The organism is Streptomyces sp. NPDC126510 (assembly GCF_040302345.1).
Classification (GTDB): Bacteria; Actinomycetota; Actinomycetes; order Streptomycetales; family Streptomycetaceae; genus Streptomyces.
The window spans coordinates 1-57,207 of the sequence record NZ_JBEORR010000008.1 but is presented as its reverse complement, the minus strand read 5'-3'; the positions used below and the strand labels follow the sequence as shown (position 1 = coordinate 57,207).

The window sequence follows — 57,207 nt, the reverse complement described above, 5'->3', positions numbered from 1 at the left end:
ACAGCGCCCAGGAGCGGGTGGACTCCGAGGCGGTCCGGCTGGCCAGCATCGTCGACAGCCGGCTCTTCGGGGCGCAGCAGGTCGACGCGGAGGTGCTGCGCAAGCAGGTCACGCAGGACCGCTACTACGCGCTGATCCGCATCCCCGGCGAGTCGCCCATCGAGGTCGGCGACAAGCCGGAGGGTGACGTCATCACCGCGACCGCGCCCGGTGAGGAGGGCGAGACGGTCACCGTCGAGGAGCCCCGCTCCTCGGTGACCCGTGAGGTCGGGCGGACGTTGCTGATCATCGCGCTGGTCGCGCTGCTGGCGGTGGTGGCCGCGGTGCTGCTGGCCGTCCGCCAGGCGAACCGGCTGGCGTCGCCGCTGACCGACCTCGCGGAGACGGCCGAGCGGCTCGGCTCGGGCGATCCGCGGCCCCGGCACAAGCGGTACGGGGTGCCCGAGCTGGACCGGGTGGCGGACGTGCTGGACGGCTCCGCCGAGCGCATCGCCCGCATGCTGACCGCCGAACGCCGGCTGGCCGCGGACGCCTCCCACCAGCTGCGCACGCCGCTCACGGCGCTGTCGATGCGGCTGGAGGAGATCACCCTCACCGACGACCCGGACACGGTGAAGGAGGAGGCCACGATCGCGCTGACGCAGGTCGAGCGGCTCACGGACGTCGTGGAGCGGCTGCTGACGAACTCCCGCGATCCGCGCACCGGCTCCGCCGTCTCCTTCGACCTCGACGAGGTCATCCAGCAGCAGCTCGCGGAGTGGCGGCCGGCGTACCGCAGCGCGGGGCGGGCGATCGTCAGCTCCGGCAAACGGCATCTGCGCGCGGTGGGCACGCCCGGGGCGGTCGCGCAGGTCCTCGCCGCGCTGATCGAGAACTCCCTCATGCACGGCGGCGGCACGGTGGCCCTGCGCACCCGCGTGACCGGCAACCAGGCGGTCATCGAGGTCACGGACGAGGGCCCGGGCATCCCCGCCGACCTCGGCGCCCGCATCTTCGAACGGGCGATCAGCGGCCGCAACTCCACGGGCATCGGCCTGGCGGTCGCCCGCGACCTCGCGGAGGCCGACGGCGGCCGCCTGGAGATGCTCCAGACCAAACCCCCGGTCTTCGGCCTGTTCCTGTCCCGCACCCCGCTGCAGAAGCCCGCGGGCGACGACGAGGAGCCGATGGTCCGCTAGGGCGTCGTGGGGCAGGCGGGACTTCGCGGACACGACCCAGGGCCGCGCCGCCGGGCCCCGGGAGGGCTACGGAACCTGCTGTTTCGTCTTCTCTTGGCCTGCGGGCCCGGTTCGCGTGCCCGGGGCCGGCGCCCCGGCGGGCAGCGCCCGGAAGACCCAGGAGCGGTAGGACCAGAAGCGGAACAGGGTCGCGATGCCGATGCCCAGGAACTTGAAGATGTTGTTCTGGAGCGGGGTGTTCCAGCCGAAGCCGTACGTGGCCAGGTACAGGACGCCGTTCTCGATGACCAGGCCGATCGCGCTGAACAGCAGGAACAGGGTCATCTCACGCGTGCGGCGGCTCTTGTCGCGGTCGCGGTACGTGAAGTAGCGGAAGCCCACGTAGTTGAAGACGATCGCCACGACGGTCGCGATGACGCTCGCGCGGACCACCTGGAGGTCGGTGGTGTGGCGTACGAGGTTGAAGACGAGGAGGTTGACCAGCACCCCGGCGCCGCCCACCGCGCCGAACTTGGCGACTTCGTGAACGACCCGTCGGAGCCGGGAGGCACCATGTCCCATGGTCGTACAGGCCCCCGTCCGTTCGTCGGCGTCAACCCAGCCATGCTAACCACCCTCCCGCGCGATCTTCCTGCCGATGCCGGTGGGCGGCCGGAGATGGTCCGGGCGGGGCCGGTGGGGGACAGGAAACCGGCCACTCTGGCGCGGCCGATACCCTGGGGGCGTGACGTTCCCGGTAGTCGGCATGGTCGGCGGTGGCCAGCTCGCTCGTATGACACACGAGGCGGGCATCCCGCTGGGCATCAGGTTCAAGCTCCTCAGTGACACCCCGCAGGACTCCGCTGCGCAGGTCGTGAGCGATGTCGTCGTCGGCGACTATCGCGACCTCGACACGCTGCGCGAGTTCGCCCGGGGGTGCGACGTGATCACGTTCGATCACGAACACGTACCCACCGAGCACCTCAGGGCCCTGGAGGCGGACGGCATCCCCGTCCGCCCCGGCCCCGACGCGCTCGTGCACGCCCAGGACAAGGGGGTGATGCGCGCGAAGCTCGACGCGATCGGCGTCCCCTGCCCCAGACACAGGATCGTCTCCGATCCGCGGGACGTGGCGGCCTTCGCGGCCGAGGGCGAGGGATTCCCGGTCGTCCTCAAGACCGTCCGCGGCGGCTACGACGGCAAGGGTGTGTGGGTCGTCGACTCCGTCGAGGGGGCCGCAGACCCCTTCAAGGCCGGTGTCCCCGTGCTCGCGGAGGAGAAGGTCGACTTCCTGCGCGAGCTCGCCGCCAACGTGGTCCGCTCCCCGCACGGCCAGGCCGTGGCCTACCCGGTCGTGGAGTCCCGCCAGGTGGGCGGCGTCTGCGACACGGTCATCGCCCCGGCCCCCGACCTCGACGAGGCCCTCGCCCTGGAGGCCTCCGAGATGGCGCTGAACATCGCCAAGGAGCTCGGCGTCGTCGGGCACCTCGCGGTCGAGCTGTTCCAGACCCGCGACGGGCGGATCCTCGTCAACGAGCTCGCGATGCGGCCCCACAACTCCGGCCACTGGTCGATGGACGGTGCCGTCACCAGCCAGTTCGCCAACCACGTCCGTGCGGTCCTGGACCTGCCCCTCGGCGACCCGCGCCCGCGCGCGGCGTGGACGGTCATGGTCAACGTCCTCGGCGGCGACTACCCGGACATGTACTCCGCGTACCTGCACTGCATGGCCCGCGACCCCCAGCTCAAGATCCACATGTACGGCAAGGACGTGAAGCCCGGCCGCAAGGTCGGTCACGTCAACACCTACGGCGACGACCTGGACGACGTGCTGGAGCGCGCCCGTCACGCAGCCGGCTATCTGAGAGGCACCATCACCGAATGAGCCCTGTTGTTGGCATCGTCATGGGGTCGGACTCCGACTGGCCCGTCATGGAGGCCGCCGCCAAGGCCCTCGACGAGTTCGAGATCGCCTACGAGGTCGACGTCGTCTCCGCGCACCGCATGCCGCGCGAGATGGTCGCCTACGGCGAGCAGGCCGACGCCCGCGGGCTCAAGGTGATCATCGCCGGGGCGGGCGGCGCCGCCCACCTGCCCGGCATGCTCGCCTCGGTGACCCCGCTGCCGGTCATCGGCGTGCCCGTGCCGCTGAAGTACCTCGACGGCATGGACAGCCTCCTGTCCATCGTGCAGATGCCGGCGGGCGTCCCGGTCGCCACGGTCTCGGTCGCCGGTGCCCGCAACGCCGGTCTGCTCGCGGCCCGCATCCTCGCCGCGCACGACGAGGAACTGCGCGGCCGGATGCGCGACTTCCAGCAGGAGCTGAACGACCAGGCCACCGAGAAGGGCAAGCGCCTGCGCTCCAAGGTCGAAGGCGCGGGCGGTTTCGGCTTCGGCGCGGCGAAGTGACGGCGATGACCTCCCAGGAGGCGGCCCGGGAACTCCTGCGGGAGTTCCCGGTCGTCGACGGCCACAACGACCTGCCCTGGGCGCTGCGCGCACAGGTCCGCTACGACCTCGACGCCCGGGACATCGCCGCCGACCAGAGCGCCCATCTGCACACCGACATCCCCCGGCTGCGCGCGGGCGGGGTCGGCGCGCAGTACTGGTCGGTGTACGTCCGCACGGACTCGCCCGACCCGGTCGCGGCCACCCTCGAACAGATCGACTGCGTACGGCAGTTGCTGACGCGTCACCCCGAGGACCTGCGTCCCGCGCTCACCGCGGCCGACATGGAGGCGGCGCGCGGGGAGGGCCGGATCGCCTCCCTCATGGGCGCGGAGGGCGGGCACTCCATCGCCAACTCCCTGGGCACCCTGCGCGGTCTGTACGGGCTCGGCGTGCGGTACATGACCCTCACCCACAACGACAACGTCGACTGGGCGGACTCCGCGACCGACGAGCCGAAGGCCGGTGGCCTGACCGCCTTCGGCCGCGAGGTCGTCCGGGAGATGAACCGGCTCGGGATGCTCGTCGACCTGTCCCACGTGGCGGCGACGACGATGCGGGACGCGCTCGACGCGAGCTCGGCCCCGGTGATCTTCTCCCACTCCTCCGCACGGGCGGTGTGCGACCACCCGCGCAACATCCCCGACGACGTCCTGGAGCGGCTGCCCGCCAACGGCGGCATGGCGATGGTGACGTTCGTGCCGAAGTTCGTGCTCCAGGCGGCCGTGGACTGGACGGCCGAGGCCGACGAGAACATGCGCGCACACGGCTTCCACCACCTCGACACCACCGAGGAGGCCATGAAGGTCCACCGCGCCTTCGAGGAGCGGCACCCGCGCCCGGTCGCGACGGTGTCGACGGTCGCCGACCACCTGGACCACATGCGCGAGGCGGCCGGCATCGACCACCTCGGCATCGGCGGTGACTACGACGGCACGGCCTTCACCCCCGACGGCCTCGCCGATGTCTCCGGCTACCCGAACCTCCTCGCGGAACTGCTGGACCGCGGCTGGTCCAAGGCCGATCTGGCCAAGCTGACCTGGAAGAACGCGGTCCGGGTCCTGGACGCGGCGGAGGACGTCGCCCGGGGTCTTCAGGCGACGCGGCCGCCGTCCAACGCCACGATCGAGTCGCTGGACGCGCCCGCCGGCTGAGCGTCGAGGGCGGGGTAGTCGGTGTAGCCGGCCGCCCCGCCCACGTACATGAAGGAGCCCTCGCGCATCGCGTTCAGCGGTGCGCCCGTCCGCAGCCGCGTCACCAGGTCGGGGTTGGCCAGGAAGGGCCGGCCCAGCGCGATCAGATCGGCCCCGGCGCCCAGCAGCGCCCCGGAGGCTCGGTGCACCTCCTGAGTGGAGACCTCCTTCAGCACCGGATTGCCGATCAGCACGCCCGGCCAGGCGGCGCGTACGTTCCGGAACACCGCGGTGTCCGGGTCGGCGTGCACCAGGTGCAGATAGGCGAGCCCCAGCCCGCCGAGCCGCTCGGCGAGCGCCGGGTAGAGCTCCTGCGTCTCACCCTCCGCGATGCCGTTGACCGTGTTGCCGGGGGAGACCCGCAGCCCCGTGCGCCCGGCCCCGATCTCGGCGGCCACGCCCTCGGTCACCTCGGCGGTGAACCGGATCCGGGCGGCGACGGAGCCGCCGTAGCCGTCGGTGCGGAGGTTGGTGTTGCGGGCGAGGAACTGGTGCAGCAGATGGCCGTTGGCGGAGTGCACCTCCACTCCCTCGAACCCGGCGTCCAGGGCGTTGCGTGCGGCCTTCGCGAAGTCGGCGACGGTGGTGTGGATGTCCTCGGCGGTCATCTCCCGGGGGACGACGGACGGCAGGCGCCCCTGTGGTGTGTGGATCGTCTCGGGCAGCGGGACGGGTGAGGGCGCGACCGGCGTGAGTCCGCTGGTCGCGGGGTGGCCGACCCGGCCGCCGTGCTGGAGCTGCAGGAACATCCGCCCGCCCGCGTCCCGCACCGCATCGGTGACCTGCCGCCAGCCGGCCACGTGCGCCGGGCTGTGGACGGCGGTGATGTTCGGGTACGTCTGCCCGGTCGCGTTCGGTGTCGAGGCCTCGGCGATGATCAGCCCGGCCGAGGCGCGCTGGGCGTAGTACGTGGCCATGAGCGGGGTCGGAGTGCCGTCGGCCCCGGCCCGGTTCCTGGTCAGCGGAGCCATCACCAGACGGCTGGGCAGGTCCAGACCGGGCAGACGGGCCGGTTCGAAGAGTGCGGTCGAGTACGTCATGCGGGTACGCTAAAACCTGACACTGATGTCAGATTCAAGTCCGGGGGCGGCACGTGCGGATCGGTGAACTGGCCCGGCGCACCGGCGTGAGCGAGCGGTCGCTGCGCTACTACGAGAAGCAGGGCATGCTGTTGGCCGAGCGCACCCCCGGCGGGCACCGGGAGTACCCGGAGGCGGCCGTGGACCGCGTCATCCGGATCCAGGAGCTGTTCGCGGCGGGTCTGGGCAGCGAGAAGATCGTCCGGTTGCTGCCCTGCATGCGGGACACCGACGGCGGCCCCTCCGTCGTCGCCACCCCGAAGCTGGTCGGCGACCTCATCGCCGAGCGCGCCCGCATCGACCGGATGATCGCCGATCTGGTCCGCTCGCGGGACACCCTGGACGAGGTGATCGAGGCCGCCCGGCTGTCCTGAGGGCACCGGCGCGCGACGCCGGCGCCGTACTCCGAACGCCCCGCCCACCAGGAACCACGTCCCGGCCCGTGGGACGGTGACCGTACCTCACGAACGACGTACGGAGCCGCCATGGCAGATCTCCAGGACGACCTGCGCACCGCCGCCCCGGGAGCCGACGAGTTCGACGAGCTGGCCGAGCCGTACCCCGACGAGGGCCTGGTCCCGGCGGAACCCTACGAGCCCGTCTCCGACCCGGACGACGCACCCATGACCCGGGCCCGCGCCATCCTCGCCGCCCACCCCGTCGCCGACGGCTACAACGCGCTGCCCTGGGCGCTCAAGCGCCTGTCCTGGTACGACCTTCAGGAAGGCGAGAGCACCGTCGACACGGACGTGCCCCGGCTGCGCAGCGGCCATGTGGGCGCCCTGTTCTGGTCGTTGCACCTGCCCGAGGGCCTCGACGGCGACCGGGCCGTCGGCGCCACCCTGGAACAACTGGACCTGGCGAAGACCATCGTGCGCACCTGCGAGGAGGGTCTGCGGCCGGCCTGCACGGCAGGGCAGGTCGCCGACGCCCGTAACTGCGGCCGCGTCGCCGTGCTCCTCGGCCCCGCCGGTGCACCGGCCCTGGGCGACTCGCTCGGCATCCTGCGCCAGCTGCACCTGCTCGGTCTGCGCGTCCTCACCCTGACCGGGGTGTCCTGGGCGAGTGACGCGGGGCTGACCCGGTTCGGTGAGGAGGTCGTGCGCGAGATGAACCGTCTCGGCGTGATCGCGGACCTCTCGGGCGCCTCCGCGCAGACCCTGCGCCGGGCCCTGAGCCTCTCCCGGGCCCCTGTGCTGTGCAGCCGTTCGGCGGCCCGGAGCCTGCGCCCCCACCCCGCCAACCTCCCCGACGACCTGCTGGCGGAGCTGGGCGCGGCCAAGGGGCTGTGCCTGGTGCCGCTGACCGCCGAGCAGGCGGGCCCCACCGTCCGCGATGTCGCCGACCACCTCGACCACATCCGGAACGTGGCCGGAGCACACTGCGTCGGCCTGTCCGGCACCTATGACTCCGGGGCGGCCCATCCGCAGGAGCTCGGCGACACCTCCTGCTATCCGCGGCTGGTCGCCGAGCTGCTGCGGCGTGGCTGGGAGGAGGCCGATGTGACCCTGCTGACCTGGGGCAACGTCCAGCGCATCCTGCGCGGGGCCGACTTCACGGCACGCGCCGTCCAGCAGCGCCGGGAGCCGTCGACGGCGACGATCTCGGAGCTGGACGGGTAGCGGGCCGTAGGCCGGGCGTGCTGGTCGGGCCGGTTGTGCTGACCGGCCCGGTCGTTCCACCTGGCTAGTGCTCGATCCGGCACAGGCAGAACGGGTGTCCCACCGGGTCCGCGTAGACGCGGAAGTCCTTCTTCTCGTCGTCCTCCTTGTCCAGCACCCGCGCGCCCAGCGCCAGCACCCGCTCCTCGGCCGCGTCGATCTCGTCCCAGGTCGACCCGCCGTCGAAGTCCAGATGAAACTGCTGGGCGTTGCGGTCGTCCCGCGGCCACTCCGGCGCGGTGTAGCCCGGGGAGCGCTGGAAGGCGAGCCGGGGCCCGCCGGGGACCCGCAGCACCACCCAGTCGGGATCGTCGTCCTCCGGCGTACCGCCACCGACCTGCGCGTAGAAGCGGGCCAGCGCTCGGGGGTCGGGGCAGTCGACGACCACGGAACGGAAACGTGCCACGGCGGGCATGGGGCCTCCAGATGTCAGCAGGCGCAGAGGCAGAACGGGTGCCCGGCCGGATCGGCGTAAACCCGGAAGGACCGCTTCCGGTCCTCGGTGTCCAGCGCCTTCGCGCCGAGGGCCAGTACGCCCTTCTCGGCCGCGTCCAAGTCGTCCACCACCAGGTCGAGGTGGAACTGCTGCGAGCCGTCGGGTGACGGCCACTGCGGCGGTACGTGTCCGGGAGCCGACTGGAAGGCGAGCGGTGTAGCGCCCGGCACCTTCAGGTCGATCCACACGTCGTCCCCGTCGGTCTCCACCGTCGGCGTGCCCCCGAGCACCTCGGCGTAGAAACCGGCCAGCGCGTGCGGGTCGGGACAGTCCAGGACGACGACACCCAGCTTGGCGAGAGCCATGACTTCCTCCTCGAAGTCGGCGTTACCCGCAGAAACGGGTAACCAGTAACCGTTACTGCATGCTCCCCCATAGGGGGTAACCTCGCAAGGGAATTCGCGAGAGGTACGGTCCAGCCATGACGGAGAGATCGCCCGCGCCCGGCGGCCTGGCCCTGGTCGAGGCCCTGGTGAACACGCTGGACATCGAGTCCGGCGCCGACGCGCTGGACACGCCCGAGGGCCGGGAGCGCCTCGGCGTCACCGCGGACGAGACCGACCGGGCCCGTACCCTGCGCGAGTCCCTGCGCGCGACCCTGCTCGCCCACGCCGGCCACCCGCCGCACCGCGAGGTCACTCCGCTCGGCGTGCTCCTGGCCGAAGCTCCGCTCCTCGTCACCGTCGACGCGGCGGACGGCTCGGCCGCCCTGGCCCCCGCCGACGACAGCTCCCTGCACGCACGCGTGGCCGCCGCCGTCGCCGAGGCCCTGGTCGCCGGCACCTGGACCCGCATCAAGGCCTGCGAGGCCGCCGACTGCCACTGGGCCTACTACGACCGCAGTCCGGCCGGACGTGGCCGCTGGTGCTCCATGCAGGTCTGCGGGGCCCGCGCGAAGATGCGCCGCTACCGGGCCAAGGGGGTGTAGAGGGCCGCCGGCGGACCTCCGCGGCGTCGCGACGCCCGGCAGGCTCCGCCCGGAAGCCCTCCAGCCGCCCCGCCGCACGTCCGGGTGGTGCAGAATGCACGAAGACGCCGGTTCGGCCGACTGAGCCTCGGCCGAACCGGCGTCGCCTGTGTCACGCCTCCGGCGCTCAGGCCTTGGGACGCCCCATCGCCCGGTACGTCCAGCCGGCCTTGCGCCACAGCTCCGGGTCCAGGGCGTTGCGGCCGTCCAGGATGACCCGCGCCGCCGCGACCTCGCCGAGGGCCTCGGCGTCCAGCTCCCGGAACTCCCGCCACTCCGTCAGATGCAGCACGATGTCGGCGCCGCGCACGGCGTCCAGCGCCGAGTCGGCGTAGCCGAGGGTCGGGAACACGCTGCGGGCGTTGTCCATGCCCTTCGGGTCGTAGACCGTGACCTGGCCGCCCTGGAGGTGGATCTGCCCGGCCACGTTGAGCGCGGGGGAGTCCCGCACGTCGTCCGAGTCGGGCTTGAAGGTCGCGCCCAGCACCGCCACCCGCTTGCCCAGGAACGGCCCGCCGCCCAGCGCCTGCCGGGCCAGCTCCACCATCTGCCCGCGCTGGCGCATGTTGATCGAGTCGATCTCCCGCAGGAACGTCAGCGCCTGGTCCGCGCCCAGCTCACCGGCGCGCGCCATGAACGCCCGGATGTCCTTCGGCAGGCACCCGCCGCCGAAGCCGATCCCGGCCCGCAGGAACTTCCTTCCGATCCGGTCGTCGTAGCCGATGGCCTCCGCCAGCTTCGCGACGTCACCGCCGGCGGCCTCGCACACCTCCGCCATCGCGTTGATGAACGAGATCTTCGTGGCGAGGAAGGAGTTCGCGGAGGTCTTCACCAGCTCAGACGTCGGGAAGTCGGTCACCACGAACGGCGAGCCCTCGGCGATCGGCGTCGCGTACACCTGCCGCAGCAGCTTTTCGGCCCGCTCGCTGCGCACGCCCACCACGAGACGGTCGGGGTGCAGCGTGTCGTCCACGGCGAAACCCTCGCGCAGGAACTCCGGGTTCCACGCCAGCTCGGCGTCCTGACCGGCGGGCGCGTGCGCGGCCAGGTAGGCCGCGAGGCGGTCCGCGGAGCCGACCGGCACGGTCGACTTGCCGACGACCAGCGCCGGACCGTGCAGATGCGGGGCGAGCGAGGCGATCGCGGAATCGACGTAGCTCATGTCGCAGGCGTACTCGCCGTGCCGCTGCGGGGTGTTCACGCAGACGAAGTGCACATCGCCGAACGCGCCGATCTCGGCCCAGTCCTGGGTGAAGCGCAGCCGTCCGCTGGAGCCCTCGATGCCGGCCACGTGCCTGCGCAGCAACTCCTCGAGGCCCGGCTCGTACATCGGGGCCTCGGCACGCTCCAGCTTCTCGATCTTCTCGCGCACGACGTCGAGGGCGAGCACCTCGAAGCCCAGTTCGGCCATGGCCGCCGCGTGTGTCGCGCCGAGATAACCGGTGCCGATCACGGTGATCTTCAGGGCCATGGGGTGCTCCAGGGGTCTACGGCATGCGGTGCGCGCCCGAGCATAGCCGGGGCATGGCGGCGCGCTTCACCGGGCAACTTCTCGGCTGTCGCCTAGCTCACGTATCACTCGGGTGGGCGACCCCATAAACTTTTGATTACTTAACGGTAGTTAGCGTCACCATCGCAGCGTTTTGGAGCGTGAGAGACCTTGGCCGGATCGGCTGACTTCGACCTGTACCGCCCGTCCGAGGAGCACGACATGCTCCGTGACGCCGTCCGCTCGCTGGCCGAGGCGAAGATCGCGCCGCACGCCGCCGCGGTGGACGAGGAGGCCCGCTTCCCCCGCGAGGCCCTCCAGGCCCTGGTCGCGAACGACCTGCACGCCGTGCACGTACCCGAGGAGTACGGCGGCTCCGGCGCGGACGCGCTGGCCACCGTCATAGTGATCGAGGAGGTCGCACGGGTGTGCGCCTCCTCCTCCCTCATCCCGGCCGTGAACAAGCTGGGCTCCCTGCCGGTGATCCTCTCCGGCTCCGAGGACCTGAAGAAGAGGTACATGACCCCGCTCGCCAAGGGCGAGGGCATGTTCTCCTACTGCCTCTCCGAGCCGGACGCCGGCTCCGACGCCGCCGGCATGAAGACCAAGGCCGTCCGCGACGGCGACCACTGGATCCTCAACGGCGTGAAGCGCTGGATCACCAACGCCGGCGAGTCCGAGTACTACACGGTGATGGCCGTCACCGACCCCGCCAAGCGCTCCAAGGGCATCTCGGCCTTCGTCGTCGAGAAGTCGGACGAGGGCGTCTCCTTCGGCGCCCCCGAGAAGAAGCTCGGCATCAAGGGCTCCCCGACCCGCGAGGTCTACCTCGACAACGTCCGCATCCCCGCCGACCGCATGATCGGCGAGGAGGGCACCGGCTTCGCCACGGCGATGAAGACCCTCGACCACACCCGCATCACCATCGCCGCCCAGGCCCTCGGCATCGCCCAGGGCGCCCTCGACTACGCCAAGGGCTACGTCCAGGAGCGCAAGCAGTTCGGCAAGCCGATCGCCGACTTCCAGGGCATCCAGTTCATGCTCGCCGACATGGCCATGAAGATCTCGGCCGCCCGTGCCCTGACCTACCAGGCCGCCGCCGCCTCCCAGCGCGTCGACGCCGACCTCACCTACCTGGGCGCCGCCGCCAAGTGCTTCGCCTCGGACGTGGCGATGGAGGTCACGACGGACGCCGTCCAGCTCCTCGGCGGCTACGGCTACACGCGCGACTACCCGGTGGAGCGCATGATGCGCGACGCCAAGATCACCCAGATCTATGAGGGCACGAACCAGGTCCAGCGCATCGTCATGGCGCGCAACCTGCCGTAGCCCGGGTCCGGGGGCCGGGGGCTCCGGCCCCCGGCGTACTCACAGGAAGCGGCGGATCGGGGTCACCGCCGCCTCGGCCAGGCGCTCGGTGAAGGGCCGCCGCTTCCAGCGGGTCGGGTCGATCGGCTCGCTCCGCTCCTTGTCGGCGTCGAAGTCGGCGTCGAGCCGCGCGGTGAAGTCCTCGTCGAGGACGGCCAGGACGACCTCCTCGTCGTGCTCCATGGAGCGACGGTTGAAGTTCGTGGAGCCGATGAGGGAGCAGACCCCGTCCACCGTCATGATCTTCGTGTGGAGCATCGTCGGCTGGTACTCCCGCACGTCCACACCGGCGTCGACGAGCGTCTGGTAGTGCTGCCGCCCGGCCAGCAGGCACGCCCGCTGGTCGGTGTGCGGTCCGGGGAGCAGGATCTCGACCCGGACCCCGCGGCGGGCCGCGGCGGCCAGGAGGTCGATGAAGTAGGTGTCGGGAGCGAAGTAGGCCGTGGCCAGCCGCAGGCGCTCCTGCGCCGAGGTGATCAGGACCCGCAGGACCGTCTGCATGTCCTGCCAGCCGAACGAGGCCGAGCCCCGCACGACCTGGACCGTGGCCTGTCCCGGTTGCTCCTGGGGGGTGAAGCGGTCGTGCTCGTCGTAGAGGTCGTCGTGGCACTCGGCCCAGTTCTGGGCGAAGGCCGCGGCGATGCCGTCCACGGCGGGCCCACGGACCTGGACGTGGGTGTCGCGCCACTCGTCCGGGTTCCGCGCGTCGCCGCACCACTCCTCCGCGATGCCCACGCCCCCGGTGAAGGCGGTGTGCTCGTCGGTGACCAGCACCTTGCGGTGGCAGCGGTGGTTCTGCCGCATCGGTGACAGGCGCGTGGGTCTGCGGAACCAGGCCACCTCGACGCCCGCCTCGTCCATGGCGTCCAGCAGGTCCCGCTCTATCTCCTTGGCCCCGAAGCCGTCCAGCAGCAGCCGCACCCGGACACCCGCCCGGGCCCGCTCGGCCAGAGCGGCGGCGAACTCGTGGGCGACCTCGCCGCGCCAGTACACGAACGTCATCATGTCGACGGTGTGCTCGGCGGCCCGGATGGCGGCCAGCATCGCGGGGAAGATCTCGTCCCCGTTGCGCAGCGGCACGAGCTCGTTGCCCTCGGTCGCGGCGATGCCGATCAACCGCTCCAGCCGTCTGCGCAGCCGCTGCTTCTGTTCCTCGGGGCCTCCCGGATCTGTGCCTCTCGGACCTCTCCGATCTCTCCGCCTGTTCGGGCCGCTCGGACCCGAGGTGTGCGGTTCGTCGTACATCTGCTGTGTCATGTGTGGGTCTCCCCCCTGCACGGTTTCGCCGCCCCGCCCTGCCGCGCCGGGCCCCGGCGCGCCTGCAACCCCCTTTTTGCCGCTGTCGGCGCTTTCACGCAGAGCCCGCTGAGTCGTGCCTCACACACGTGGGAGGGTCCGCCCTGTGGTGCTCATGGGGCCGGAGGCGTAGGACGAGAGGAGCGGGCGTCGATCCGCGGCTCCCGCCACCCCTGGGAGGACGTCATGACCCAGCAACCCGCCACCACCACCCCGCTGAGCAAGGAGATGCAGGACTGCGTCCAGACCTGCATGACCTGCCACAGCGTGTGCGAGGAGACCATGAGCTCCTGCCTGCAGATGGGCGGCGCGGCCCAGATGCAGATCATGCGCGCGGTCATGGACTGCGCCGAGATGACCCGCATGTGCGCCGACATGATGATGCGCCGTTCGCCGCTGATGGCCGAGATGTGCGCGATGTGCGCCCGGGCCTGTGACATGTGCGCCGAGGCGTGTATGTCCATGCCGGAGGACGCGCAGATGATGCGCTGCGCCGAGGCCTGTCGCCGCTGCGCCGAGTCGTGCCGCTCGATGTCGGGCGCCTCGATGTGAGAACCACCGCACGGCAAAGGGGGCACCCGCCCGGGTGCCCCCTTTGCGTCGCCCGCCCGCTCAGTTGCTCGAGACGGTGACCTTCTCGTCGTTCTTCAGCTCGTTCACCAGCGTCTTCACCTTCGCGGTGTCCCACTGGAGGTTGCCGTTGGCGGTGTTGCCCGCGATCGGCATGTTCATCGACTTGCCCTCGCCGCCGCTGACGCCCTTCATCGCCCAGAACATGTCGGCCAGGTCGAACAGGCCCATGTCCTTGTCGACCACGAGGGTGTCGAGACCGGCGCTCATGGTCGGGTACAGCTTGAAGGGGTTCAGGACGGTGCCCGGGGTGGCGACCTGGTTGGCCAGGGCCGAGAGGAACTTCTGCTGGTTCTTCGTACGGTCCAGGTCGGAGCCGGCGAGTGCGTAGCGGGTGCGGACGAAGGCGAGGGCCTGTTCGCCGTTCAGCGTCTGCTTGCCCTTCTTCAGGTCCGCGCCGGACTTGGTGTCCTTGATGTCCTGCGGGATGTCCATCTCTACGCCGCCGACCGCGTCCACGATGTTCGCGAAACCGGCGAAGCCGATCTCCACGTAGTGGTCGATGCGCAGGCCGGTGTTGGCCTCGACCGTGCGGACCAGCAGCTCCGGGCCGTCCTCGGCGTAGGCCGCGTTCAGCTTGGTCTGGCGGCCCGTGGCCGGGTAGAGCTTGCCGGAGTCGGAGCCCTTGAACGACGGGATCGTGACGTTGGAGTCGCGCGGCAGCGAGACCAGCGTCGGGGCGCCGCCGCCGGTGTGCAGGATCATCATCGAGTCCGTGCGCTTGCCCTCGGCGGACCCGGTGTGCAGCTTCTTCTTCTCCTCGGCCGACATGCCCTTGCGGCTGTCGGAGCCGACGATCAGGTAGTTCGTGCCCTCACCCGCCTCCGGACGGTCGATGACCTTCGACAGGTCGACCTCGCGGTTGAGCTTGGAGTCGGCCCAGAAGTACGTGCCGACGCTCGTCACGACCAGCAGCGTCACCAGCGTGATGGACGTCACCTTGATGCGGCGGCGCCAGTTCGGCGCCGGACGCGGCTCGTACATGCCGTCGCCCGGGCCGCCGGGGCCTCTGCCGCCGGGGGAGCCGTAGACCTGGCCGGTGTTGTAGCCGCTGTCGTAGCCGTCACCGGGGCCGTGGCCGCCGCCGTCCACGTAGGACGGCTGCTGCGGTACGCCGCCGCCGTACGGCGGGGCACCGCCGTATCCCGCCTGCCCGGGCGATGCCGCCGGGCCGCGGCGGACCTGCCGCATGACGCGGGCGCTCTCGGGCTGGGAGCTCGAGCTGCCGCGTCCGAAGCGGTTGCCGCGGTTGTCGCCGGTGAATCCCTCGGGCCAGTCATTCATGCGCCCCAGTGTGCAGGTCCCCGTAGTGCGCCATACAAGAGTCGTCGGAAAATCAGAGCACGGCTGTGGCGAAGCTGACACAAAACCCCCACGTGCGGCCTCGGCTTAAGGTAGAGGCCATGACAGACCAGGCCCCAGCCGCGGATTCCGGCAGTCCGGATATCCCGGCAAGCCGACTTCGGCGTCCCGCACCACCCTCAGCCACATCATGACCCACAACGACACGAACCTTCTGGGGACCGTGCACGGTGGGGTGATCATGAAGCTGGTCGACGACGCGGCGGGGGCCGTGGCCGGACGGCACTCCGGCGGGCCGGCGGTCACCGCGTCCATGGACGAGATGGCGTTCCTGGAGCCGGTCCGCGTCGGTGACCTGGTCCACGTCAAGGCGCAGGTCAACTGGACCGGCCGGACGTCCATGGAGGTCGGCGTCCGGGTCCTGGCCGAACGCTGGAACGAGTCCGCCCCGCCCACGCAGGTCGGCTCCGCCTACCTCGTCTTCGCGGCGGTCGACGCCGACGGCAAGCCCCGCCGGGTTCCGCCGGTCCTCCCGGAGACGGAGCGCGACAAGCGCCGCTACCAGGAGGCCCAGATCCGCCGCACCCACCGCCTGGCCCGCCGCCGCGCGATCATGGACCTGCGCGAGAAGCGGGCTGCGGAGGGCTTCGAGGACTGACCCGGGCCACCTGGACTGCCGGACCCGGAGCCGAGCGGCAGGCCCTCGGGCCGGACGGCCGGCCCTAACCGCACGCCACCTCGTCCCCCCGCACCACCCCGAACTCGCCCTGTCCCGGGTCCTCGGCCCGTACCTTGCGGACGCGTTCGAAGTCCTGGCCCGCGATCACCTTCAGGGTCGCGCCCAGGCCCGCGACCGCGCGCAGCTCACTGCCCGGCAGGGCGGTCGCGAGGGACTTCGCCGAGCGGTCCCAGCGGGGGTCGTAGGCGACGACCGTGCGCTTCACGTCGAGGGTGGCGGCGTTCACCGGCGCGTGGGTCGTGCTGAAGCCCGTCGCCGCCAGGGCCGCGTCCACCCTGCGGCCGAGGCCGGGCGTGCGGGTGCCGTTCTCCACCTGCACACGGATCTGCTGCGGGGCGACCGGGACGACCCGGGCGGCGCCGCGCGGCCGGTGCACCGACAGCGGCTGGTCCTCGCGCAGGGCGTGGAAGAGGCGCTCCGCCTTCACCGGGTCCCACTTCAACGTGGAGCCGACGTCCTTCACGACGTACCCCATCTGCCCGACCGGGACGGTGGTGAACTCGGAGGAGGAGGGGGAGAAGTTCCGCATGGCGCGGCCCAGGTCCAGCATCTCGTCCGTGCCGAAGCCCTTGTCCGCCCGTACCGAGCCCAGCACCGCCCGCGTCACGTCCCGGAACTTCATCGGGTTGAGGAGGATGCCGGACGAGGTGAGCCGGTCCACGAGCGCCGCCATGAAGCGCTGCTGCCGCTTCATGCGGCCCAGGTCGGAGGCCCCGTCCACATGGCGGGCGCGCACGAACTGGAGCGCCTGCCCGCCCCGGAGCGTGTGCCGGCCGGCCGGGAGGTTCAGTCCGGTGTAGCTGTCCTGCAAAGGGTCGGCGGTGCAGATCTGCACGCCCCCGACGACGTCCACCGTCTTCATGAAGCTGGTGAAGTCGACCTCCAGATAGTGGTCGATCTTCACCTTGGTCATGTTCTCGACGGTGCGCACGGTCAGCTGCGGCCCACCCTCGGCGTACGCGGCGTTCAGCTTGAGGGGGTGTCCGTCGTGCCGCTTGCCGGACGTACGGTCGACATGCGCCGGCGTCACCGCGTACGAGTCGCGCGGCAGGCTCACCACGCTGGCCCGGTCCCGGTTCTCCGAGATGTGCACGATCATGATCGTGTCGGTGCAGTGGCAGGGCGCACCGCCCAGCCGGTACGTGCGCCGCTCCTCCCGGCCGATCTTCTCCCGGCCGTCGGTGCCGACGAGCAGGAGGTTCATGCCGTGGCCCGCCTGCGGGCGGTTCTTCATGTCCTTGAAGGGGTCGACCCGGGTGATGTCCGCGTCCAGGCTGGTCATCACCGCGTGCCCGATGCCGGCGGAGGCGAGGACCACCACGGACAGCGTGGTGAACGCCCGCAAGACCCAGCGCGGCTTGCGCGCGGGCGGTGCGGGTCGGCGCGGAGCGCGGCGGGGCGACGGGGGCTGCGGGCGGCGCTGGGGGCCGGCGGTGGACCGGGAGGACCGCGGCGGCGTGGGCATGGGAACACCTCCGGACGACGGCCGTACGTGGGATGTGTGAAACCGTAGGCCGATACGATCTGCGGCCTGCGGTACCGCCCCGGCGGCGCGCACCGGTGTCCCCCGTTCGCGGTAACGTGACCCCCCTATGAACGCCAATCCCGACGTGCGGCTCCCCGCCGTTTCCGTGATCATGCCCGTCCTCGACGAGGAGCGGCATCTGCGGGGAGCAGTCCAAGCGATCCTCGCGCAGGAGTACGCCGGCGAGATGGAGGTCGTGATCGCCCTCGGTCCGTCCACGGACCGCACGGACGAGATCGCCGCCGAGCTCGTGGCAGAAGACGCGCGTGTCCACACCGTCCCCAACCCCACCGGCCGTACGCCCGCGGCGCTGAACGCGGCGATCAACGCCTCCCGGCATCCGATCGTCGTCCGCGTCGACGGGCACGGCATGCTCTCGCCGAACTACATCGCGACCGCGGTACGGCTCCTGGAGGAGACCGGCGCGCAGAACGTCGGCGGCATCATGCACGCCGAGGGCGAGAACGACTGGGAGCACGCGGTCGCCGCCGCGATGACCTCGAAGATAGGGGTCGGCAACGCCGCCTTCCACACCGGTGGCCAGGCCGGCCCGGCCGAGACCGTCTACCTCGGCGTGTTCCGGCGCGAGGCGCTGGAGCGGCAGGGCGGTTACAACGTGGAGTTCATCCGCGCCCAGGACTGGGAGCTGAACTTCCGCATCCGGGAGGCGGGCGGCCTGATCTGGTTCTCGCCCGAGCTGAAGGTGTCGTACCGGCCCCGTCCGAGCGTGAAGGCGCTCGCCAAGCAGTACAAGGACTACGGCCGCTGGCGGCACGTGGTCGCCCGCTTCCACGAGGGCTCGATCAACCTGCGCTACCTCGCCCCGCCGACCGCCGTGTGCGCGATCGGGGCCGGGATCCTGGTGGGTGCCCTGCTGACGCCGTGGGGCTTCGTGGTACCCGGCGGCTACCTCGCGGCGATCGTGCTCGGCTCGGTCCCGGCGGGCAAGGGTCTGCCGCCGAAGGCGCGGCTGCAGATCCCCGTGGCGCTGGCCACCATGCACATGTCGTGGGGCTGGGGCTTCCTGACCAGCCCGCGGGCGCTGGCGCGGAAGGTCATCGCCTCCCGGCGCCCCGCGGTGCGCGCCGACGCCACCACGAGCTGACCCGACACGGCCAGGGGCCCCCTTCCCTTGCGGGGAGGGGGCCCCTGGTGTGTGCGCGGGCCGGAGGCCGGAGTGCGGTGCTCGTCCCGTCCGGTCAGCGGGCCCCGGCGGCGGCCGCGGCCTTCAGAATGGTGCTCTTGCGTTCCTTGAGCGTGTTCAGCAACTGCTCGTTCTTCTCGATCGCCCGCTCCTGGTACGCGACCTCGACGGCGTACCAGACGCCGATCACGTTGTGCTCGCGTTTGCAGGCGACATCGGCCTGGGCGACGCGGATCTCCTCGGCCGAGGCGGTGGCCGACCGGGCGAACCGCTTGTCCTCCACGGCGCCCATGGGGGAGGAGTAGGAGTAGCCCCGCTCCTTCATACAGGCTGACCAGGCGGTGAACGCCTTCTTCACCCGGGAGTCCTTCTGGGACTCCTGGTAGGCGAAGCCGGCGAGCTGGTCGGCGAACTCCTCCTGGTCCGGGTGGACCTTGGGTCCCTTGGAGGCGAGGTCGCGCAGGGATTTGCCCCAGCAACCCCCCTTGGGGATGGCCTTGCCGTTCTGCTTCGCCTGGGCGTTCTGCCCTTCCCGAGGGCCGAACAGCACGAGCGACTCGGCGCTCGAGTAGTTCTCCTTCGGCGGCTTGGGCCCGCGCGCGGAAGGGTCCGGGTGGTAGCCGAAGCGGGAGGCCTTGTCCGGGTCGGACACCCCGTAGCGGTTGGCGTCCCGCAGGGCCTTGTCGCCCCGGTACGGCGGCCGGGGTTCCAGGTCGAAGCCGTGGTCACGCATGCACGCGGCGGCGAGCAGGTCCTCGCCCTGCCGCCGGGTGCGCAGCTCGGTGTCGGTCCAGGCGTACGCCTCCAGCGGCAGTTCGAGATCGACCGAGGCGGCCATGCTCGGGGTGGCGCTTACCTTCGGAGGGTTCTTGAAGTCGACCGGCGGGGCGGCGCTGGAGCGGGAGCCCGGCGTGTCGTCGTCCCCGGAGCCCGAGGAGCAGGCTGTCAGCCCGAGGGCGGCGCACACCAGCGCCGCCCCGAGCCGTCGTGCGGTGGTACTGCGCGGCATGGGATCGTCCGCGCCCTAGAAGGGCTCGTAGCTGGAGGCGTTGTTGTTCTGCAGCCAGCCCGGGGTGTTGCGGCGCACACCGTCGCAGGTGTGGTTGTGCCGCTGCCCGTTGAAGTTGGAGTTGAAGAAGATCGCGTAGTTGTAGCGGGTGCCTTCGCACTTCGCGGACGACGCGTTGTTGCCCACGACCAGGCCCTTGCCCGCACCGCTGGAGCGGAACACGTCGTCGTGGTGGCTCGGCTCCTCGTCGTAGTAGTCGACGTAGGACGACGCGCCGTACTGGGTCGAGTGGTAGTACATGCACAGCTCGCCGCTGTCGCAGCGGCCGTCGTTGTAACCGGCCTGGGCCGGCGCCGAGCTCAGCGCGAGCGTGCCCAGTGCGATCGCAGCCGCGGCGAAGATGGAACGACCTCTCATCAGTTTCTCCCCGTTTCCTGTGAGGGTTGTGTGCCCAACGGCGCAGGATCTTCGCATGAGTTGCTCATGGGAGTGCAAGCGCGGTGATGCTTGTGGCTCAAAAAAGATCACCGTGGCCGTAAGTAATCGGTCGTCAAGTGGCTTTGATAACAAGTAACATGACTTTGACCGAACGAAAATGGTCATGTCGGCGTGACCATGACGATGTGAAGGTGGCCGCCGGATGGGGTGAAGGCGCACCGGCGCACATCGTCCGTTGCTGGGGGAGTGTCAGTTGTCGAAGCAGGGGGAGAGCTCCGGCCTGACCCGGCGCAGGCGGTCGCTGACCGCGCTGGCCGCGGGATCGGTCGTGCTCGTCGGTGCCGCACTGTGGACGTCCGCCTACGTGAAGTCGCCCGCGCAGGCCGCGGCCGAGGCCCGGCCACCGGCTCCCGACGTCCTCACCGCACCCGTCGAGCGGCGGGTCCTCGCCGACACGGTCGTCACCCGGGGCACGGTCTCCGCCTCCCAGATGGTGGACATCGCCCCCGCCGGCACCGCCGCCGAGGACGTCGCCCGGCCCGTGGTCACCAAGGTGATGGTGCGTTCCGGTCAGACCTTTCGCGGCGGCCGCGTCCTCGTCGAGGTCTCCGGCCGTCCGGTCTTCGCCCTGCGCGGCGAGCTCCCCGTCTACCGCGACCTCAAGCCCGGCTCCCGCGGCGACGACGTACGCCAGCTGCAGAAGGCACTGCGCGACCTCGGTCACGGCACCGGCGCCGACACCGCCGGCACCTACGGCCCCGGCACCAAGCAGGCCGTCGCCGCGCTGTACGCCGCCATCGGCTACGAACCCGTCACCGCGGGCGGCGGCAAGGACGGCGCCGATCCGCTGAAGGGCGCCCGCGACGAGGTGAAGAGCGCCCAGCGCGCCCTCGACCAACTGCTCGGCGACAAGGCGGACGCCGACGAGATCCGCTACGCCCGCGAGGACCTCACCGAGGCGAAGACCGCACTCGCAGAGGCCGAGGCCGTGTCGGGGCCGATGGTGCCCGCCTCCGAGGTCGTGTTCCTCTCCGGCTTCCCGGCCCGCGTCGACAGCATGACCGCCAAGGTCGGCACGGCCGCGGGCGAGAAGCTCGCCACCGTCTCCGCCGGCCGGCTCGTCGTCACCGGCTTCCTGGGCGCCCAGGAGAAGGACCTCGTCCGTCCCGGTCAGAAGGTCGAGGTGCTCTCCGAGGTCTACGGCCAGGAACTCACCGGCACCGTCGGCACGGTCGCCGACACACCCACCGTCCCCGAGGCGGACGGCGGCGGTGACGGCGCGGCCGCCGCGGCACCCGCCGGACAGGGCTATGCGGTCACCGTCAAGCCCGACTCCGCCCTCCCGGCCCGCCTGGCCGGCCAGGACGTACGGCTCACCGTCGAGGCCGGCTCCTCCGACGGCAAGGTCCTCGTCGTCCCGGTCTCCGCGCTGTCCGCCGGTGCCGACGCGCGCACCACCGTCACCGTCCTGGACGGCTCCGGCGAGCGGCGGCGCGTGGAGGTACGGCCCGGCACCTCCGGTGACGGCTACACAGCGGTGACCCCGGTGGGCGGCGCCCGGCTCGCGGCGGGCGACAAGGTCGTCGTCGGGGTCCGGTCCGCGGCGGGCGACGGGACCGCCAGGTGAGCACGGCCGGCGCGCCGCCGGTCATCGAGTTCCGCGGGGTGGGGCTGACCTATCCCGGGCCACCGCCCGTACCGGCCCTCAAACCCTGCGACCTGGTGGTGCGGCAGGGCGACTACGTCACGGTCGTGGGCCCCTCCGGATCGGGCAAGTCGACGTTCCTCAACATCGCGGGGCTGCTGGACGCGCCCACCGAGGGCCGGTACCTGCTCGACGGCATCGACACCGGCCCCCTCGCCGACGGCGAGCGCACCGGACTGCGCGGCCGGCGCATCGGCTTCGTGTTCCAGAGTTTCCACCTGCTGCCGCACCGCTCCGCCCTGGAGAACGTCGAGCTGGCCATGGTCTACAACGGCGGCGCCCGCCGCGGCCGCCGGGAACGCGCCCGAGAGGCGCTGCACCGGGTGGGCCTCGGCCACCGCACCGACGCGCTGCCCACCCGGCTGTCCGGCGGTGAACGCCAGCGCGTCGCCATCGCCCGGGCCCTGGTCGCCCGGCCGTCCCTGCTGCTGTGCGACGAGCCGACCGGCAACCTCGACACACAGACGGCGGAGTCGGTCCTGGCCCTCCTCGACGAACTGCACGCGGACGGCATCACCCTCGTCGTGATCACGCACGCCCCGGACGTCGCGGCCCGAGGCCGGCGGACCGTCGCCATCCGGGACGGGGTGCTGACGGAGCAGGTGGGAGTCTGATGCCGGCCCTCAAGAACCTCGGAAAGCCCGGGACCCTCAACCTCAAGAGTCCCGGCGCCCTCAAGGGTCTTCGCCTGCCGGGCTTCGGGAGGGTCGCGCGGGGCGTACCCCGTGCCGAGCGCTCCCGGTTCAGCCCCCGCGACCTGCTCTCGGAGTCCGTCGCCGGGATCCTCCAGCGACCCGCCCGCTCCGCGCTGACGGCGCTCGGCACGGTGCTCGGCGTCGGTACGTTCGTCGCGGTCCTCGGGCTGACGGCGACCACGTCCTCACAGATCGACTCCCGCTTCAACGAACTGACCGCCACCGAGGTGACCGTCGAGGACACCGGCGGCGAGCAGCCCGAGTTCCTCGCCAACGCCTTCCCGGCGGACGCCGACCGCCGTATCGAGGCACTGGGCGGAGTCCGTGAGGCCGGGGTGTACTGGCCCGTCCGGCTCGGTCCCGGCACCACCGTCGGCGCAGCGCCCGCCTCGGCCGGCGCTGCGGGGGAGCAGGCGCAGGTCGTCGCCGCCTCGCCCGGAGTCCTCGCGGCGGCCGAGCCGAGCCTGGCACAGGGCCGGACCTTCGACGCGTACCACGACCGGCACGGGGAGAACGTCGCCGTGATCGGCTCGGGGCTCGCGTCCCGCCTGGGCATCAGCACCCTGGAGACCTCCCCCGCCGTCTTCGTCGGGGACCGCGCCTTCACCGTCATCGGCATCGTCGACGACGTGGAGCGCAAGGCCGACCTGCTGCTGTCGGTCGTGGTACCGCGCACCACCGCCGAGGAGATCTGGGGCGGACCCCAGAGCGGTGAGCGGGCCAAGATGCTTATCTCCACCGACCTCGGCGCCGCCCGGCAGATCGCCTCCGAGGCGGCACTCGCGCTCGACCCGGCCCACCCCGAGCACTTCAAGGTCGTACCCCCGCCCGACCCGAAGACCCTGCGTGGTGATGTCACGTCCGACCTGAACCAGCTCTTCATGCTGCTGGCCGGGATCTGCCTGGTCATCGGGGCGGTCGGCATCGCCAACACCACACTCGTCGCCGTGCTGGAGCGCACCGGGGAGATCGGCCTGCGCCGCGCGCTCGGCGCCCGCGGCCGCCACATCACGGTCCAGTTCCTGGCCGAGTCGGGCGCGCTCGGCGCACTCGGCGGACTGATCGGCACGAGCCTTGGCACGGTGACCGTCGTCGTCATGGCCGTCCACCGCGAGTGGACGCCCGTCATCCATCCGGCGACGGTCGTGACCGCTCCCCTGGTCGGCCTGGCGACCGGTGTGCTCGCCGGTCTCTACCCGTCCTGGCGCGCCAGCCGCATCCAGCCGGCGGAGGCACTGCGCCGCTGACCCGCCACCGGACACGAAGCGGGGCCCGCCGTCCTCCCGGACGGCGGGCCCCGCTCTCTCATGCAGCGGACGTGGTCACCACCGGTAGGGCTTGTACACGTTCATGCACTCCGTCTTGTCCGCGGTCAGCGCGTCGGCGGAGTCGGGCAGGTCACCCGCCTCGGGCGCCTTCTGCTTCGGGTACGTCGTGCCCTCCCGCCAGTCGCTGCCGATGGTCAGCGTGGTGGTCACGTCGTCCGTGGCCCGCACCTGGCTGCTCGGGACGCCGACCGCCTTCGCCACCGACAGCGCGTTGGCCCGGCCCTGCTCGCCCGTGCTCTTCGGGTACGTCACCCGGGTCCGGGCCTGCGGGTCCTGCCCGCTCGCGGCGACGGCCCGGGTGAAACCCTGCCGCTGCAGCGCCGCCACGACCGCGGCGGCCCGCTGGGGAACGGCGGCCTGCTCCTCACCGGCCGTGCCGTTGACGACGGAGACCGACAGCCCCGCGGCCGGCGCGGCGGCCGGTCCGGTGGCCTTCACCGAAGCGGGGGACGGGCCCGCGTCCGTGGCCGCGCGCGCCTTGCCGCTCTTGTCGAAGGACACGTCGTCGCGGAGCATCGCCCACAACTTGTCGGCGTCCTCCGGCTTGGGCACCAGGTGGTTGCGGTTCAGGGGGTCCTCGATCCACGGCATCGTCGTCATCGTGATGCGGTTCGTCGGGACCGACTTCAGCTGCATGCCGACGTCGTACAGCTCCTTGACCGTGCCGATCTCCTCGGACACCTTCAGCGCCTTCGTGCCCGCCTCGGCCAGGCCCATCAGGCGGCCGGTGTCGGTGAAGACGTTCTGGTCCTTCAGCGTCCGGATCATCGCGTTCATGTACATGTGCTGGGCCTTGGCGCGCAGCGGGTCACTGCCCCAGGCGTGGCGGGTGCGCAGCCACTGCAGCGCCTCCTTGCCCTGCACCTTGTGCGTGCCGGCCTTCAGCTTCAGTCCGGAGCCGCCGCCCTGGCCGGGCAGCGGCCGGTCCCACACGTTCTGGTTGACGCAGACCGGGACACCGCCGATGGCGTCCGCCATGTCCACCACTCCGGCGAAGTCGACCATCATCCAGTGGTCGATGTACACACCGGTCATGTTCTGCCAGGTGGCGAGGGTGCAGCCAGGGCCGCCGCGCTGGAGCGTCTCGTTGATGATCGTGTTCTTCGCCGGGTACTTCTCCCCGGTGTCGGGGTCCACGCACTTGGGGATGTCCACCCGGGTGTCCCGCGGGATGCTCACCACGGACGCGCTCTCGCGGTCCGCCGAGACGTGCAGGAGCATCTGCACGTCCGCCAGGGGCTTGCTGCCGACGTTGTCCCTGCCGCCGCCGAGCTTGACGTTCTCCGCCGAGTTCCGGCTGTCGGAGCCGATGAGCAGGATGTTGAGGGGTGTCTGGCCCGCCGCGTTGGGGCCGGTCTTCTTGACGTCGGACTCGCCGGCGTTGCGTTTGCCCTTGTCGATGTTGCCGTTGAGATGGCGGTAGTAGAGGTATCCGGCGCCGGCCGTCCCGAGTATCAGGACCGACAGCACGATCGCGGACCAACGCAATATCCGGCGTCCGCCGCCGCGTCGCCGGCCGCGCCGACGGCCGCGGCCGCCTCTGCCCCCCTCGCCCCCGCCCGCGGCGGGCGCCGCCGTCCCCGGACGTTCGTCCTGGGACGGGCCGCCCGAATCGTGCCGTGTGCCGCCTGCGCGCACGTCACTCTGCGCCATACCCTGCCTCCCCACCCCAATGGCCGACCCACGGGTCGCCCCGCGTCATGTTCGGATCACGGGTGACCCGTGTCCGTCCGGACCACGGGTTCCCCCACTGCTCCGCCGGAGCACGGTCGTCCCCGCTTCTGGTTGGACCTCTGACATGCCCGGTCGGATGTACACCCGGCCGATTCGTCCGGGCTTGCTCCGTCCACCTGTTAGACGCAGGAAGGGACGGTCAGGTCACTTCGCGCACTCGACCTTGTCGGCCGTGGCCTTCTGCACGTCGTCCGGCACCTTCGCCGGAGTGGTGAGGGGAACGCCCGCGCCCTCGAAGTCCTTGCCCAGGGTCAGCGTCATCGCCGGCACCCCCTGGGAGTTGGTCACGCTCTTGCCCGGCTTGAGCGCGGCCCCGGACAGGCCCATGATCTCCGCGAGCCGGCGCGCCTGGTCCGCCTCGTCGGGCCCGTACTCCAGCGTGGTTTTGGCCAGCGGCTGTTCGGCGTTGCCCGCGTTCTCGGACTTGGTCACGCCCTCCTGGACCTGCAGCCAGCTGAGGGTCTCCTGGGCGCTGCCCGCGACAGCACCGCCGTTGAGGATCCGCACCCGGACCTCGGAGGCCGGTGCCTTGGTGCCCTTTAGCCGGGCGGCCTCGGCGGCCTTCTCCTTCTTCTTCTCCTGCTTCACCGCGGTCAGCGACACGTCGTCGCGGACCATCGCGAACAGCTGCTGGGCCTGAGGCTCCTTCAGGACCACCGTGGCCTTGATCTTCTCCGCGGGGTTGTCGACGACGGGCACGGTCGCGAACGTGAGGTTCTTCGTGTCGAACTTGCCCAGTTCTGCCCCGAGATCGGCCAGTTTCTTGATCGTGCTGATCCGCGAGTCGACGGTCAGCGCCTCGGTGCCCGCCTCGGCCAGCTTGAGCATCTTTGGCGGGCTGGTCAGGGTGTCGTTGGACTTCAGGCTGCGCATCATGGAGCTCAGGAACTGCTGTTGCAGTTCGATCCGGCTCAGGTCACCGCCGAAGCCCACGGAGTGCCGGGTCCGTACGAAGGCCAGCGCCTCCTCGCCCTCGATCGTGTGCTCGCCCTTGGGCAGGTCGAGCTTGGAGTCGGGGTCCTTGATGTCCTTGGCCAGACAGACCTTGACCCCGCCCACCGCGCTGGACAGCGTCTTGACCGCGTTGAAGTCGGCCACCATGAAGTGGTCCATCTTCAGTCCGGTGAGCTCGGTGATCGTGCGCATGGTGCAGCTCGGCGTCCGCTCCTCCTGCCCCAGGCTGTTGTTGAAGCGGGTGCGCTGCTTGCCCGGGATGACCTTCTCCGAGCCGTCCTCCTGCGTGGTCGGGCAGTCCGGGATGTCGGTGATCAGGTCGCGCGGGATGCTCATCACCGTCGCGTTCGTGCGGTCCTTGGAGACGTGCAGCACCAGCGTGGTGTCCGCGTGCCCGGCGCTGTCCTTGTCGCCGTAGCCCTCGTTGCCCTTGCCGGTGCGCTTGTCGGTGCCGATCAGCAGGATGTTGATCGCGCGGTCCTTGCTGAACCCGCCGGTGCCGGCGCCGTCGTCGGAGACGGACGTGATGTTGTTGTTGAGGTGCTGGTAGTAGAGGTACGCGGCCGCGCTCGTCCCGATGAGTACGAAGGCCAGGGAACCGCCGGTCCACATCAGGACCTTCTTGCCCTTCCCCTTCTTCGGCGCCGGACGGCGCCCGCGCCGCCCCGCGGCCGCGTCGGCCGGGGCGCTGGTGCGTCTGCGCGAGGAGGTTGCCTCACCGCCGGATGCCGCCGCCCCGGAACGCCGGGCGGGTTCGGTCCGGCGGGCCGGTTCGGTCCGGCGGGCGCGTGCCGCGCCGCCAGCCCCGGTCGGGCCACGGTCACCGGGGCCACGGGGCCCGGGAACGGACGACTGCGCTGCGGAAGGGGCCAGTCGCAGTTCGTATTCGCCGGTGTTCGGGTTGAGTACCCACTGGTCTGCGGGATCGACGTCGTCCGCCCGCCCACGGCCTTGCGCGTCCACGGTTGCCTGTTCCTCCGTCGGGCCACGCGGCGCCCTCCCCCGGAAGGCGCACGGTGCTGGTCAAGCAGTGCACTCTCCCAGGACGGAGCTCATGGGTGAGAGCACTGGATCGCACACACTATCCGCACACTTCGGCGTCAAGCGACGTGGGTGAGAAATTGCACGTTCTCACAACTGGGCAATCCCGCCCATTTGTTTGAAGGAAGTTCGGCGAACGCGAAGGAAATGCACCTCACTTGGCGCACTCCACCTTGTCGGCGGTGGACTTCTGCACCCCCTCCGGCGCCTTGGTGGGTGCGGTGAGGGAAACCCCCGCCCCCTCGAAGTCCTTGCCGAGGGTCAGCGTCATCGCGGGCAGCCCCTGGTCGTTGGTGACGCTCTTGCCCGGCTTCATCGCGGACCCGGACAGACCCATGATGCCGGCGAGGCGGCGGGCCTGGTCGGCCTGGTCGGGCGCGTACTCGAGGGTGGTCTTCGCCAGGGGGGCGGGGGCGTTGCCCGCGTTCTCGGACTTGGTCACACCCTCCTCGTTCTGCAGCCAGCTGAGGGTCTCCTGCGCGCTGCCGGCGACGGCACCGCCGTTGAGGATCCGCACCCGGACGTCGGAGGCCGGGGCCTTGGTGCCCTTCAGACGGGCGGCGACCGCGGCGGCCTCCTTCTTCTTCTGCTCCTTGACGGCGGTGAAGGAGACGTCGTTCCTGATCATGTCGAAGACCTGCGGGGCCGTCGACTCGTTGAGCACGACGGTGGCCTTGACCTTTTCCGCCGGGTTGTCGATCACCGGGACGGTGGTGAACGTCAGGTTCTTGGTGTTGAGCTTTCCCAGCTCCAGGCCGAGGTCCTTCAGCTTGCCGATGCTGTCCAGCTGCGAGTCGACGGTCAGTGCCTTGGTGCCCGCCTCGGCCAGGTCGAGCATCTTCGACGGGCTGGTGAGGGTGTCGTTGGACTTCAGCTTGCGCATCAGCGCGCTCAGGAACTGCTGCTGCAGCCCGATCCGGCTCAGGTCCCCGCCGAAACCGACGGCGTGCCGGGTGCGCACGAAGGCCAGGGCCTGCTCGCCCTCGATGGTGTGCATGCCCTTGGACAGCTTCAGGTGCGAGTCCGGGTCGTCGAGGTCCTTGCCCACGCAGACCTCGACCCCGCCCACCGCGCTGGTCAGCGTCTTGACCGCGTTGAAGTCCGCGACCATGAAGTTGTCCGGCTTCACCCCGGTCAGCTCGGTCACGGTCCGCATCGTGCAGCTGGGCGTCCGGCCGTCCTGGCCGAGGCTCGTGTTGAAACGGACCTGCTGCGTACCGGGGATGATCTTCTGCGTGCCGTCCGCCTGCGTGGTCGGGCAGTCCGGGACGTCGGTGATCAGGTCACGCGGGATGCTCAGCGCGGTCGCGTTCGACCGGTCCTTGGAGACGTGCAGCAGGATCGTGGTGTCGGCGTGCCCGACACTGCCCGCGTCGCCGTAGTTGGCGTTGCCCTTGCCGGTGCGCTTGTCCGTGCCGATCAGCAGGATGTTGATCGCCTTGTCCTTGCTGAAGCCACCGGTGCTCGCGCCGTCGTCGGAGACGGACGCGATGTTGTTGTTCAGGTGCTCGATGTAGAAGTACGCCGCACCCGCGCCGGCGACCAGCACGAACGCCATCGTGCCGCCGGTCCACAGCAGGACCTTCTTGCTCTTCGAGACCGTCTTCGCCGGGCGTCGTCCGCGCCGTCCCGGCAGCGGCTCCTCCGGCGCCCCGCGGCGCCTGCGCGGCGGCGGCACCGCGCGGCCCGGCGCCTCGGACCGCGACCGGCCGGGCGCCTCGGGCCGTGACCGGCCGGGCGCCTCGGGCCGTGACCGGCCGGGCGAGTCCGTACGTCCGCCTGCCTCCGTACGGCCGCGCGTGGGCGGGGCCGCCTCGGAGGACCGCGGCCTGCGGGGTGAGGGGACGCCCGACTGCGGCGCCGAAGGCCCCAGTCGCAGTTCGTATTCGCCGGTGTTCGGGTTGAGCACCCACTGATCTGCGGGGTCGATGTCGTCCGCCCGCCCACGGCCTTGCGCGTCCACGGTTGCCTGATTCCTCCGTCGGGGGACGCGGCGCCTTCCCCCTCCAAGGCGCCCGGGTCTCGGTCACACAGTGCGCGACCTCGGGACCGTCCCTCGGGGCCGGGCGCACCGGATCGCTCACACTAACCGGCCCTTTCGGCGCCGGGCGACGACGGTGACCCATGCCACGTCTCCACACTCGGGCAATTCGCCCATTCCCGGGTGGAGAGTCCATTGCCTTGGAGTGGCCTTGGTGTCCGCTTTACTCGCAGGTGTCCTCGGCTGCCGTGTTCCCCCGATACGTCGGTGGAGGAGAAACGGTGACGGCGGGCCCGAGGCGAGGGCCCGGATGCGTGCCCCCGTACGACCCTTCGCGGGTGCCGGAACGGCTCGGCGGGGTGGAACCTCGCGGGCCGTTCCCCTCCACGACCAGGGGTGCGTCCGTGCGCAGCCGCTCGAAGAGCCGGTCCGCCGCGGGCTCCACGAGTTGGTCGCGATTGGCGTCGTACGCGTACGACTCCCGGGGGACGGTCAGGAATTGCACTTGTTCCATGGGGATGTCGCGCAGACCGCGCACAAGATCGTACAAACCGCGCAAGCTGGCCAGTTCCGGGTCGGTGGTGAGGGACGACGTGGCGGCATCCAGCACGGGATACAGCTTCACCGGGTTCAGCAGGACGTTATTGCTGCGCACCTTGTTGACGAGTGCCCCGAGGAATCGCTGCTGCCGCTCCATCCGCTCGGTGTCGCTGCCGTCGCCGAGGGTCTTGCGGGCGCGGACGTAGCCGAGGGCCTGCTCGCCGTTCAGCGTCACGTGCCCGGCGGGCAGCCGCAGCTTGGCGGCCCGGTCGTCGATCGGCTCCCGCAGGCACACCTCGACGCCGTCGACCGCGTCGACCATCTTCTTGAAGCCGTGGAAGTCGACGACGACGTGGTGGTCGATGCGGATGTCGGTCAGCTTCTCCACGGTCCGGATGGTGCAGGCCGAACCGCCCAGCTGGAAAGCCTGGTTGAACATGGCGAACCGGGGCGCGCTGCGGGACCCGTCCGGGCGCCGGCAGCCCGGCAGGTCCACCATCAGGTCCCGGGGGATGGAGACGGCGGTGGCGCTGCCCCGGCCGGCGGACAGGTGCAGCAGGATCGCGGTGTCGGACCGCTCGGTGCCGGAGTCCCGCCCGTAGCGGGCGTTGTCGGTCCCCTCACGCGAGTCCGACCCGATCAGCAGGATGTTCCGGGCGTCCTTGACGAGGGAGGTGGGCCGCTCCTTGTCGTACCGCGCGAGTTCGGCGGCGGCGGCCTCGTCGGGCGTGATGTTCCCGCTGAGCTTCGCGTACACGGCCCAGCCGGCCCCGCCGGCCGCCACGAGGAGAGCCGTGATCCCGAAGGCCGTGACGCGCACCCACCGCCGTCGCCGCCGACGCACCAGCCCCCGCCCGCTGGCGGACGCCCCCGCGCCCGGACCGACCCTGTAGCCCACGGCAGCAACCACCCCTCCTGAACCGGGAACGCCCCGCGCGCACTGCTCCTACGACCATGGCGCGGCCGGCGGACGGGGGGTGGGTGGGGATGGGCCGAACGGGGGAGAGGCCGGGCTACCGGCCTGCCGTGCCGCGGGTGGCGGCGACGGTGTCTGCTGTGCGAGGCGCGGTGTGAGCGGCCCGCCGCGCCCCGGGTGGTGGTCGCGACGGCGTCTGCTGTGCGACGCGCGGTGTGAGCGGCCCGCCCGACCCGCGGTTCGCCGTCCAGCCCTGCTCACCGAGCCCGGTCGGCAGGGCGGTGACGAACTCGCGCCGCGCCCCGGGTGGTGGTCGTGACGGCGTCTGCTGTGCGACGCCCGCCCTCAGCGGCCTGCCGTGCTGCCGCGGGCGATCACCGTGACCCGTTCGCTCTCCACCCGCTTGTCCAGCACCCCGTCCCCGGCCTGGTCCAGGTGCCGGCACAGCACCACGGAACCCCCGGTGGCCAGCGGCCCGAACAGCCCGGCGTTCAATCCGTCCCACGTGTCGTACGGCAGCCCCGACAGGATCCGCGACCCCGGCCCGGTCAGCCCCAGCGCCGTCGCCTCGGCCCGGGCCCGCTCGACCACCTCGGCCCCGCTGAACTCCCGCCCGGCCACGATCAGCCCAGGCTCCTCCGGATCCACGGGGGCGTACGGCACGAACCGGTCACCCTGCCCCGGCACCTCCACCGCGTAGTCGGTGAAGCCCTCGGGCATCTGCGGAAACCGCCCTCCGAGGGGTCGCAGCGCCATCGCGATCCGCGAACCGGAGCACGCCCGGGCCTCCTCCAGCCGGTCCGGCCCGCTCACCACGACGTCGGCTGTCCGGGCCTCCCCGGACACGTCCGCGACGACCCCCACCGACGCGCACGCCAGCAGCCACACCGCCGTCTGCCAGTGCGCGGGCAGCAGCAGCGCCACCCGGTCCCCGGGCTCCACGGACAGCTCGTCCTGGAGGAGGTTCGCGGTCTTGGCCACCCAATTGGCGAAGGTGGCCACGGACAGTTCGACCCGTTCGCCCGTGGCGTCGTCGTAGAAGGTCACCAGGGGGCGTCCCGGATCCGCGGCGAGCGCGGAACCCAGCAGGTCGGCAGGGGTGCGATCGGTGGCGTTCACCCGCGCAAGCGTACGCAACGCACCGGCCTCCACCCAACGTCCCGCCGAGCGCCGCGCCCCGGATCCGCCACCGGTTCGGCCGAACCCCGGCCGACGGCCCGTCAAGTCCCAAATAGACAGACTTGTACGACTATGTCGAAGATCAGGGGCATGCGTGGATTCCTTGCTTCCTCGATCGGTGTCACCTGCGCGGCAGCTCTGGCCCTCCCCCTCACCCCTCCCGCCCTCGCGGCGCCGGCGAGATCCGCGCCGGCGAGACCCGCGCCGGCCACGGAGGCCGCGAGACCCGCGCTCCCCGCGGGTTCCCCGGCCATGAACCCGGCCGAGCGGCGCGCGGCCGAACCGTACGTGGCAGGCAGCACCCAGTCCCTCCCCCTCGAACCCCTCACCCGTACGCGCGCCACCCCCTCCGGCCCCTCCACCGAGCAGGGCCTGTCCCGCCGCGCGGTACGTCACTTCTCCCTCGTCGGCGTCATCTGGGACGACCCCGACGCCGAACTGCACGGCCGGGTCCGGGTCCGCACGCGCGCCGCCGGCACCGGTACCTGGTCGGGCTGGCAGGACCTGGAGACCCACAACGCCGACCACTCCGCCGACCCGGACACCCCCGAGAGGGCCTCGGGCCGCGTCCGCGGCGCCACGGCACCGCTGTGGGTGGGCGACTCGAACGGTGTGGAACTCCGGGTCAGCTCCGAGTCCGCCGGCAGGGCGGCCGGCTCCCGCGCGCGCCTCTCGGACACCCGCAAAGTGCCCGCCGCGCTCCCGCTGCCCTCGGGCCTGCGCCTCGAACTCGTCGACCCGGGCAAGGCCGACGTCACATCCCTCGGTGTCGGGGGCCCCCGCGCCGCCGACGCCCGAAACGCCGAGTCCTCCGCCCTCATCGAGGCCTCCGCCGCCAACGCCGGCCTCGCCCCCCTCGGCGCCACCGAGATCGCGGCACTGAGCCGCGCCGGGACCGAGCAGGAATACCTCGCCTTCAACGCCGGCGTGCTGACGGAGCAGCAGCGGCAGGCGAAGCCGTACATCGGCCCGCGCCCGGGCATCGTCACGCGGCGCGGCTGGGGTGCGAACGAGGGGTTGCGGGAGAGCGGCCTCCGGTACACGAAGAAGGTCAAGGCGGCCTTCGTGCACCACACGGCCAGCGGCAACAAGTACAGCTGCTCGCAGGTCCCCTCACTCATCCGCGGTATCTACCGCTACCACGTCAAGAGCATGGGATGGCGGGACATCGGCTACAACTTCCTCATCGACAAGTGCGGAAAGATCTACGAGGGCCGTGCCGGGGGCGTGGCGAAACCGGTCCTCGGCGCGCACACGCTGGGTTTCAACAGCAACAGCATGGGGATCGCCGTCCTCGGGTCCTACGGCACCAAGAAGCCGTCGAAATCCGCGGTCAAGGCCATCGCCCGGCTGACCGCGTGGAAGCTGGGGCTGTACCGGATGAACCCGAAGGGAAAGACTTACCTGAAGTCGGCCGGCAGCAATCTCCACCGAAAAGGCAAGAAGGTTCGACTGAACGTGATCTCGGGGCACCGGGACGGCTTCAAGACCGAGTGCCCGGGACGCAAGCTCTACGGAAAGCTCGGCTCGGCCCGCTCCAAGGCGGCCCGCTACCAGGGCCGCTGAGCACACGTTCACCGCCGTCGGGGGGCAGCGGGCGGCACGCCGCACGGCCAACGAAGGCGCCACGGAACGATCTGCATACACTGACCGGCCGAAAGACAGTTCGGCCGGTCCCGGCAGGAAGCAGAGACGACACGTGACTGAAGCGATCCTCCTGGTCGGCGGCAAGGGCACCCGGCTGCGCCCGCTCACGGTGCACACGCCCAAGCCCATGGTCCCGGCGGCCGGGGTGCCCTTCCTCACGCATCAGCTGGCGAGAGCGAGAGCGGCCGGTGTCGAGCACATCGTCCTGGCCACCTCGTATCTGGCCGAGGTCTTCGAGCCGTACTTCGGCGACGGCTCCGCGCTGGGACTCCACCTCGAGTACGTCACCGAGGAGGAGCCGCTCGGCACGGGCGGTGCCATCCGCAACGTGGCCTCCCGGCTGCACTCCGGCCCCGACGACCCGGTGCTGATCTTCAACGGCGACATCCTGACGGGCCTGGACATCCGGGCCCTGGTCGACACCCACGAGACGACGGGCGCGGACGTCTCCCTGCACCTCACCAAGGTCACCGACCCGCGCGCCTACGGCCTGGTCCCCACCGACGACACGGGCAGGGTCCTGGCGTTCCTGGAGAAGCCGCAGACCCCAGAGGAGATCGTCACCGACCAGATCAACGCGGGGGCGTACGTCTTCCGCCGCTCGGTCATCGACTCGATCCCGCTGGGCAGGCCGGTGTCGGTGGAACGGGAGACCTTCCCCGGCCTCCTCTCGGCCGGCGCGCACCTCCAGGGCATGGTCGACTCGACGTACTGGCTGGACCTGGGCACCCCGGCGGCCTTCGTCCGGGGCTCGGCGGACCTGGTACTCGGCCGGGCTCCCTCGCCCGCCGTCCCCGGCCGCTGCGGCGACCGCCTGGTCCTGCCCACGGCCCAGGTCGCGTCCGACGCGAAACTGGCGGGCGGCACGGTGGTGGGCGAGGGCGCCTTCGTCGCCGAGGGCGCGCGGATCTACGGCAGCACGATCCTGCCGGGCGCGGTCATCGAGCCGGGCGCCGTCATCACCGACTCCCTGATCGGCACCCGGGCCCGCGTCGGCCAACGCTCGGTCCTCACCGGCACGGTCATAGGAGACGGCGCGGTGATCGGCCCCGACAACGAACTCCTGGAGGGCGCCCGCATATGGTGCGACGCCCGCATCCCCGCAGGAGCGGTCCGCTTCTCATCGGACCAGTAGGCGAGCCACCGCTACGGACACGCGTGCTGCCGCCTCCCCCCCCGCTGCGGGCATGCGTGCCGCTGGGGGCGGCACGGGTGGGCGTGGGGGCCCCCTGCTCGAGCGAAGCCGAGAGCTTGGGGGAGGCACCCCGCTACGCCGGGCCGCGGACCCACCCGCCCTGAGCACGGACGCCGAGCCCCCGAACCAAGAGCTCACAACTGCCCGATATCCCACCGAGGCATCTTCGGCGCCCTGCGCGCCGGCACCCTCCCGCTCAGCAGAATCAACCGAGCCGCCCGATGCCGCTGCCCCGCATACGGCTCGAGCAGCTCCAGCATCGCCGCATCGTCCGCATCCCGGTCCCCGGCCAGCGCCCACCCCACGATCCCGGGCAGATGCAGATCCCCCACCGTCACCTCGTCCGCCGCGCCATGACTGCGCTGCACCGTCTCCGCGGAGGTCCACGGTCCGATACCCGGCACCAGCTCCAGCCGCGCCCGAGCCGCCCCGGGCTCCATCCCCACGGCCTGCTCCAGCCGCGCGGCGACCCGCACCGCACGCAGGATCGTCGACGCCCGCTTGTTGTCGACCCCGGCCCGGTGCCACTCCCAGGACGGAATCAGTGCCCACGTCCGCGGCTCCGGCATCACGTACATCCGCGCGGGCGCGGGCCCCGGCGCCGGCTCCCCGAACTTCCGCACCAGCAACCGCCACGCCCGGTACGCCTCATCGGTCGTGACCTTCTGCTCCAGGATCGACGGGATCAGCGACTCCAGCACGAGCCCGCTGCGCGTCAGCCGCAACCCCGGCCGCCGGTGCCGGGCCGACGCCAGCAGCCGGTGCCGCGGCACGAACGCCGACGGATCGTCCGCGGCCCCGAGCAGCTCCGGCAACCCCTCCAGCAGCCACCGGGCCCCGGGCCCCCAGGCCTCCCCGCGCACCTCACCGCCGTACGCGCACACCCTCAGCGTCCCGGGCCCGGCCGGAGTGAGGCTGGTCCGCCACACCGACCCGTCCGGTGTCGCCCGGAACGTCGGATCGCCGGGCCCGCGCCGCAACGGCCCGAGGACGAGGCCGAGATCCAGCGGCCCGTCCGGCACCCAGGTGCGTACCCGCCCCGGTCCCGTCGCCTGCCGCGGCACACCGGGGGGCACGGCGACATGCCCGCCGCGCACCGTGGTGCGCGTGGGTCGCGGAGCGAATCGTCCTGCCATGAATGACGTCCCTGGGATCCGTGCGGAGCGGCCCTACGAGCGTAGGCGCCGCCCGGCTCCTGTCACCGCACCTCGATGAAAGCCCCCGCGTCCCGCTCGGGCCGCGGCCGCGGTTCCCCGGCCGGATGCCCGACCGCCACCGCCCCCATCGGGTCCCAGTCCGCCGGCAGGTCCAGCACCTCGCGCACCACGTCCCGGCAGAACATCGTCGACGACACCCAGGCCGAACCCAGCCGCTCCCCGGCCAGCGCGACCAGGAAGTTCTGTACGCCGGCACCGGTGGCGACCACGAACATCTCCCGCTCGGCACCGTCCCTGCGCAGGTCGCCGTAGGTGTGCGAACCGTCCATGACCAGGCAGGGGACGACGAGGTAGGGCGCGTTGCGCAGCACGTCCCCACGCTTGACCCGCTTGGCGATGGACTCCTCGCTCTTGCCGTCCCGCCGCAGGTCGGCGATCCACGCGTCCCGCATGGCGTCGAGCAGTCGCGTCCGCGACTCCTGCGACTCCAGCAGCACGAACCGCCACGGCGTCGTGTGGTGCGGGGCCGGGGCCGTCACGGCGGCGGCCACGGCCCGCCGTACGGCACCCGCGTCGACGGGCTCGTCCGTGAAGGAGCGGACCGTGCGCCGCTGGGTCACGGCCTGCCGGACCGCCTCCGAGGTGCCGAGGCGGAACATGTCGTCGCGTGCGCCGCGGACCATCGCCCGCGCTCCCTCGCCGTCGTCCCCCTGCGCGACCAGGTGCGCGAGCCCGCGCACCACCGCGACGGGCAGCCCCGCGGCCTTGCCCTTGACCAGGTCGCCGGCGGCGGCGAGTTCGTCGGCCGTGGCGACGACGGTGGCGCTGAGCGGATTGCCGTACGCGTCCGTGCCGCCGCGCAGATCGTCGAGCACGCGTACTCCGGCCGCACCGATCGCGACGTCCGTGAGCCCGGAGCGCCAGGGCCGGCCGAACGTGTCGGTCACCACGACCCCGACGTCGACGCCGAGGGCGTCGAGCAGTCCTTCACGGATGGCGCGGGCGGAGGCGTCCGGGTCCTCGGGCAGCAACAGCACCGTCCCGGCGGGGGTGTTGGACGCGTCGACCCCGGCCGCGGCCATGACCAGGCCCTGCCGGTTCTCCACGATCCGCAGGGCGCCGCGCCGGGCCACCACCCGGACCGTCTCCGCGTCGATCGCCGCCTCCCGATCGGCGGCCCGGACGATCCGGCCCTCCGCCTTGGACACGATCTTCGAGGTGACGAGCAGCACGTCCCCGTCGGCCAGACCGGGCTCGGCGGCCGCGATCAGCTTCGCCAGGTCGTCCCCGGCCGTGATCTCGGGCAGCCCGTCCAGGGCCCACACCCGGTACCCGGCGGCAGCCGGCTCCGTGCCGGTGACCTCGCCGCTCACGCTCCCCGCACCTCCTCGGCCAGCGCCAGCGCCTCCTGGGCCATCCGCGCGGTCGCGTGGGCGTCGCTCATCATCAGCGGCACGGCCCGGCAGCGGATCCCGGCCGCCTCGACCCGCTCCACCGCCCCGGCGTCCACCGAGGCGACGAGCCAGCCGTCCAGCAGGCCCGAGCCGTAGTGCTCGGCCACCGCCGTGGCGGTCGACTCGACGCCCACGGCGGCGAGCACCTTGTCGGCCATGCCCCGCACGGGAGCGTCACCGACGATGGGGGAGAGGCCGACGACCGGTACCCCGGCGTCGGCGATCGCCTCCCGGATGCCGGGCACGGCGAGGATCGTGCCGATCGACACGACCGGGTTGGACGGCGGGAAGAGGATCACGTCCGCTTCACCGATGGCCTCCAGGACGCCGGGGGCGGGCTTCGCCTGGTCGGCGCCCACCGGCACGACCGCCCGGGCGGGCACCGAGGCGCGCAGTCGCACCCAGTACTCCTGGAAGTGGATCGCCTTGGTCTCGCCGTCGATCTCGACGGCCACATGGGTCTCGACGCGGTCGTCGGACATGGGCAGGAGCCGCACGCCCGGCTTCCAGCGGTCGCAGAGCGCCTGGGTCACCGCGCTCAGCGGGTATCCGGCGCCGATCATCTGCGTCCGCACGATGTGCGTGGCGAAGTCCCGGTCGCCCAGGCCGAACCACTCGGGCCCGACGCCGTAGGCCGCGAGCTCCTCCTTGAGGTGGAAGGTCTCGTCGGTACGCCCCCAGCCCTGCTCCTCGTTGATGCCGCCGCCGAGCGTGTACATCACCGTGTCCAGGTCCGGGCAGACCTTGAGCCCGAAGAGGTGGATGTCGTCCCCGGTGTTGCCGATGACCGTGATGTCCGCGTCCGGGACGGCCCGCTTCAGACCACGCAGGAACCGGGCACCGCCGATGCCGCCTGCCAGAACCACAATGCGCATTGAAACAGTGTGTCAGCCGTCTGGCTGACTCGTTGAGGGGTGGTGGTCGGGCGACGGGTGGGACGGTCTCGCAGGCCCCTGCGACAACCGGTCAGGCAGTCACCACACCCGGTACGTCCCGGGCCTCGCAGTGCTGGGCCGTGTGCATCGGCATCTCGGTGAGGCCCGGGTAGTACACGTGCAGGCTCACCGCCGGCTCCAGCGCGTCGTTGACGACTTCGTGTACGTACCCCGGCGCGAACACGCGCTGCGCGCCCGCCCGCAAGGCGCGTGTGCCCCGCTCCGTGCGCTCGGTCAGCGTGCCGTCCAGGACGGTGAGCACACCGGAGGAGCGGCCGTGGTCGTGGAGCCCGCTGCCCTGTCCCGGCACCCAGGACAGCAGCCACACCTCGTAGCCCGGGCCGGTGCGCAGCCGGTGGTACCAGCGGCTGGTCGCGTCGTAGCGGACGAGGTGCTCCCACTGGGAGCGGTCCTCGGCGATGGAGCGGGCCAGTCCGACGAACTCGGCGACGGTGGCCGGGTGCTCGCGCGGGGTCTGCAGGAGGTGGGTGACTTCGAGGAGGTCGCCGGCGATCTGGAGGTCGCTGTCGCTGTTCATGGGGGTGTGTGGTTCCTCAGTGAAAGAAGGTCAGAGGGAACGGGAGCCGAGAGACGGGTGGCTCGGCCTTCAGCTGGAGCAGGTGTGGCTCAACAGCTGGAACAGCAACAGCTACAGCGAGCGCGGGCAGCACCGTGGGACCCGGCGGTGCGGGTCGAGGTGAGTGCCAAGTTCGCGAGCATGCCCACAAGGACACCGGTTCACACCTTCACTGTCAACTCGACACCCGGTATGTGGGACGTGGTTCACCTCATCCGGTCGATCGCTCAGATGAAAGGTTTGTTCATGGCTCACCCGGGACACATGGCGTCCATCCGGGCGCGCAAACCCCGTTGCGTAGTCGTGATCCGACTGTGATCCGTTTCGCTTCGACGTGCGTGTCGGAACGAGATCGAACTCCTGGGCGTCCTTGTTCGTACAGGGCTGCGGGGGTCCGGCGGAAGAGGTGAGCCCTCGCGGGCTCCTTCTGTGTGTCAGGTTTTATGGTGATTTGAACACTTTCCGCATGGGCTTGGTTCCGCAGAGTGAATAAGGGGCTCAATAGCAGATCTCGGCTTGACTCGCCCGGAGCAGCACACTTGTAATTTCACTCGTGTCGTTCAGCCGGAATCGGTAACGGCTAGATCACGGGGACGCGAAGACAGACGAGGGGCGCACATGACCGAGACGGTGCAGCAACTGCTGGTCGACGACGCGGACGAGGAGCTCGGCTGGCAGGAGCGCGCGCTGTGCGCCCAGACCGACCCCGAGTCCTTCTTCCCCGAGAAGGGCGGCTCGACCAGGGAGGCCAAGAAGGTCTGCCTGGCCTGTGAGGTCCGCTCCGAGTGCCTCGAGTACGCCCTCGCCAACGACGAGAGATTCGGCATCTGGGGCGGCCTGTCCGAGCGGGAGCGCCGCCGGCTGAAAAAGGCGGCCGTCTGACCCCTCACCCCTCTGCGTGAACGGCCCGCCGGCCGTGGGTTATCCACAGGCGGCGGGCCCTCTGCTGTGCAGCCGATAGTGTGGTCGCTCGTCCGAGACGCCCCGCCGCTCCCACCGGGCGCAGGCGTCCACCGCAGTCCACCGAACCGGGGCCCGTACCTCGATGTCCGTGCACAGCCACCCGGCAGCTCCTCACGACGCCGCTGCCGCACCTGAGTTCCCGCGCCATGTGGTGACCGCGGTCCTCGTCTCCCACGACGGCGCCCGCTGGCTGCCCGACGCGCTCGCCGGGCTCCTCGCCCAGGAACGCCCCGTCCAGTACGCGATGGGCGCCGACACCGGCAGCTCGGACGCCTCCGCGCAGCTGGTCACCGACGCGCTCGGCGCCGACCGGGTGCTGCACCTCGCCCGCCGCACCGGCTTCGGCCAGGCCGTCGAGGAGTGCGGCCGCACCGCCCCGGTCCTCACCCCGGACGAGCTGCCGTACCTGAAGCGCCCCAGCGGCTGGGACCCGGTCACGCGCTCGTGGCGCGACGACGCCTACGACCTGCCCGAGCTCCCGCACGGCGAGCCGGTGCAGTGGCTGTGGCTGCTGCACGACGACTGCGCCCCGGCCCCGGACGCCCTGGCCCAGTTGCTGCGGGTCGTGGACAACGAGTACGAGCTGGGCCGCGAGGACGTGGCCGTCGTGGGCCCCAAGCTCCGCGGCTGGTACGACCGGCGGCAGCTCCTCGAGGTCGGCGTCTCCATCGCCAACTCCGGCCGCCGCTGGACCGGCCTGGACCGCCGCGAGCAGGACCAGGGCCAGCACGACCACGTCCGGCCCGTGCTGTCGGTGTCCACCGCCGGCATGCTCGTGCGCCGCGACGTCTTCGAGCAGCTCGGCGGATTCGACCGGCACCTGCCCCTCATGCGCGACGACGTCGACCTGTGCTGGCGCGCCCACGCGGCCGGATACCGCGTCCTGGTCGCCCCCGAGGCGGTCGTCCGGCACGCCGAGGCGTCCAGCCGCGAGCGCCGTACGGTCGACTGCGTGGGCCGCACCGCGGCCTCCCCGCACAAGGTCGACAAGGCCGGTGCCGTCTACACCCTGCTCGTCAACTCGCGTACGGCCGTCCTCCCCTGGGTGATCCTGCGGATCGTCGTCGGCACCCTGCTGCGCACCGTCGCCTACCTCGTCGGCAAGGTCCCCGGGCAGGCCGTCGACGAGATCCGCGGCCTGATGGGCACACTGCTCCGGCCCGAGCGGATCCTCGCCGGGCGGCGCGGCAGAGGCGCGCCGCGGATCGACAAGGGGGAGCTGCGGGCGCTGTTCCCGCCACCCGGCGCGACCGTCCGCGTCACCGTCGAACAGGTCGCGGGCAGCCTCGTCGGCCGGTCCGACCCGGAGGCCGCGGCCGGTGCCGGACGGCACGGCAGCGCCGTCGAGTCCGGCCCCGGCGGCGACGACGCCGACTTCCTGGAGATCGAGCAGTTCGCCCGGCTCAAGCGCATCGCACGCAAGCCCGGCCCGGTGCTCTTCCTCGTCCTGCTGCTCGTCTCCCTGGCCGCCTGCCGCCAGCTCCTCGGCGGCGGCGCGCTCGCGGGCGGCGCCCTGCTGCCCGCGCCGGCCGACTCCGCGGAACTGTGGGCGCGCTATCTCGACGCCTGGCACCCGGTGGGCGCCGGGGGCACCTCGTCCGCACCCCCGTACCTCGCGCTCGTGGCGATGCTGGCGTCCCTGCTGTTCGGCTCGACCGGCCTCGCCGTCACCGTCCTGCTCGTCTGCTCGGTCCCACTGGCCGGCGCCACCGCCTACTTCGCCTCCCGTCCGCTCGTGGAGTCGCGCCTGCTGCGCGCCTGGGCGGCCGTCGTCTACGCCTTCCTGCCCGCCGCCACCGGCGCCCTCGCCGGCGGCCGCATCGGCACCGCCGTCCTGGCCGCGCTGCTGCCGCTCATCGCCCGCGCGGGCGTCGCGGCCGGCGGCCTGGCGAACTCCGCGGGAGCGCGCGGCAGCTGGCGTGCCACCTGGGCGTACGCACTGCTGCTGACCATCACCACCGCTTTCACGCCGATCGTGTGGCCCATCGCGCTGCTCCTCGGCATCGGCCTGCTCGTGCTGCGCCGCAGCGACATCACGGCCTACGGGCTGCGGTTCCTCGCCCAGCTCGGCACACCCCTGCTGCTCCTCGCCCCCTGGTCGCCGACGCTGCTCCCGTTCGGCTTCTTCAAGGAAGCGGGCCTCGCGTACGGCCCCTCGGCCGCCTCCGCCCTCGACCTGCTCGGCGCCAGCCCGGGCGGCCCGGGCACCGTCAGCGGCTTCATGCTCATCGGCATCGTGCTGGCCGCCCTCGCCGCCCTGCTGCGCTCGGAACGCCAGGCGGGCATCTGGACGGCCTGGGCGGTCGCCCTGACCGGTTTCGTCTTCGCGGTCCTGTCCAACAGCTCCACCTGGGCCGGGCCGGCGACCCTCGTCTACGGCATCGCCCTCCTGGCGGCCGCCGCGCTGGGCGCCGACGGGGCACGCGCGCGCGTGGCCGAGCAGAGCTTCGGCTGGCGCCAGCCGGTCGCCGTGCTGATCGCCTTCGCCTCGGCAGCGGGCCCCCTGCTCATCGCCGCCGGCTGGATGATCCGCGGCGCCGACAACCCCCTGGAGCGACGCGACCCGACCCAGGTCCCCGCGTTCGTCGCCGAGGAGAGCGGCACGCGCGACCAGGCCCGGACCCTCGTCCTCGACAGCGACTCCGCCGCCCACGTCGGCTACATGCTGGTCCGCGGCTCCGGCGCCCGCCTCGGCGACGGCGAGATCGCCGCGTCCGACGGCGAGAACAGCGGACTCGACAAGGTCGTCGCCAACCTGGTCGCGGGCTCCGGCGCCGACCAGGCCGACCAGCTCGGCGGCTTCGCCGTGCGCTACATCCTGGTCCACCAGGGCGCGCCCCGCGAGGTCACCCGCGTCCTGGACGCCACGCCCGGCCTGACCCGGCTCAGCCAGCAGGCCGGCGGCGCGCTGTGGCGTGTCAACCGTGAAGTCGCGCGCGCCACCATCGTCCCCGCCTCCGGCGACGGCACCCCGCAGCCCGTCGCCGCCGGGCCCGTCGACATCCACACCAGGATCCCGGCCGGCGCCGGCGGACGCGTGCTGCGCCTCGCCGACTCCGCGTCCGACGGCTGGACCGCCACGCTGGACGGCAAGCCGCTGACCCGCACCACGGTCGACGGCTGGGCCCAGGGATTCCGGCTCCCCGCCACCGGCGGCACGCTGGACGTCACCTACGACGACCCGATCGGCCACACGACCTGGCTGTGGGTTCAGGGTCTCCTCGCGGTCGTCCTGGTGGTGCTCGCCCTGCCCGGCCGGCGTCGCGACATCGACGACGACCTCCCCGAGGAGCCGGCGGCCCCGGCCGAGGCCGTCGCCGGCGAGGGCCGCCGAGCCCGCCGCCTGCGTGCCCAGGCGGAGGCCGAGTCCGAAGAGGCGGCCGCCCCCCAGGAGTTCGAGCCCCCGCAGCCCCAGCAGCCCCCGGCGGCGGTGCCCCAGCAGCAGAACTACGGCCAGTGGGACGACGCCGGTCACCAGAGTGGCGCGTACCCGGGCTACGGCGGCCAGTACCAGAACGCCCCGTACCCGGCGGACGCCTACGGGCAGCAGTACCAGGCGGACCCGTACCAGGGCGGCCAGTACGACCCGTACGCGTACGACGGCCAGGGCCACAGCCCGTCCTACGACCAGCAGGGCTACGACCCGGCCTACGACCAGGGCCAGGGCTACGGCGCGCCGTACGACCCGGCGCAGCAGCACCACCCCCACGGCACGGGCAGTGAGCGTCCCGACGGGAGCCAGCAGTGAACCGCACCACCCTGTCCCTGATCGCCGGCACGACCGCGCTCGCCGCCGTCACCGGCTTCGCCGCGCTGTCCGCTCCGGACTCCGCCCCGGGCCCGGACACCGCCAAGGCGGCCGCGCAACTGCCCGTGGAGCGCACGAGCCTGTTGTGCCCGGCGCCCAGCACGTCCGACCTCGCCGAGACGTCCTACACCTCCTTCACGCCCGTCACGAAGGGCACCGGGAGCGGTGGCAAGGCCGAACTCCTGGCGGCCACCGAGGAGTCCGCGGCCGCCGCGCCCGACGACAAGGGCACGGGTAAAGACGACGGCAAGGGTGACGGGAAGTCCGGCAAGGACAAGTCCGCGGAGCCCGTGCTGACGCCCAAGGATCCGGGCAAGCCGGTCACCGGCGACACCTCCGGCGGCGAGGCGCCCGCGCTCGTCGGGACCGCGGACGGCAGGTTCGCGCCGGGCTGGACCGTCCAGGAGACCACCGAGGTCGCCGCGGGCACCGGGCGCGGCCTGCAGGGAGTCAACTGCACCGCCCCGGACACCGACTTCTGGTTCCCGGGCGCCAGTACGCAAGCCGACCGCACGGACTACGTCCACCTGACGAACCCGGACGACTCGGCCGCCGTGGTCGACATCGAGCTCTACGGCAAGGACGGCGCCCTGAAGTCCACGGTGGGGGAGGGCATCACGGTCCCGCCGCACGCCGCCGAGCCGGTCCTGCTGTCCACCCTCACCGACGAGCGGCAGGCCGACCTCACCGTGCACGTCAACGTCCGCAGCGGACGGGTCGGCGCCGCCGTGCAGGCCCTGGACGACAAGCTCGGCGGCGACTGGCTGCCGGCGTCCACGGACCCGTCGGGCAGCCTGGTCCTGCCCGGTATCCCCAAGGACGCCACCTCCGTGCGTCTGGTCGCCTTCACCCCCGGCGACGCCGACGCGGACCTCAAGGTGCGCCTCGCCTCCCCCTCCGGGCTGATCACCCCGGCCGGACACGAGACCGTCCACGTCAAGGGCGGCATGACGACCGCCGTCGACCTGGGCGACGTCACCCGCGGCGAGGCGGGCTCCCTGGTACTGACCCCGACCGACCGGTCCGTGCCGGTCGTGGCGGCACTGCGGGTCGTGCGCGGCAAGGGCGACAAGCAGGAGACGGCGTTCATCCCGGCCACCCGCCCCGTCGGCACGCGCGCGACGTCCGCCGACAACAGCGGCAAGGGCAGCACCCTGTCCCTGACGGCCCCCGTCGCCGGCGCCACGGTCAAGGTCACCGCCTCGGCCGGCAGCGAGGGCGGCACACCGGTGTCGAAGACGTACACGATCAAGGCCGGCACGACCCAGGACATCGAGCCCCCGGTCCCCGGCGGCCTGAAGGGCAGCTACGCCCTCACGGTCGAGCCGGTCTCCGGCGGCCCGGTCTACGGGGCCCGCACCCTGGCGGCGAACGAGGACGGGGTCCCCGCCTTCACCGTGCAGACACTGCCGGACGACCGGGGGACGGTCGCCGTACCGGAGGCGGACGAGGACCTGTCGGTGCTCCAGAAGTAGGCGGCGGTCTCTCCGGAAGCGGGCCGGCCGTCTCAGCCCTGGTCCTCGCCGTACCTCGGATCCACCGTCTCCGGCGTCAGCCCGAGGAGTTCGGCGACCTGCTCGACGACGACCTCGTGCACCAGCGCCGCCCGCTCGTCGCGCCCCTTGGTGCGGATCTCGACCGGCCGCCGGTAGACGACCACGCGCGCCGGGCGGCCCTCGCGCGCGCTGATCGTGCCGCCGAGCGGCACGGCCTCGTCGTTCCACGCCTGGCCGGGCCCGTCGAGCCGCGGCACCTCGAGGACCAGGAAGTCGATGTCGGCGAGTTGCGGCCACCGCCGCTCCAGGCGCTCCACGGAGTCCTGCACCAGATCGGCGAACGCCTCCGCGCGGCTCGCGGCGAGCGGCACCTGCGGCGGTGCGATCGGGCCGCGCATGCCCCGCCCGTGGCGATCACGACGGCGGGGCCCGGGGGCGGCGGCACGGGGCGTTACGGGCTTGTCCATCACTGGTGAAGGGTAGTCCCCGCCGCGGCCCCACGCCCGCCACCGCACGACGGCACGGGCGGCTTCCGGCCGACGCCCTACGGCATGTCGTTACATGACCATTCAAGCCAAGGTTGGGCTCAAATCCGTATCCCGTTGAGAGCGGCACCCTCACGGTATTTGAGGGTTTTGTGATGACTCTTGATCGCTTGCGGGGTCGATCTCCACCTCGGGCGTCGATGTCCTGCCAGGTCAGGAAGGTGCGCCCGAAGGGGTGTGTGCGGTGTTTCACAGCACGACACGGGGGAGTGGCCTGGTGGAGAGTCGTCGCGGCCCGCTCAAGAGTGCGGTACCGTCCAACATCGTGAGCCCTGTACGTCGCTGTTCGCGCACCGCCTGCGGCCGTCCCGCCGTCGCGACGCTGACGTACGTCTACGCCGACTCGACCGCGGTCCTCGGCCCGCTCGCCACCTACGCCGAACCCCACTGCTACGACCTGTGCGCCGAGCACTCCGAGCGCCTCACCGCCCCGCGCGGCTGGGAGGTCGTCCGGCTCCTCGACGGTTCGGCCCCCGCCCGCCCCAGCGGCGACGACCTGGAAGCGCTCGCCAACGCCGTGCGCGAGGCGGCCCGTCCGCAGGAGCGGGCGGCCGGGGCCGGCGGCGCGGGCCGCGGCGCCGACCCGAGGGAGGTCGCGCGGCGCGGCCACCTGCGGGTCCTGCGATCGCCCGACAACTGACGCACCCTGCTTCGGCGTCGCCGTGACCGACTCGGCCACCTCCGCCGACGCCCCGGCCGTGACCGGCCGGCACTCCTGCCCCGGACCGGATGCCCCCTGACCTGAGGTTACGGCTGGGAGTCCTCTTGGCGTCCGCCCGTCGCGTTGCCGGTGGGCGAGGGTAGTTTGTGCGGACCGACAGTACTTTTTCAGGAAGGTTGGCCGTGGCTGCTGATCTGTCGCAGGTCGTGAAGGCGTACGACGTACGCGGAGTCGTCCCCGACCAGTGGGACGAGTCTTTGGCCGAACTCTTCGGGGCGGCCTTCGTGCGGGTCACCGGCGCGAGCGCCATCACGACCGGGCACGACATGCGGCCCTCCTCCCCGGGCTTGTCACGGGCCTTCGCGCGCGGGGCGGCAGCCCTGGGCGCCGACGTGACGGAGATCGGCCTCTGCTCGACGGACCAGCTGTACTACGCCTCGGGCGCGCTGAACCTGCCGGGCGCCATGTTCACCGCCTCCCACAACCCGGCGCAGTACAACGGCATCAAGATGTGCCGCTCGGGCGCCGCTCCCGTCGGGCAGGACACCGGCCTCGCGGAGATCCGTGAGCTCGTCGAGCGCTGGAGCGAGTCGGGCGCGCCGGAGCCGGCCGCGCGGGCGGGCACGATCACCGGCCGCGACACGCTGTCGGACTACGCGGCCCATCTGCGCTCCCTGGTCGACCTGACCTCCGTCCGCCCCCTGAAGGTCGTCGTCGACGCGGGCAACGGCATGGGCGGGCACACCGTCCCCGAGGTCTTCGCCGGCCTGCCCCTGACGCTGGTCCCGATGTACTTCGAGCTCGACGGCACCTTCCCCAACCACGAGGCCAACCCCCTCGACCCCGCCAACCTCGTCGACCTGCAGAAGCGCGTCCGTGAAGAGGGCGCCGACCTGGGCCTCGCCTTCGACGGCGACGCCGACCGCTGCTTCGTCGTCGACGAGCGCGGCGAGCCGGTCTCCCCATCGGCGATCACCGCCCTGGTCGCCTCCCGCGAACTGGCCCGGAACGGCGGCAAGGGCACGGTCATCCACAACCTGATCACGTCCTGGTCGGTGCCCGAGGTCGTCGAGGAGAACGGCGGCAGCCCGGTCCGCACGCGCGTGGGCCACTCCTTCATCAAGGCCGAGATGGCCCGCACCGGCGCGATCTTCGGCGGCGAGCACTCCGCGCACTACTACTTCCGCGACTTCTGGAACGCCGACACGGGCATGCTGGCCGCCCTGCACGTCCTGGCGGCCCTGGGCGGCCAGGACGGCCCCCTGTCCTCCCTCGTGGCCCAGTACGACCGCTACGCCGGCTCCGGCGAGATCAACTCCACCGTCGCCGACCAGCAGGCCAGCGTCGCCGCCATCCGTTCCGCGTACGGGAGCCGCGAGGGCATCACCCTCGACGAGCTCGACGGCCTCACCGTCTCCTCCACCGACTGGTGGTTCAACGTCCGCCCGTCCAACACGGAGCCGCTGCTGCGCCTGAACGTGGAGGCGCGGGACGCCGAGACGATGGCCCGGGTGCGGGACGAGGTGCTGGGGATCATCAGGGGCTGAGGCCCCGCGCCCACCGGCGGTAATCTGACCAGGCACGACCCCAAGCGCCCACACCCCTCCGGAGAACCCCCATGCCCCTCGAATCCGGCCTCCTCGAGATCCTCGCCTGCCCGGCCTGCCACTCCTCCCTCACGGAGCAGGACACCGAGCTGGTCTGCACCGGCGCCGACTGCGGCCTGGCCTACCCCGTCCGCGACGGCATCCCCGTCCTGCTCGTCGACGAGGCCCGCCGCCCCGCGTGACCGCCGGGTGCGACGCACCCGAGCGACACCCGGGGGCACATGACCCCCGGCTCAGCGGGCACGATCCAGGACACCTCACAACGGACCCCGGCGATGGGAAGCTGCCGCCCATGCTCGACGAATCGCTGCTCGACTCTCCGGAGGGCCTCGCCGAGGCCGACCACCGCGGGCTGCTCCGCGGCGCCGCGGAAGCCGGCGCCCGCGTGCGCACCGCCGCCCGCCACGCCGCGGAAGCGGGCGTCAACGACCTCAAGCCGGACGGCCGGCCCCGCGCGGTCCTCATCGCAGGCCCGGGTGCCGCCGCCACCCACGCCGCCGACCTGATCGGCACGCTCGCCGGCGCCGGCAGCCCGGTCACCCGCCTCGCCCCCACCGGCGTCGCCCCGGCCGCGGGCGCCCTGCGGTGGGAACTGCCCGGCTGGGTCGGCTCCGTGGACCTCCTGCTGATCACCACCCCGGACGGCACCGAACCCGGACTGTCGCTGCTCGCCGAGCAGGCCTACCGCCGGGGCTGCACCGTCGTCGCCGTGGCCCCCGCCCGCACCCCGCTCGCCGAAGCCGTCGCCGGCGCGCACGGCCTGTTCGTCCCCGTGGCGACCGCCCCGTACGACCAGGACGAGCCCCTGGCCGCGTCCGCCCCGGGCGTCCTGTGGGCCCTGCTCACCCCGCTGCTGGCGCTCCTGGACCGCACCGGCGTGCTCGACGCCCCACCGGACGCCCTCGGCAAGGTCGCCGACCGCCTCGACCGCGTCGCCGAACGCTGCGGCCCGGCCATCGCCACCTACAGCAACGCCGCCAAGACCCTGGCCGCCGAACTGGCCGACGCACTCCCCATCGTCTGGACCGAGGGCACCTCGGCCGGGCCCGCGGGCCGCCGCTTCGCCGCCGCCCTCGCCGAGCTGTCCGGCACCCCCGCCGTCGTCGCGGAACTCCCCGAGGCCCTCGCCGCCCACGGCGCCCTGCTCGCCGGCCCCCTGGCCGCCAGCGCCGACCCCGACGACTTCTTCCGCGACCGCGTCGAGGAACCACCCGCCCTGCACGCGCGCGTGGTGCTGCTGCGCGACCGCCCCATCGGCGGCCTCACCGCCGCACCCGGCGCCCGCGACCTCGCCCTCAGCCACGACACACCGATCAGCGAGCTCGAACCGGAGGCCGGCGGCGAACTGGAGACCCTCGCGGAACTGATCGCCATCACGGATTTCGCCGCGGTTTACCTGGCGCTCGCTTCGAGGGCCTGATCTTGCCCGGGACACCCTGACGCGCCCGCACCCCCGCACAGCAGAGAGAACCCCATGGACCGCCTCGACAACACCGTCCGCCCCTACGCCTGGGGCTCCCCGACCGCCATCCCGCAGCTGCTCGGCGTCGAACCGACCGGCGAACCGCAGGCGGAGATGTGGATGGGCGCCCACCCGGGCGCACCCTCGCGCACCGGCCGGGGCACGCTCGTCGAGGTCGTCGACGCCGACCCCGAGAAGGAACTCGGGCCCGCCGCCGTGGCCAAGTTCGGCCCTCGGCTGCCCTTCCTCCTCAAGATTCTCGCCGCGGGCGCCCCGCTCTCCCTCCAGGTCCACCCCGACCTCGCCCAGGCGCAGGAGGGTTACGCGCACGAGGAGCGCCGCGGCATCCCGGTCGACGCCCCGCACCGCAACTACAAGGACGCCAACCACAAGCCCGAACTGATCTGCGCCCTCACCGAGTTCGACGGCCTGTGCGGCTTCCGCGCCCCCCTGGCGGCAGCGGCTCTCCTCGACGACCTGGGAGTCGACTCCCTCAAGCCCTACGTCGACCTGCTCCACGCCCACCCCGAGGACGCCGCCCTGCGCGAGGTCCTCACGGCGATCCTCACCGCCGACCCCGACGAGATGTCCCGCACCGCCACGGAGACGGCGACCGCCTGCACCCGCCTCGGCGGCGCCTACGCCCCCTACGCCGACATCGCCCACCACTACCCGGGCGACCCCGGCGTTCTCGCCGCGATGCTGCTGAACCACGTCCGGCTCCAGCCCGGTGAGGCCCTCTACCTCGGCGCCGGCATCCCGCACGCCTACCTGAACGGCCTCGGCGTGGAGATCATGGCCAACTCCGACAACGTCCTGCGCTGCGGCCTCACCCCCAAGCACGTCGACGTCCCCGAACTCCTGCGCATCGTCCGCTTCCTCCCCAGCGACCCCGGCGTCCTGCGCCCCGAGGCCTCCCCGGACGGCGAGGAGGTCTATGAGACCCCCATCGACGAGTTCCGCCTCTCCCGCTACGTCCTCCCCGAGGCGGGCGCCGCCCACGACCTCACCCGCCCGACCCCGCAGATCCTGCTCTGCACGGCCGGCACCATCCGGGCCGGCGAGCACGACCTGACCCCCGGCGCGTCCGTCTTCGTCCCCGCCGGCGAAAAGGCCGAAGTGTCCGGAACGGGAACGCTTTTCCGGGCCACCGTCGTCGCCTGACCGTTTCGAAGACCCCGTGCTGGTGACCTGACTCACCGCTCTCGCGGCGGGCTGCAACAATGGCCCACCGTCAAGCACGGGCAAAGCCACGGGCACGCACCAGGACGGTCGCCCGGGCCCTGGAACGGCGTACGAAGGGACAACGCGGACATATGAGCGCGTCAGGCGGAACCAAGGCGATCGTGGCGGCACTGGCCGCCAACCTCGCCATCGCGGTAGCGAAGTTCGTGGCGTTCCTCTTCAGCGGCTCGTCATCGATGCTCGCCGAGTCCGTCCACTCCGTCGCCGACTCCGGCAACCAGGCACTGCTCCTGGTCGGCGGCAAGAAGGCCAAACGCGAGGCCACCCCGGAACACCCCTTCGGCTACGGCCGCGAGCGCTACATCTACGCCTTCCTCGTCTCCATCGTCCTCTTCTCGGTCGGTGGCATGTTCGCCCTCTACGAGGGCTACGAGAAGATCAAGCACCCCCACGAGCTGACGCACTGGTACTGGCCCGTCGGCGTCCTGGTCTTCGCGATCATCGCCGAGAGCTTCTCCTTCCGGACGGCCATCAAGGAGTCCAACCCCCTGCGCGGCGGCCGCTCCTGGAAGGACTTCGTCCGCCACGCCAAGGCTCCCGAGCTCCCCGTCGTCCTCCTGGAGGACCTCGGCGCCCTCGTCGGCCTCATCCTCGCGCTCGGCGGCGTCGGCCTCGCCCTCCTCACCGGCGAGAGCGTCTGGGACGGCATCGGCACCCTCTGCATCGGCATCCTGCTCATCCTGATCGCCCTGGTCCTCGCCGCCGAGACCAAGTCCCTGCTGCTCGGCGAGTCCGCCGGCCTCGAGGAGACCCGGAAGATCGAGGCCGCCGTCGTCGACGGCGACACCGTCACCCGCGTCATCCACATGCGCACCCTCCACCTCGGCCCCGAGGAACTCCTCGTCGCCGCCAAGATCGCCGTCCAGCACGACGACACGGCCACCGAGATCGCCGCCGCCATCGACGCCGCCGAGGCCCGCATCCGCGACGCCGTCCCGATCGCCCGCGTGATCTACCTGGAGCCGGACATCTACAGCGAGAAGGAAGCGGCCAAGGGCCCCGACCCCGAGGCCTCCCCGGGCGGCCCCGCCCCCCACCCCACCGAGCACTGATCCTCCCTCTCCGGCCCACGGGGCCCGCCGAACCACTCGGCGGGCCCCGTCCGGCTTCCCGGCCCCATCACCCCGCCCGCCGTCCGGCCCGTCCTCCGGTCCGTCACATGATCGGCTCGATGTGTTCGCCCACGGACTGGGGATCGCACCCACGCCCGGTGTAGCTTGGGACGGAGCCAGACGTCGCTGCTGATGGCGGTCGGGCGGTCCCGAAGCGGACCGGCCGAGGGAGAGAGGGCCTCCGACGGACTGCGCTGCGCGTACGCGGGCATGCCTGTGTCCTCTTTCGGACACCCCTGTGTCCGCCGCCGCGCAGACCAGCCGTACCCACCCTCGACCCACACCCCGAGGAGCAGCTCGCAATGACGACTGTCGAGAACCGACAGGACTTCAAGGTCGCCGACCTCTCCCTGGCCGAGTTCGGCCGCAAGGAGATCACCCTCGCCGAGCACGAGATGCCGGGCCTGATGGCGATCCGCAAGGAGTACGCCGAGGCGCAGCCCCTGGCGGGCGCCCGTGTCACCGGCTCCCTGCACATGACGGTGCAGACCGCCGTGCTCATCGAGACCCTGGTCGCCCTCGGCGCGCAGGTCCGCTGGGCCTCCTGCAACATCTTCTCCACCCAGGACCACGCGGCCGCCGCCATCGCCGTCGGCCCGAACGGCACGCCCGACAACCCGCAGGGCGTACCGGTCTTCGCCTGGAAGGGCGAGACCCTTCAGGAGTACTGGTGGTGCACCGAGCAGGCGCTGACCTGGCCGGACAGCCCCACCGGCGGCCCCAACATGATCCTGGACGACGGCGGCGACGCCACCCTCCTCGTCCACAAGGGCGTCGAGTACGAGAAGGACGGCAAGGTCCCCTCGCCCGACACGGCCGAGTCCGATGAGCACCGCGTCATCCTGGAGCTGCTGACCCGCACCCTGGGCGAGGACCCCCAGAAGTGGACCCAGCTGTCCTCGGAGATCCGCGGTGTCACCGAGGAGACCACGACCGGCGTCCACCGCCTGTACGAGATGCAGCGCGACGGCGTCCTGCTGTTCCCGGCGATCAACGTCAACGACGCCGTCACCAAGTCGAAGTTCGACAACAAGTACGGCTGCCGCCATTCCCTGATCGACGGCATCAACCGCGCCACCGACGTCCTCATCGGCGGCAAGACCGCGGTCGTCTTCGGCTACGGCGACGTGGGCAAGGGCTGCGCGGAGTCCCTGCGCGGACAGGGTGCCCGGGTGATCGTCACCGAGATCGACCCGATCTGCGCGCTGCAGGCCGCGATGGACGGCTACCAGGTCGCCACCCTCGACGACGTCGTCGACAAGGCCGACATCTTCATCACCACGACCGGCAACAAGGACATCATCATGGCCGCGGACATGGCCAAGATGAAGCACCAGGCGATCGTCGGCAACATCGGTCACTTCGACAACGAGATCGACATGGCCGGCCTCGCCAAGATCCCCGGCATCGTCAAGGACGAGGTCAAGCCGCAGGTCCACACCTGGACCTTCCCCGACGGCAAGGTGCTCATCGTCCTGTCCGAGGGCCGCCTGCTGAACCTGGGCAACGCCACCGGCCACCCCTCGTTCGTGATGTCCAACTCCTTCGCGGACCAGACCCTGGCCCAGATCGAGCTGTTCACCAAGCCCGACGAGTACCCCACCGGCGTCTACGTGCTGCCCAAGCACCTCGACGAGAAGGTCGCGCGGCTCCACCTCGACGCCCTCGGTGTGAAGCTGACGACGCTCCGCCCCGAGCAGGCCGAGTACATCGGCGTGAAGGTCGAGGGCCCGTTCAAGCCGGACCACTACCGCTACTGAGCCGAGCAGCACCGCTGCCGGCCGGTAAACCGGTCAGATCCCCGAGGCAGGCCCCCGCACCCCCGTGCCGGGGGCCTGCCCCCGTTCGCCCGGCCGGCGACCGGCCCAGCCCGTCAGGACCCAGGACCCCCATGCCCCGCGGCCGCTATTCGCTCCACGATCCGCACGATCACACCCCCCTCGCAGACGAACACTTCCAGTGCGCCCCCGGCCCCTCCGGCTGGCGCTATGTCTCCCAGCTGACCACCCCCGCAGGCGATCACCACGGTTCCGTCGACCTCACCCTCGACGAACTGGGCCGCCCCATCCGCCTCGAACTCCACGCAGCCGCCTGGCAGGTCCGCGGCGCCGCCCTCGACGGCGTCACCTGGGTCCGCACCGACCCCACCGGGACCGAGGCCACCGAAGGCAATGTGCGCGCCCACGCCTTCACCGGCACGTCCCCGGCATTTCTCGTCGCCACCGCCCGTCTCCTGCGCCTCGCCCCCTCCACAGCGGCCACCCGCGTACGCCTCGTCGCCTTCACGGACCCGGTCCTCGCCCCCCGCACCGTGGACCAGTCCTGGGCCTTGCTGAAAAGCGAAGCACACGCCACCGACAACGGCCCCCTGACCGTTGACGAATACCAGGTCACAGCCCTGGACACGGGCGAGCAGCACACCGTGCACCTCGCCGGGGACGTGGTGCTCGCGGCCCCCGGCATCGAGCTCGAAGACCTCGAATCACCACCGTCGGTGTTCACCTGAGCAGACCGCCGCGTTCCGCCGGCACTGCCTGCCCCGACCCGCACTACGCCGGTGGCACGAAACCGGTGCGGGGCCGCTCACCGGCCGAAACCGCCGGTGGCACCGCCGGCTCTGCGGGCCGCTCCCCGTCGGACGGCTCGGAAACCACCTCGGGCACCCCGGCCGGCGGTCGGAAGCCGCCCGCGGCAGCGTCCACGGCGGGAGCATCGGCTGCGGCGACCGGGTCGGCAGGCACCGGAACGGCGCGGGACGCAGCCACCGGGGCCGCCTCGCTCCCGAAAGCCCGCCGGGCCTCCCGCGCCTGCCGTTCCTGTACGACCGCCGCCAGATAAGCCGCCGGCGGCACCCCGTGGGGCACCGGAGCCCCCGTACGTTCCGCCAGTTCCGCCGCGAGCCGCTCCGCCATCGACCAGCCCACCTGCGGATCCAACTGCTGCATGCGCGTCAGGTACTGCCGGACGGCGAGCCACAAGCCATCGGGCACCGCCGACAGATCGAGCCCCGAGAACCGCCCCGTCAGCCAGGGCGGAGGAGGGGGCACGAATCCCGTCCGCGCGACCGGAATCCGCTCCCGCACGACGAGCGTGCCCGCGAACACATCGCCCAGCCGCCGCCCACGCGCCGACACGAACGAGGCGATGCAGGCGACGATCCCGAAGGTCATGAGGATCTCGATCACCCCGATCAAGCCCCTCACCAGCGCGTGCCGGAACCGGATGGGGCCTCCGTCGTCCCGCACCACACGCAGACCGCAGGCCATCTTCCCGAGCGACCGTCCGTGACTGAGTGTCTCCACCGCGATCGGCCCGCCCACGAGCACGAGAACGAACGACGCGATGGACAGCGCCGTCTGCGCCGCCTCGTCGAGGGATGCCGTCGAGGTGACGACCACGATGGTCACCGCGACGTAGACCGCCATGACCGCCACCAGATCGAGCAGCACGGCCAGCGCCCTGCTGGGCAGCCTCGCGGGGCGCAGCTCCAACGCCACAGCCTCGCCCGTCACCAGCTCACTCACGCCCGCCGTCCTTCCCCTGCCCTGCCCCCGACAGGGCCAGTCTGCCAAGCTGAGGGCGCATCGCACCGTAGTACGACAAGCTGATCCACGACGAGCCTCCGACGACCAGCCGAGGAGCAGGCACACCGATGGACCTCGACGTCTTCGTCTCCGCCCACCGAGCGGAGTGGGACCGCCTCGAAGCCCTCCTCCGCCGCCGGCGCCGCCTCGACGGCGCGGAGGCCGACGAACTCGTCACCCTCTACCAGCGCACCGCGACCCACCTCTCCCTGATCCAGTCCAGTGCCCCCGACCCGCAGCTGACCGGTCGGCTCAGCCAGCTCGTGGCACGCGCGCGCGGCGCTGTGACGGGTACCCGACGTGCCTCCTGGCGTGACGTCACACGCTTCTTCGCCCACGGCTTCCCCGCCGCCGTCTACAAGTCACGGCACTGGTGGGTGCCCACCGCGCTCCTGTCCACGGCCGTCGCCGCCCTCCTGGGCTGGTGGATCGGCACCCACCCCGAGGTACAGGCCTCGATCGCGGCTCCCGGTGAACTGAGGGACCTCACCCGTCCCGGCGGCCAGTACGAGACGTATTACTCCAGCCATCCGGCCGCCAGCTTCGCCGCCCAGGTCTGGACGAACAACGCCTGGGCCGCCGCCCTGTGCCTCATCCTCGGGGTCTTCCTCGGACTCCCGGTCCTCTGGATCCTCTTCCAGAACATGCTCAATCTCGGCGTCGGCATCGGCCTGATGTCCTCGGCCGACCGCCTCGACACCTTCCTCGGCCTGGTCCTCCCACACGGCCTCCTGGAACTGACCGCCGTCTTCGTCGCGGCCGGCACGGGCCTGCGCCTCGGTTGGACACTCATCGACCCCGGCCCGCGTACACGGCGCACCGCACTAGCGGAGGAAGGCCGAGCCGCCATAGGCATGGCCATCGGCCTCGCCCTCGTCTTGTTCGTCTCAGGAGCCATCGAAGGCTTCGTCACCCCGTCCGGCCTCCCCACCTGGGCCCGCATCGCCATCGGCGTCGCCGCCGAAGGGGCCTTCCTGGCCTACGTCTACGTCCTGGGCGGCCGTGCCGCCCGCGCGGGAGAGACCGGAGACGTCGAGGCGGCGGAACGCAGCGCGACCGTCCCGACAGCCGCCTGATCGTCCCGCCGACCGCCGGATGTGCGACCACGTCCGTTCAACTGCTAGTCTCCTCTTCGCCCCACAGGAGCCGTTGACACGGCAAGTGCGGGGAGGTAGATTCGAACAGTTGCCTGGAGATGGGCTCTAGTCCCAGACCGGCCACAGTGAACATCTATCTGCTTCTTGAAACGTAGCTTTCATCGAAGCCTCTCCCGATGAATCGGAAATGAGCGGCCGGTCAGACCGGCCAAAAACTTCTGATAAAGTCGGAACCGCCGGAAAGGGAAACGCGGAAGCGGGAACCTGGAAAGCACCGAGGAAATCGGATCGGAAAGATCTGATAGAGTCGGAAACGCAAGACCGAAGGGAAGCGCCCGGAGGAAAGCCCGAGAGGGTGAGTACAAAGGAAGCGACCGTTCCTTGAGAACTCAACAGCGTGCCAAAAGTCAACGCCAGATATGTTGATACCCCGTCCATCGGACAACCGATGGTCGAGGTTCCTTTGAAATAACACAGCGAGGACGCTGTGAACGGTCGGGCTTATTCCGCCTGACTGTTCCGCTCTCGTGGTGTTGCACCGGATTACCGGTACACATTCACGGAGAGTTTGATCCTGGCTCAGGACGAACGCTGGCGGCGTGCTTAACACATGCAAGTCGAACGATGAACCACTTCGGTGGGGATTAG

At 71.7% G+C, this 57,207-nt stretch carries 48 protein-coding genes, 1 rRNA gene and 1 pseudogene (1 of these 50 only partly in view); 29 read left to right on the top strand and 21 right to left on the bottom strand.

What is annotated here, in order from left to right:
- Positions 1-1,178 carry the 3' portion of a sensor histidine kinase gene (locus ABTX60_RS12775; RefSeq protein ID WP_352097085.1) on the top strand. Its footprint begins 100 nt before the window's first position, so only the last 1,178 of its 1,278 coding nucleotides appear in the window; its start codon lies beyond the left edge, outside the window; it ends in the stop codon at positions 1,176-1,178.
- Between the two features lie 66 nt (positions 1,179-1,244).
- Here the strand turns inward: ABTX60_RS12775 and ABTX60_RS12770 are convergent, their stop codons facing one another.
- Positions 1,245-1,739 carry a GtrA family protein gene (locus ABTX60_RS12770; RefSeq protein WP_352097084.1) on the bottom strand — a complete coding sequence of 165 codons (495 nt, stop codon included), beginning with the start codon at positions 1,737-1,739 and terminating at the stop codon, positions 1,245-1,247.
- Positions 1,740-1,902: 163 nt separating this feature from the next.
- On the opposite strand from ABTX60_RS12770, the gene ABTX60_RS12765 reads away from it, so the two are divergent.
- Genes ABTX60_RS12765 through ABTX60_RS12755 form a run of 3 tightly spaced genes read left to right on the top strand, consistent with a single transcriptional unit; the run spans position 1,903 to position 4,759 of the window.
- On the top strand, positions 1,903-3,042 hold the full coding sequence (locus ABTX60_RS12765) for a 5-(carboxyamino)imidazole ribonucleotide synthase (RefSeq protein ID WP_352097083.1): 1,140 nt from the start codon (positions 1,903-1,905) through the stop codon (positions 3,040-3,042).
- Positions 3,039-3,566 (top strand): 5-(carboxyamino)imidazole ribonucleotide mutase, encoded by a 528-nt coding sequence (gene purE, locus ABTX60_RS12760; RefSeq protein ID WP_352097082.1) that lies wholly within the window; start codon positions 3,039-3,041, stop codon positions 3,564-3,566. Before ABTX60_RS12765 ends, purE begins: the two co-directional genes overlap by 4 nt.
- A gap of 5 nt (positions 3,567-3,571) precedes the next feature.
- Positions 3,572-4,759, top strand: a complete 1,188-nt coding sequence (locus ABTX60_RS12755) for a dipeptidase (RefSeq protein WP_352097081.1) — start codon at positions 3,572-3,574, stop codon at positions 4,757-4,759.
- Here ABTX60_RS12755 and ABTX60_RS12750 read toward each other — a convergent pair.
- The gene (locus tag ABTX60_RS12750) at positions 4,699-5,838 is read right to left on the bottom strand and encodes an alkene reductase (RefSeq protein ID WP_352097080.1); all 1,140 of its coding nucleotides are present in this window, start codon (positions 5,836-5,838) and stop codon (positions 4,699-4,701) included. The genes ABTX60_RS12755 and ABTX60_RS12750 overlap by 61 nt on opposite strands.
- 53 nt (positions 5,839-5,891) lie before the next feature.
- On the opposite strand from ABTX60_RS12750, the gene ABTX60_RS12745 reads away from it, so the two are divergent.
- Together ABTX60_RS12745 and ABTX60_RS12740 are read left to right on the top strand one after the other, a co-directional pair.
- Positions 5,892-6,251: a MerR family transcriptional regulator gene (locus ABTX60_RS12745; protein ID WP_352097079.1), complete on the top strand. Its 360-nt coding sequence runs from the start codon at positions 5,892-5,894 to the stop codon at positions 6,249-6,251.
- A gap of 111 nt (positions 6,252-6,362) precedes the next feature.
- Positions 6,363-7,499, top strand: coding sequence for a dipeptidase (locus tag ABTX60_RS12740; protein ID WP_352097078.1), 1,137 nt, complete (start codon positions 6,363-6,365; stop codon positions 7,497-7,499).
- A gap of 64 nt (positions 7,500-7,563) precedes the next feature.
- Here the strand turns inward: ABTX60_RS12740 and ABTX60_RS12735 are convergent, their stop codons facing one another.
- Both ABTX60_RS12735 and ABTX60_RS12730 read right to left on the bottom strand, forming a co-directional pair.
- Positions 7,564-7,953, bottom strand: a complete 390-nt coding sequence (locus ABTX60_RS12735) for a VOC family protein (protein ID WP_352097077.1) — start codon at positions 7,951-7,953, stop codon at positions 7,564-7,566.
- A 14-nt stretch (positions 7,954-7,967) separates the two neighbouring features.
- On the bottom strand, positions 7,968-8,339 hold the full coding sequence (locus tag ABTX60_RS12730) for a VOC family protein (protein WP_352097076.1): 372 nt from the start codon (positions 8,337-8,339) through the stop codon (positions 7,968-7,970).
- 116 nt (positions 8,340-8,455) lie between these two features.
- On the opposite strand from ABTX60_RS12730, the gene ABTX60_RS12725 reads away from it, so the two are divergent.
- Positions 8,456-8,962, top strand: coding sequence for a CGNR zinc finger domain-containing protein (locus ABTX60_RS12725; protein ID WP_352097075.1), 507 nt, complete (start codon positions 8,456-8,458; stop codon positions 8,960-8,962).
- Between the two features lie 166 nt (positions 8,963-9,128).
- On the opposite strand, the gene ABTX60_RS12720 is transcribed toward ABTX60_RS12725, so the two are convergent.
- Positions 9,129-10,472, bottom strand: a complete 1,344-nt coding sequence (locus tag ABTX60_RS12720; protein WP_352097074.1) for a UDP-glucose dehydrogenase family protein — start codon at positions 10,470-10,472, stop codon at positions 9,129-9,131.
- Between the two features lie 189 nt (positions 10,473-10,661).
- Between ABTX60_RS12720 and ABTX60_RS12715 the strand changes: the two genes are divergently transcribed.
- Complete coding sequence (locus ABTX60_RS12715) at positions 10,662-11,819, top strand: acyl-CoA dehydrogenase (RefSeq protein WP_352097073.1); 1,158 nt, start codon at positions 10,662-10,664, stop codon at positions 11,817-11,819.
- Positions 11,820-11,858: 39 nt separating this feature from the next.
- On the opposite strand, the gene ABTX60_RS12710 is transcribed toward ABTX60_RS12715, so the two are convergent.
- A complete protein-coding gene (locus ABTX60_RS12710) occupies positions 11,859-13,103 on the bottom strand; it encodes a phospholipase D-like domain-containing protein (RefSeq protein ID WP_352097317.1) in 1,245 nt (414 codons plus the stop codon).
- Positions 13,104-13,340: 237 nt separating this feature from the next.
- Here ABTX60_RS12710 and ABTX60_RS12705 point away from each other — a divergent pair, with 237 nt between their 5' ends.
- The gene (locus ABTX60_RS12705) at positions 13,341-13,706 is read left to right on the top strand and encodes a four-helix bundle copper-binding protein (RefSeq protein ID WP_352097072.1); all 366 of its coding nucleotides are present in this window, start codon (positions 13,341-13,343) and stop codon (positions 13,704-13,706) included.
- 60 nt (positions 13,707-13,766) lie between these two features.
- On the opposite strand, the gene ABTX60_RS12700 is transcribed toward ABTX60_RS12705, so the two are convergent.
- On the bottom strand, positions 13,767-15,068 hold the full coding sequence (locus ABTX60_RS12700) for an LCP family protein (RefSeq protein WP_352097071.1): 1,302 nt from the start codon (positions 15,066-15,068) through the stop codon (positions 13,767-13,769).
- 119 nt (positions 15,069-15,187) lie between these two features.
- Here ABTX60_RS12700 and ABTX60_RS12695 point away from each other — a divergent pair.
- Positions 15,188-15,744 (top strand): annotated as a pseudogene (locus tag ABTX60_RS12695) (acyl-CoA thioesterase).
- A 64-nt stretch (positions 15,745-15,808) separates the two neighbouring features.
- On the opposite strand, the gene ABTX60_RS12690 reads toward ABTX60_RS12695, so the two are convergent.
- A complete protein-coding gene (locus tag ABTX60_RS12690; RefSeq protein ID WP_352097070.1) occupies positions 15,809-17,290 on the bottom strand; it encodes an LCP family protein in 1,482 nt (493 codons plus the stop codon).
- Positions 17,291-17,417: 127 nt separating this feature from the next.
- On the opposite strand from ABTX60_RS12690, the gene ABTX60_RS12685 reads away from it, so the two are divergent.
- Entirely contained in the window at positions 17,418-18,455 is a 1,038-nt protein-coding gene (locus tag ABTX60_RS12685) for a glycosyltransferase family 2 protein (protein ID WP_352097069.1), read from the top strand.
- A 94-nt stretch (positions 18,456-18,549) separates the two neighbouring features.
- Here ABTX60_RS12685 and ABTX60_RS12680 read toward each other — a convergent pair whose 3' ends face one another.
- Both ABTX60_RS12680 and ABTX60_RS12675 read right to left on the bottom strand, forming a co-directional pair.
- Complete coding sequence (locus ABTX60_RS12680) at positions 18,550-19,503, bottom strand: hypothetical protein (RefSeq protein WP_352097068.1); 954 nt, start codon at positions 19,501-19,503, stop codon at positions 18,550-18,552.
- Between the two features lie 15 nt (positions 19,504-19,518).
- Complete coding sequence (locus ABTX60_RS12675; protein WP_352097067.1) at positions 19,519-19,920, bottom strand: hypothetical protein; 402 nt, start codon at positions 19,918-19,920, stop codon at positions 19,519-19,521.
- A 274-nt stretch (positions 19,921-20,194) separates the two neighbouring features.
- Between ABTX60_RS12675 and ABTX60_RS12670 the strand changes: the two genes are divergently transcribed.
- From ABTX60_RS12670 to ABTX60_RS12660, 3 genes are read left to right on the top strand one after another with little or no spacing between them, the layout of a single operon-like run.
- On the top strand, positions 20,195-21,568 hold the full coding sequence (locus ABTX60_RS12670) for a peptidoglycan-binding protein (RefSeq protein ID WP_352097066.1): 1,374 nt from the start codon (positions 20,195-20,197) through the stop codon (positions 21,566-21,568).
- Positions 21,565-22,260, top strand: a complete 696-nt coding sequence (locus ABTX60_RS12665; protein ID WP_352097065.1) for an ABC transporter ATP-binding protein — start codon at positions 21,565-21,567, stop codon at positions 22,258-22,260. Before ABTX60_RS12670 ends, ABTX60_RS12665 begins: the two co-directional genes overlap by 4 nt.
- Complete coding sequence (locus ABTX60_RS12660; RefSeq protein WP_352097064.1) at positions 22,260-23,588, top strand: ABC transporter permease; 1,329 nt, start codon at positions 22,260-22,262, stop codon at positions 23,586-23,588. The genes ABTX60_RS12665 and ABTX60_RS12660 overlap by 1 nt, the downstream gene beginning before the upstream one ends.
- A gap of 75 nt (positions 23,589-23,663) precedes the next feature.
- Here the strand turns inward: ABTX60_RS12660 and ABTX60_RS12655 are convergent, their stop codons facing one another.
- The 5 genes from ABTX60_RS12655 to ABTX60_RS12635 form a co-directional block, all read right to left on the bottom strand.
- Positions 23,664-25,322: an LCP family protein gene (locus ABTX60_RS12655; protein WP_352097063.1), complete on the bottom strand. Its 1,659-nt coding sequence runs from the start codon at positions 25,320-25,322 to the stop codon at positions 23,664-23,666.
- 225 nt (positions 25,323-25,547) lie between these two features.
- The gene (locus ABTX60_RS12650) at positions 25,548-27,320 is read right to left on the bottom strand and encodes an LCP family protein (RefSeq protein ID WP_352097062.1); all 1,773 of its coding nucleotides are present in this window, start codon (positions 27,318-27,320) and stop codon (positions 25,548-25,550) included.
- A 232-nt stretch (positions 27,321-27,552) separates the two neighbouring features.
- Positions 27,553-29,361 (bottom strand): LCP family protein, encoded by a 1,809-nt coding sequence (locus ABTX60_RS12645; protein WP_352097061.1) that lies wholly within the window; start codon positions 29,359-29,361, stop codon positions 27,553-27,555.
- 241 nt (positions 29,362-29,602) lie between these two features.
- The gene (locus tag ABTX60_RS12640) at positions 29,603-30,817 is read right to left on the bottom strand and encodes an LCP family protein (RefSeq protein WP_352097060.1); all 1,215 of its coding nucleotides are present in this window, start codon (positions 30,815-30,817) and stop codon (positions 29,603-29,605) included.
- A 363-nt stretch (positions 30,818-31,180) separates the two neighbouring features.
- A complete protein-coding gene (locus ABTX60_RS12635) occupies positions 31,181-31,954 on the bottom strand; it encodes a TIGR03089 family protein (protein ID WP_352097059.1) in 774 nt (257 codons plus the stop codon).
- A gap of 150 nt (positions 31,955-32,104) precedes the next feature.
- Here ABTX60_RS12635 and ABTX60_RS12630 point away from each other — a divergent pair, with 150 nt between their 5' ends.
- Both ABTX60_RS12630 and manB read left to right on the top strand, forming a co-directional pair.
- A complete protein-coding gene (locus ABTX60_RS12630; protein ID WP_352097058.1) occupies positions 32,105-33,580 on the top strand; it encodes a peptidoglycan recognition protein family protein in 1,476 nt (491 codons plus the stop codon).
- Between the two features lie 133 nt (positions 33,581-33,713).
- Positions 33,714-34,796: a mannose-1-phosphate guanylyltransferase gene (gene manB, locus ABTX60_RS12625; RefSeq protein WP_352097057.1), complete on the top strand. Its 1,083-nt coding sequence runs from the start codon at positions 33,714-33,716 to the stop codon at positions 34,794-34,796.
- A gap of 194 nt (positions 34,797-34,990) precedes the next feature.
- Here manB and ABTX60_RS12620 read toward each other — a convergent pair whose 3' ends face one another.
- The 4 genes from ABTX60_RS12620 to ABTX60_RS12605 form a co-directional block, all read right to left on the bottom strand.
- A complete protein-coding gene (locus tag ABTX60_RS12620; RefSeq protein ID WP_352097056.1) occupies positions 34,991-35,992 on the bottom strand; it encodes a DNA-3-methyladenine glycosylase family protein in 1,002 nt (333 codons plus the stop codon).
- 62 nt (positions 35,993-36,054) lie between these two features.
- Complete coding sequence (locus ABTX60_RS12615; protein ID WP_352097055.1) at positions 36,055-37,386, bottom strand: coenzyme F420-0:L-glutamate ligase; 1,332 nt, start codon at positions 37,384-37,386, stop codon at positions 36,055-36,057.
- Positions 37,383-38,342, bottom strand: a complete 960-nt coding sequence (gene cofD / locus ABTX60_RS12610) for a 2-phospho-L-lactate transferase (protein WP_352097054.1) — start codon at positions 38,340-38,342, stop codon at positions 37,383-37,385. The genes ABTX60_RS12615 and cofD overlap by 4 nt, the downstream gene beginning before the upstream one ends.
- Positions 38,343-38,433: 91 nt before the next feature.
- Positions 38,434-38,940: a cysteine dioxygenase gene (locus tag ABTX60_RS12605; RefSeq protein WP_352097053.1), complete on the bottom strand. Its 507-nt coding sequence runs from the start codon at positions 38,938-38,940 to the stop codon at positions 38,434-38,436.
- 657 nt (positions 38,941-39,597) lie between these two features.
- On the opposite strand from ABTX60_RS12605, the gene ABTX60_RS12600 reads away from it, so the two are divergent.
- The 3 genes from ABTX60_RS12600 to ABTX60_RS12590 all read left to right on the top strand — a co-directional run bounded on the left by ABTX60_RS12600 (position 39,598) and on the right by ABTX60_RS12590 (position 45,225).
- On the top strand, positions 39,598-39,861 hold the full coding sequence (locus tag ABTX60_RS12600) for a WhiB family transcriptional regulator (protein WP_010034659.1): 264 nt from the start codon (positions 39,598-39,600) through the stop codon (positions 39,859-39,861).
- Positions 39,862-40,024: 163 nt separating this feature from the next.
- Positions 40,025-43,690: a glycosyltransferase family 2 protein gene (locus ABTX60_RS12595; RefSeq protein ID WP_352097052.1), complete on the top strand. Its 3,666-nt coding sequence runs from the start codon at positions 40,025-40,027 to the stop codon at positions 43,688-43,690.
- Positions 43,687-45,225 (top strand): DUF5719 family protein, encoded by a 1,539-nt coding sequence (locus ABTX60_RS12590; RefSeq protein WP_352097051.1) that lies wholly within the window; start codon positions 43,687-43,689, stop codon positions 45,223-45,225. The genes ABTX60_RS12595 and ABTX60_RS12590 overlap by 4 nt, the downstream gene beginning before the upstream one ends.
- Positions 45,226-45,257: 32 nt before the next feature.
- On the opposite strand, the gene ABTX60_RS12585 is transcribed toward ABTX60_RS12590, so the two are convergent.
- A complete protein-coding gene (locus tag ABTX60_RS12585) occupies positions 45,258-45,713 on the bottom strand; it encodes a metallopeptidase family protein (protein WP_078885356.1) in 456 nt (151 codons plus the stop codon).
- 295 nt (positions 45,714-46,008) lie between these two features.
- Between ABTX60_RS12585 and ABTX60_RS12580 the strand changes: the two genes are divergently transcribed.
- The 8 genes from ABTX60_RS12580 (at position 46,009) to ABTX60_RS12545 (ending at position 54,384) form a co-directional block, all read left to right on the top strand.
- Positions 46,009-46,431: a DUF3499 domain-containing protein gene (locus ABTX60_RS12580; RefSeq protein ID WP_352097050.1), complete on the top strand. Its 423-nt coding sequence runs from the start codon at positions 46,009-46,011 to the stop codon at positions 46,429-46,431.
- A 203-nt stretch (positions 46,432-46,634) separates the two neighbouring features.
- Positions 46,635-47,999 (top strand): phosphomannomutase/phosphoglucomutase, encoded by a 1,365-nt coding sequence (locus ABTX60_RS12575; RefSeq protein ID WP_352097049.1) that lies wholly within the window; start codon positions 46,635-46,637, stop codon positions 47,997-47,999.
- A gap of 71 nt (positions 48,000-48,070) precedes the next feature.
- On the top strand, positions 48,071-48,241 hold the full coding sequence (locus ABTX60_RS12570) for a Trm112 family protein (RefSeq protein ID WP_352097048.1): 171 nt from the start codon (positions 48,071-48,073) through the stop codon (positions 48,239-48,241).
- 110 nt (positions 48,242-48,351) lie between these two features.
- On the top strand, positions 48,352-49,479 hold the full coding sequence (locus ABTX60_RS12565) for an SIS domain-containing protein (protein WP_352097047.1): 1,128 nt from the start codon (positions 48,352-48,354) through the stop codon (positions 49,477-49,479).
- Positions 49,480-49,533: 54 nt separating this feature from the next.
- Positions 49,534-50,685 (top strand): mannose-6-phosphate isomerase, class I, encoded by a 1,152-nt coding sequence (gene manA / locus ABTX60_RS12560; RefSeq protein ID WP_352097046.1) that lies wholly within the window; start codon positions 49,534-49,536, stop codon positions 50,683-50,685.
- Positions 50,686-50,837: 152 nt separating this feature from the next.
- A complete protein-coding gene (locus tag ABTX60_RS12555; protein WP_352097045.1) occupies positions 50,838-51,818 on the top strand; it encodes a cation diffusion facilitator family transporter in 981 nt (326 codons plus the stop codon).
- A 362-nt stretch (positions 51,819-52,180) separates the two neighbouring features.
- The gene (gene ahcY, locus ABTX60_RS12550; protein WP_352097044.1) at positions 52,181-53,638 is read left to right on the top strand and encodes an adenosylhomocysteinase; all 1,458 of its coding nucleotides are present in this window, start codon (positions 52,181-52,183) and stop codon (positions 53,636-53,638) included.
- A 131-nt stretch (positions 53,639-53,769) separates the two neighbouring features.
- Positions 53,770-54,384 (top strand): hypothetical protein, encoded by a 615-nt coding sequence (locus tag ABTX60_RS12545; RefSeq protein WP_352097043.1) that lies wholly within the window; start codon positions 53,770-53,772, stop codon positions 54,382-54,384.
- A gap of 43 nt (positions 54,385-54,427) precedes the next feature.
- Here the strand turns inward: ABTX60_RS12545 and ABTX60_RS12540 are convergent, their stop codons facing one another.
- A complete protein-coding gene (locus ABTX60_RS12540; RefSeq protein WP_352097042.1) occupies positions 54,428-55,402 on the bottom strand; it encodes an RDD family protein in 975 nt (324 codons plus the stop codon).
- Between the two features lie 128 nt (positions 55,403-55,530).
- On the opposite strand from ABTX60_RS12540, the gene ABTX60_RS12535 reads away from it, so the two are divergent.
- On the top strand, positions 55,531-56,538 hold the full coding sequence (locus tag ABTX60_RS12535; protein ID WP_352097041.1) for a stage II sporulation protein M: 1,008 nt from the start codon (positions 55,531-55,533) through the stop codon (positions 56,536-56,538).
- Positions 56,539-57,115: 577 nt separating this feature from the next.
- A 16S ribosomal RNA gene (locus ABTX60_RS12530) occupies positions 57,116-57,207 on the top strand; the annotation flags it as partial.

Coding starts and splice junctions, on each gene's coding strand:
- ABTX60_RS12630 (WP_352097058.1), top strand. CDS start 32,105: ATGCGTGGATTCCTTGCTTCCTCGATCGGTGTCACCTGCGCGGCAGCT.
- ABTX60_RS12770 (WP_352097084.1), bottom strand. CDS start 1,739: ATGGGACATGGTGCCTCCCGGCTCCGACGGGTCGTTCACGAAGTCGCC.
- ABTX60_RS12700 (WP_352097071.1), bottom strand. CDS start 15,068: ATGAATGACTGGCCCGAGGGATTCACCGGCGACAACCGCGGCAACCGC.
- ABTX60_RS12675 (WP_352097067.1), bottom strand. CDS start 19,920: ATGAGAGGTCGTTCCATCTTCGCCGCGGCTGCGATCGCACTGGGCACG.
- ABTX60_RS12535 (WP_352097041.1), top strand. CDS start 55,531: ATGGACCTCGACGTCTTCGTCTCCGCCCACCGAGCGGAGTGGGACCGC.
- ABTX60_RS12570 (WP_352097048.1), top strand. CDS start 48,071: ATGCCCCTCGAATCCGGCCTCCTCGAGATCCTCGCCTGCCCGGCCTGC.
- ABTX60_RS12600 (WP_010034659.1), top strand. CDS start 39,598: ATGACCGAGACGGTGCAGCAACTGCTGGTCGACGACGCGGACGAGGAG.
- ABTX60_RS12710 (WP_352097317.1), bottom strand. CDS start 13,103: ATGTACGACGAACCGCACACCTCGGGTCCGAGCGGCCCGAACAGGCGG.
- ABTX60_RS12750 (WP_352097080.1), bottom strand. CDS start 5,838: ATGACGTACTCGACCGCACTCTTCGAACCGGCCCGTCTGCCCGGTCTG.
- ABTX60_RS12585 (WP_078885356.1), bottom strand. CDS start 45,713: ATGGACAAGCCCGTAACGCCCCGTGCCGCCGCCCCCGGGCCCCGCCGT.
- ABTX60_RS12720 (WP_352097074.1), bottom strand. CDS start 10,472: ATGGCCCTGAAGATCACCGTGATCGGCACCGGTTATCTCGGCGCGACA.
- ABTX60_RS12660 (WP_352097064.1), top strand. CDS start 22,260: ATGCCGGCCCTCAAGAACCTCGGAAAGCCCGGGACCCTCAACCTCAAG.
- ABTX60_RS12725 (WP_352097075.1), top strand. CDS start 8,456: ATGACGGAGAGATCGCCCGCGCCCGGCGGCCTGGCCCTGGTCGAGGCC.
- ABTX60_RS12565 (WP_352097047.1), top strand. CDS start 48,352: ATGCTCGACGAATCGCTGCTCGACTCTCCGGAGGGCCTCGCCGAGGCC.
- ABTX60_RS12620 (WP_352097056.1), bottom strand. CDS start 35,992: ATGGCAGGACGATTCGCTCCGCGACCCACGCGCACCACGGTGCGCGGC.
- ABTX60_RS12690 (WP_352097070.1), bottom strand. CDS start 17,290: ATGCCCACGCCGCCGCGGTCCTCCCGGTCCACCGCCGGCCCCCAGCGC.
- ABTX60_RS12545 (WP_352097043.1), top strand. CDS start 53,770: ATGCCCCGCGGCCGCTATTCGCTCCACGATCCGCACGATCACACCCCC.
- ABTX60_RS12655 (WP_352097063.1), bottom strand. CDS start 25,322: ATGGCGCAGAGTGACGTGCGCGCAGGCGGCACACGGCACGATTCGGGC.
- ABTX60_RS12755 (WP_352097081.1), top strand. CDS start 3,572: ATGACCTCCCAGGAGGCGGCCCGGGAACTCCTGCGGGAGTTCCCGGTC.
- ABTX60_RS12685 (WP_352097069.1), top strand. CDS start 17,418: ATGAACGCCAATCCCGACGTGCGGCTCCCCGCCGTTTCCGTGATCATG.
- ABTX60_RS12705 (WP_352097072.1), top strand. CDS start 13,341: ATGACCCAGCAACCCGCCACCACCACCCCGCTGAGCAAGGAGATGCAG.
- cofD (WP_352097054.1), bottom strand. CDS start 38,342: ATGCGCATTGTGGTTCTGGCAGGCGGCATCGGCGGTGCCCGGTTCCTG.
- ABTX60_RS12555 (WP_352097045.1), top strand. CDS start 50,838: ATGAGCGCGTCAGGCGGAACCAAGGCGATCGTGGCGGCACTGGCCGCC.
- ahcY (WP_352097044.1), top strand. CDS start 52,181: ATGACGACTGTCGAGAACCGACAGGACTTCAAGGTCGCCGACCTCTCC.
- ABTX60_RS12735 (WP_352097077.1), bottom strand. CDS start 7,953: ATGCCCGCCGTGGCACGTTTCCGTTCCGTGGTCGTCGACTGCCCCGAC.
- ABTX60_RS12730 (WP_352097076.1), bottom strand. CDS start 8,339: ATGGCTCTCGCCAAGCTGGGTGTCGTCGTCCTGGACTGTCCCGACCCG.
- ABTX60_RS12605 (WP_352097053.1), bottom strand. CDS start 38,940: ATGAACAGCGACAGCGACCTCCAGATCGCCGGCGACCTCCTCGAAGTC.
- ABTX60_RS12740 (WP_352097078.1), top strand. CDS start 6,363: ATGGCAGATCTCCAGGACGACCTGCGCACCGCCGCCCCGGGAGCCGAC.
- manA (WP_352097046.1), top strand. CDS start 49,534: ATGGACCGCCTCGACAACACCGTCCGCCCCTACGCCTGGGGCTCCCCG.
- purE (WP_352097082.1), top strand. CDS start 3,039: ATGAGCCCTGTTGTTGGCATCGTCATGGGGTCGGACTCCGACTGGCCC.
- ABTX60_RS12595 (WP_352097052.1), top strand. CDS start 40,025: ATGTCCGTGCACAGCCACCCGGCAGCTCCTCACGACGCCGCTGCCGCA.
- ABTX60_RS12680 (WP_352097068.1), bottom strand. CDS start 19,503: ATGCCGCGCAGTACCACCGCACGACGGCTCGGGGCGGCGCTGGTGTGC.